Source organism: Arsenophonus sp. (assembly GCA_031446085.1).
Lineage (GTDB): Bacteria > Pseudomonadota > Gammaproteobacteria > Enterobacterales > Enterobacteriaceae.
The window spans coordinates 461,372-519,042 of record CP132901.1; the positions used below are offsets into that span (position 1 = coordinate 461,372).

47 protein-coding genes, 3 tRNA genes, 3 rRNA genes and 1 pseudogene (2 of these 54 running past the window's edge) are annotated in these 57,671 nt (G+C 26.2%); 22 read left to right on the top strand and 32 right to left on the bottom strand.

Going from position 1 to position 57,671, the window contains the following annotated elements:
* The 11 genes from rpoC to rpsL all read right to left on the bottom strand — a co-directional run.
* A protein-coding gene (gene rpoC / locus RA161_02335; GenBank protein ID WMY97352.1) for a DNA-directed RNA polymerase subunit beta' crosses the window boundary here: on the bottom strand, positions 1 to 4,243 show its 5' portion. 2 nt of this gene lie to the left of the window's left edge; 4,243 of the gene's 4,245 nt are visible here — the first part of the coding sequence; it begins with the start codon at positions 4,241 to 4,243; the stop codon is cut by the window's left edge — 1 of its three bases falls inside, at position 1.
* A 59-nt stretch (positions 4,244 to 4,302) separates the two neighbouring features.
* Positions 4,303 to 8,331, bottom strand: coding sequence for a DNA-directed RNA polymerase subunit beta (rpoB, locus tag RA161_02340; GenBank protein ID WMY97353.1), 4,029 nt, complete (start codon positions 8,329 to 8,331; stop codon positions 4,303 to 4,305).
* Between the two features lie 275 nt (positions 8,332 to 8,606).
* Positions 8,607 to 8,978 carry a 50S ribosomal protein L7/L12 gene (rplL, locus tag RA161_02345; GenBank protein ID WMY97725.1) on the bottom strand — a complete coding sequence of 124 codons (372 nt, stop codon included), beginning with the start codon at positions 8,976 to 8,978 and terminating at the stop codon, positions 8,607 to 8,609.
* A 73-nt stretch (positions 8,979 to 9,051) separates the two neighbouring features.
* A complete protein-coding gene (rplJ, locus tag RA161_02350) occupies positions 9,052 to 9,552 on the bottom strand; it encodes a 50S ribosomal protein L10 (GenBank protein ID WMY97354.1) in 501 nt (166 codons plus the stop codon).
* Between the two features lie 218 nt (positions 9,553 to 9,770).
* Complete coding sequence (rplA, locus tag RA161_02355) at positions 9,771 to 10,469, bottom strand: 50S ribosomal protein L1 (GenBank protein ID WMY97355.1); 699 nt, start codon at positions 10,467 to 10,469, stop codon at positions 9,771 to 9,773.
* 4 nt (positions 10,470 to 10,473) lie between these two features.
* A complete protein-coding gene (gene rplK / locus RA161_02360; protein WMY97356.1) occupies positions 10,474 to 10,902 on the bottom strand; it encodes a 50S ribosomal protein L11 in 429 nt (142 codons plus the stop codon).
* A gap of 56 nt (positions 10,903 to 10,958) precedes the next feature.
* Positions 10,959 to 11,501 (bottom strand): transcription termination/antitermination protein NusG, encoded by a 543-nt coding sequence (nusG, locus tag RA161_02365; GenBank protein WMY97357.1) that lies wholly within the window; start codon positions 11,499 to 11,501, stop codon positions 10,959 to 10,961.
* Between the two features lie 29 nt (positions 11,502 to 11,530).
* Complete coding sequence (gene secE, locus RA161_02370) at positions 11,531 to 11,908, bottom strand: preprotein translocase subunit SecE (GenBank protein ID WMY97358.1); 378 nt, start codon at positions 11,906 to 11,908, stop codon at positions 11,531 to 11,533.
* Between the two features lie 139 nt (positions 11,909 to 12,047).
* Positions 12,048 to 14,174 (bottom strand): elongation factor G, encoded by a 2,127-nt coding sequence (gene fusA, locus RA161_02375; GenBank protein WMY97359.1) that lies wholly within the window; start codon positions 14,172 to 14,174, stop codon positions 12,048 to 12,050.
* A 101-nt stretch (positions 14,175 to 14,275) separates the two neighbouring features.
* Complete coding sequence (rpsG, locus tag RA161_02380) at positions 14,276 to 14,746, bottom strand: 30S ribosomal protein S7 (protein WMY97360.1); 471 nt, start codon at positions 14,744 to 14,746, stop codon at positions 14,276 to 14,278.
* Positions 14,747 to 14,815: 69 nt separating this feature from the next.
* Positions 14,816 to 15,193: a 30S ribosomal protein S12 gene (rpsL, locus tag RA161_02385; protein WMY97361.1), complete on the bottom strand. Its 378-nt coding sequence runs from the start codon at positions 15,191 to 15,193 to the stop codon at positions 14,816 to 14,818.
* A gap of 583 nt (positions 15,194 to 15,776) precedes the next feature.
* On the opposite strand from rpsL, the gene lptD reads away from it, so the two are divergent.
* Genes lptD through RA161_02415 form a run of 6 tightly spaced genes read left to right on the top strand, consistent with a single transcriptional unit; the run spans position 15,777 to position 22,432 of the window.
* Positions 15,777 to 18,023 (top strand): LPS assembly protein LptD, encoded by a 2,247-nt coding sequence (gene lptD, locus RA161_02390; GenBank protein ID WMY97362.1) that lies wholly within the window; start codon positions 15,777 to 15,779, stop codon positions 18,021 to 18,023.
* A 54-nt stretch (positions 18,024 to 18,077) separates the two neighbouring features.
* Positions 18,078 to 19,385 (top strand): peptidylprolyl isomerase, encoded by a 1,308-nt coding sequence (locus RA161_02395; protein ID WMY97363.1) that lies wholly within the window; start codon positions 18,078 to 18,080, stop codon positions 19,383 to 19,385.
* A gap of 6 nt (positions 19,386 to 19,391) precedes the next feature.
* A complete protein-coding gene (pdxA, locus tag RA161_02400) occupies positions 19,392 to 20,381 on the top strand; it encodes a 4-hydroxythreonine-4-phosphate dehydrogenase PdxA (GenBank protein WMY97364.1) in 990 nt (329 codons plus the stop codon).
* Between the two features lie 7 nt (positions 20,382 to 20,388).
* On the top strand, positions 20,389 to 21,195 hold the full coding sequence (gene rsmA / locus RA161_02405; GenBank protein WMY97365.1) for a 16S rRNA (adenine(1518)-N(6)/adenine(1519)-N(6))-dimethyltransferase RsmA: 807 nt from the start codon (positions 20,389 to 20,391) through the stop codon (positions 21,193 to 21,195).
* A gap of 16 nt (positions 21,196 to 21,211) precedes the next feature.
* Positions 21,212 to 21,589: a Co2+/Mg2+ efflux protein ApaG gene (gene apaG / locus RA161_02410; GenBank protein WMY97366.1), complete on the top strand. Its 378-nt coding sequence runs from the start codon at positions 21,212 to 21,214 to the stop codon at positions 21,587 to 21,589.
* Between the two features lie 6 nt (positions 21,590 to 21,595).
* Complete coding sequence (locus RA161_02415; GenBank protein WMY97367.1) at positions 21,596 to 22,432, top strand: symmetrical bis(5'-nucleosyl)-tetraphosphatase; 837 nt, start codon at positions 21,596 to 21,598, stop codon at positions 22,430 to 22,432.
* Between the two features lie 7 nt (positions 22,433 to 22,439).
* Here the strand turns inward: RA161_02415 and folA are convergent, their stop codons facing one another.
* Together folA and RA161_02425 are read right to left on the bottom strand one after the other, a co-directional pair.
* On the bottom strand, positions 22,440 to 22,943 hold the full coding sequence (gene folA / locus RA161_02420) for a type 3 dihydrofolate reductase (GenBank protein WMY97368.1): 504 nt from the start codon (positions 22,941 to 22,943) through the stop codon (positions 22,440 to 22,442).
* 19 nt (positions 22,944 to 22,962) lie between these two features.
* On the bottom strand, positions 22,963 to 23,709 hold the full coding sequence (locus tag RA161_02425) for a 1-acylglycerol-3-phosphate O-acyltransferase (protein WMY97369.1): 747 nt from the start codon (positions 23,707 to 23,709) through the stop codon (positions 22,963 to 22,965).
* A 159-nt stretch (positions 23,710 to 23,868) separates the two neighbouring features.
* Here RA161_02425 and ribB point away from each other — a divergent pair, with 159 nt between their 5' ends.
* From ribB to RA161_02465, 8 genes and pseudogenes are all read left to right on the top strand, one after another.
* Positions 23,869 to 24,513, top strand: coding sequence for a 3,4-dihydroxy-2-butanone-4-phosphate synthase (gene ribB, locus RA161_02430; protein WMY97370.1), 645 nt, complete (start codon positions 23,869 to 23,871; stop codon positions 24,511 to 24,513).
* Positions 24,514 to 24,547: 34 nt separating this feature from the next.
* A complete protein-coding gene (locus tag RA161_02435) occupies positions 24,548 to 24,805 on the top strand; it encodes an RnfH family protein (GenBank protein ID WMY97371.1) in 258 nt (85 codons plus the stop codon).
* A gap of 73 nt (positions 24,806 to 24,878) precedes the next feature.
* Positions 24,879 to 25,712, top strand: a complete 834-nt coding sequence (truA, locus tag RA161_02440; protein ID WMY97372.1) for a tRNA pseudouridine(38-40) synthase TruA — start codon at positions 24,879 to 24,881, stop codon at positions 25,710 to 25,712.
* Between the two features lie 69 nt (positions 25,713 to 25,781).
* Positions 25,782 to 26,624, top strand: a pseudogene (accD, locus tag RA161_02445) (acetyl-CoA carboxylase, carboxyltransferase subunit beta).
* 14 nt (positions 26,625 to 26,638) lie between these two features.
* Positions 26,639 to 27,952, top strand: coding sequence for a bifunctional tetrahydrofolate synthase/dihydrofolate synthase (gene folC, locus RA161_02450; GenBank protein WMY97373.1), 1,314 nt, complete (start codon positions 26,639 to 26,641; stop codon positions 27,950 to 27,952).
* A gap of 255 nt (positions 27,953 to 28,207) precedes the next feature.
* Positions 28,208 to 28,690, top strand: coding sequence for a CvpA family protein (locus RA161_02455; protein WMY97374.1), 483 nt, complete (start codon positions 28,208 to 28,210; stop codon positions 28,688 to 28,690).
* A 31-nt stretch (positions 28,691 to 28,721) separates the two neighbouring features.
* On the top strand, positions 28,722 to 30,128 hold the full coding sequence (purF, locus tag RA161_02460) for an amidophosphoribosyltransferase (GenBank protein ID WMY97375.1): 1,407 nt from the start codon (positions 28,722 to 28,724) through the stop codon (positions 30,126 to 30,128).
* A gap of 19 nt (positions 30,129 to 30,147) precedes the next feature.
* Positions 30,148 to 30,738: a UbiX family flavin prenyltransferase gene (locus tag RA161_02465; protein ID WMY97376.1), complete on the top strand. Its 591-nt coding sequence runs from the start codon at positions 30,148 to 30,150 to the stop codon at positions 30,736 to 30,738.
* Positions 30,739 to 30,743: 5 nt separating this feature from the next.
* Here RA161_02465 and coaE read toward each other — a convergent pair whose 3' ends face one another.
* From coaE to RA161_02510, 9 genes are all read right to left on the bottom strand, one after another.
* Positions 30,744 to 31,409 (bottom strand): dephospho-CoA kinase, encoded by a 666-nt coding sequence (gene coaE / locus RA161_02470; protein WMY97377.1) that lies wholly within the window; start codon positions 31,407 to 31,409, stop codon positions 30,744 to 30,746.
* Positions 31,410 to 31,419: 10 nt separating this feature from the next.
* Positions 31,420 to 31,554 (bottom strand): 5S ribosomal RNA (rrf, locus tag RA161_02475).
* A 38-nt stretch (positions 31,555 to 31,592) separates the two neighbouring features.
* Positions 31,593 to 34,517: ribosomal RNA gene (locus RA161_02480) — 23S ribosomal RNA — on the bottom strand.
* Between the two features lie 93 nt (positions 34,518 to 34,610).
* A tRNA-Ala gene (locus tag RA161_02485) sits at positions 34,611 to 34,683 on the bottom strand.
* Between the two features lie 34 nt (positions 34,684 to 34,717).
* A tRNA-Ile gene (locus RA161_02490) sits at positions 34,718 to 34,791 on the bottom strand.
* 56 nt (positions 34,792 to 34,847) lie between these two features.
* A 16S ribosomal RNA gene (locus RA161_02495) occupies positions 34,848 to 36,413 on the bottom strand.
* Together the 16S, 23S and 5S rRNA genes with 2 tRNA genes alongside form the textbook arrangement of a ribosomal RNA operon.
* 231 nt (positions 36,414 to 36,644) lie before the next feature.
* Positions 36,645 to 37,916: a tyrosine--tRNA ligase gene (gene tyrS, locus RA161_02500; GenBank protein WMY97378.1), complete on the bottom strand. Its 1,272-nt coding sequence runs from the start codon at positions 37,914 to 37,916 to the stop codon at positions 36,645 to 36,647.
* 68 nt (positions 37,917 to 37,984) lie between these two features.
* Positions 37,985 to 38,641 carry a pyridoxamine 5'-phosphate oxidase gene (pdxH, locus tag RA161_02505; protein ID WMY97379.1) on the bottom strand — a complete coding sequence of 219 codons (657 nt, stop codon included), beginning with the start codon at positions 38,639 to 38,641 and terminating at the stop codon, positions 37,985 to 37,987.
* Positions 38,642 to 38,704: 63 nt separating this feature from the next.
* Positions 38,705 to 39,751, bottom strand: a complete 1,047-nt coding sequence (locus RA161_02510) for a rod shape-determining protein (GenBank protein ID WMY97380.1) — start codon at positions 39,749 to 39,751, stop codon at positions 38,705 to 38,707.
* Positions 39,752 to 39,983: 232 nt separating this feature from the next.
* Here RA161_02510 and aroQ point away from each other — a divergent pair, with 232 nt between their 5' ends.
* Genes aroQ through accC form a run of 3 tightly spaced genes read left to right on the top strand, consistent with a single transcriptional unit; the run spans position 39,984 to position 42,314 of the window.
* Positions 39,984 to 40,454, top strand: coding sequence for a type II 3-dehydroquinate dehydratase (gene aroQ, locus RA161_02515; protein WMY97381.1), 471 nt, complete (start codon positions 39,984 to 39,986; stop codon positions 40,452 to 40,454).
* Positions 40,455 to 40,479: 25 nt separating this feature from the next.
* Entirely contained in the window at positions 40,480 to 40,932 is a 453-nt protein-coding gene (accB, locus tag RA161_02520; GenBank protein WMY97726.1) for an acetyl-CoA carboxylase biotin carboxyl carrier protein, read from the top strand.
* A gap of 26 nt (positions 40,933 to 40,958) precedes the next feature.
* Complete coding sequence (gene accC / locus RA161_02525) at positions 40,959 to 42,314, top strand: acetyl-CoA carboxylase biotin carboxylase subunit (GenBank protein WMY97382.1); 1,356 nt, start codon at positions 40,959 to 40,961, stop codon at positions 42,312 to 42,314.
* On the opposite strand, the gene RA161_02530 is transcribed toward accC, so the two are convergent.
* A complete protein-coding gene (locus RA161_02530) occupies positions 42,311 to 43,210 on the bottom strand; it encodes an NAD(+)/NADH kinase (GenBank protein WMY97727.1) in 900 nt (299 codons plus the stop codon). The genes accC and RA161_02530 overlap by 4 nt on opposite strands.
* A gap of 123 nt (positions 43,211 to 43,333) precedes the next feature.
* Between RA161_02530 and grpE the strand changes: the two genes are divergently transcribed.
* Positions 43,334 to 43,939 carry a nucleotide exchange factor GrpE gene (grpE, locus tag RA161_02535; protein WMY97383.1) on the top strand — a complete coding sequence of 202 codons (606 nt, stop codon included), beginning with the start codon at positions 43,334 to 43,336 and terminating at the stop codon, positions 43,937 to 43,939.
* 40 nt (positions 43,940 to 43,979) lie between these two features.
* Here grpE and ung read toward each other — a convergent pair whose 3' ends face one another.
* Positions 43,980 to 44,660 carry a uracil-DNA glycosylase gene (ung, locus tag RA161_02540; protein ID WMY97384.1) on the bottom strand — a complete coding sequence of 227 codons (681 nt, stop codon included), beginning with the start codon at positions 44,658 to 44,660 and terminating at the stop codon, positions 43,980 to 43,982.
* 147 nt (positions 44,661 to 44,807) lie between these two features.
* Between ung and RA161_02545 the strand changes: the two genes are divergently transcribed.
* From RA161_02545 to RA161_02560, 4 genes are all read left to right on the top strand, one after another.
* Positions 44,808 to 44,882: transfer RNA gene (locus tag RA161_02545), tRNA-Arg, on the top strand.
* 70 nt (positions 44,883 to 44,952) lie between these two features.
* Positions 44,953 to 45,483 carry a flavodoxin FldA gene (gene fldA, locus RA161_02550; protein WMY97385.1) on the top strand — a complete coding sequence of 177 codons (531 nt, stop codon included), beginning with the start codon at positions 44,953 to 44,955 and terminating at the stop codon, positions 45,481 to 45,483.
* Between the two features lie 35 nt (positions 45,484 to 45,518).
* Positions 45,519 to 45,953, top strand: a complete 435-nt coding sequence (gene fur, locus RA161_02555; GenBank protein ID WMY97386.1) for a ferric iron uptake transcriptional regulator — start codon at positions 45,519 to 45,521, stop codon at positions 45,951 to 45,953.
* 2 nt (positions 45,954 to 45,955) lie between these two features.
* Complete coding sequence (locus RA161_02560) at positions 45,956 to 46,393, top strand: rhodanese-like domain-containing protein (GenBank protein ID WMY97387.1); 438 nt, start codon at positions 45,956 to 45,958, stop codon at positions 46,391 to 46,393.
* 118 nt (positions 46,394 to 46,511) lie between these two features.
* Here RA161_02560 and dnaJ read toward each other — a convergent pair whose 3' ends face one another.
* The 8 genes from dnaJ to clpX all read right to left on the bottom strand — a co-directional run.
* Complete coding sequence (dnaJ, locus tag RA161_02565) at positions 46,512 to 47,654, bottom strand: molecular chaperone DnaJ (GenBank protein ID WMY97728.1); 1,143 nt, start codon at positions 47,652 to 47,654, stop codon at positions 46,512 to 46,514.
* Between the two features lie 140 nt (positions 47,655 to 47,794).
* Entirely contained in the window at positions 47,795 to 49,711 is a 1,917-nt protein-coding gene (gene dnaK / locus RA161_02570; protein WMY97388.1) for a molecular chaperone DnaK, read from the bottom strand.
* A 244-nt stretch (positions 49,712 to 49,955) separates the two neighbouring features.
* Positions 49,956 to 50,921 (bottom strand): transaldolase, encoded by a 966-nt coding sequence (gene tal, locus RA161_02575; GenBank protein ID WMY97389.1) that lies wholly within the window; start codon positions 50,919 to 50,921, stop codon positions 49,956 to 49,958.
* 239 nt (positions 50,922 to 51,160) lie between these two features.
* On the bottom strand, positions 51,161 to 51,430 hold the full coding sequence (gene rpoZ, locus RA161_02580; protein ID WMY97390.1) for a DNA-directed RNA polymerase subunit omega: 270 nt from the start codon (positions 51,428 to 51,430) through the stop codon (positions 51,161 to 51,163).
* Positions 51,431 to 51,460: 30 nt separating this feature from the next.
* Positions 51,461 to 52,084 (bottom strand): guanylate kinase, encoded by a 624-nt coding sequence (gene gmk, locus RA161_02585; GenBank protein ID WMY97729.1) that lies wholly within the window; start codon positions 52,082 to 52,084, stop codon positions 51,461 to 51,463.
* An 18-nt stretch (positions 52,085 to 52,102) separates the two neighbouring features.
* Complete coding sequence (locus RA161_02590; protein WMY97391.1) at positions 52,103 to 53,932, bottom strand: SurA N-terminal domain-containing protein; 1,830 nt, start codon at positions 53,930 to 53,932, stop codon at positions 52,103 to 52,105.
* 82 nt (positions 53,933 to 54,014) lie between these two features.
* Positions 54,015 to 56,369, bottom strand: coding sequence for an endopeptidase La (gene lon, locus RA161_02595; GenBank protein ID WMY97392.1), 2,355 nt, complete (start codon positions 56,367 to 56,369; stop codon positions 54,015 to 54,017).
* 135 nt (positions 56,370 to 56,504) lie between these two features.
* Positions 56,505 to 57,671: the 3' portion of an ATP-dependent Clp protease ATP-binding subunit ClpX gene (gene clpX, locus RA161_02600; protein ID WMY97393.1), read on the bottom strand. 111 nt of this gene lie beyond the right edge of the window; the window shows 1,167 of its 1,278 coding nt (coding positions 112-1,278); the start codon falls outside the window, past its right edge; its stop codon occupies positions 56,505 to 56,507.

Below are 57,671 nucleotides of genomic sequence, written 5' to 3' on the forward strand. Positions count from 1 at the left end.
ACTTATAATCTAAATGGTTTGATTGTGCGTTTAATAATTCTGTTAAATCTTTAGTAGCTTTCTGATCTGATTTTTTATTAGAGGAATTTGTTTTTTTTTCATTTGGGATTAAATTTTGACGGTGAATACGCTCTTGATGATAAGAATACCCTGTACCTGCAGGAATTAATCGACCAACAATTACATTCTCTTTTAACCCTCTTAAATCATCTTTTTTACTAGCAACTGCAGCTTCAGTAAGAACACGCGTTGTTTCTTGAAACGACGCAGCTGAAATAAAAGAATCTGTAGATAATGAAGCTTTAGTAATTCCCAATAAATCACGATTAAAAGTAGCAGGGACCTTTCCATTTTTTTTTAATTTTTTATTTTCTAATTTTACACGAGAATATTCTATTTGCTCTCCTTCTAAAAATGTAGAATCACCTGAATTAAGAATTGTTACTTTTCTTAACATTTGACGCACTATAACTTCAATATGTTTATCATTAATTTTTACTCCTTGAAGTCTATATACCTCTTGTACTTCATTAGTAATATAACGCGCTACTGCATGTGCTCCTCTCAATCTTAAAATATCGTGAGGAGATTCTGGACCATCAGAAATCACATCTCCTTTTTCTACTCTCTCTCCTTCAAATACATTTAATTGACGCCATTTAGGAATCATTTCTTCATGAAAATAACTACTTTCATCACCAGTAGTAGGGGTAATAACCAAACGACGCTTTCCTTTAGTTTCCTTTCCAAATGAAACAATTCCAGTAATTTCTGCTAGAATAGCAGGTTCTTTAGGTTTTCTAGCCTCAAATAAATCTGCTACTCTTGGTAATCCACCAGTAATATCCTTTGTTCCAGAAGATTCTTGAGGTATTCTAGCTAAAATATCTCCAACATTAATAACAGATAAATTTTCTAACTGAATAATAGCTTTTCCAGGTAAAAAATATTGTGCTGGCATATCTGTTCCTGGAATTAAAATATCATCTCCATTTTCATCAATAATACGTAATGCTGGACGTAAATCTTTAGCTACAGTTGTTCTTTCAGATGTATCTAAAACAACAATAGAAGATAATCCTGTTAATTCATCAGTTTGCCTTATAATAGATTGCCCATCTATCATATCAAAAAATGATACTATTCCTGCAACTTCACTGATTACCGGCAAAGTATGTGGATCCCAATTTGCAACAATTTCATTACTAACAACAGTATCTTGATTACCTTTACTTAATGATGCTCCATAAGGAAGATTGTAACGCTCTTTCGTTCTATTAAACTCATCAACAATTGTAAGTTCAGTATTTCTTGATGTTATAACAAGAAAACCTTGAGAATTTTTTACAAATTTAGCATTAACTAGCTTAATTATTCCTTTATTATGTACTTGAATACAAGAAGCAGCCGCAGCACGAGATGCAGCTCCTCCAATATGAAAAGTACGCATAGTTAGCTGTGTACCAGGTTCACCAATAGATTGAGCTGCAATTACTCCAATTGCTTCTCCTTTATTAATTAAATGACCTCTTGCTAAATCTCTTCCATAACATTTTGCGCAAACTCCAAAATAAGTTTCACAACTTACTACAGATCTAACTTTTATACTGTCTACTGAATAAAATTCTAATTGATCACAATATTTTTCATTAATTAATGTATTACGCGATATTAAAATATCTTTTGTTCCAGGAATAAAAACATCTTCTGCAGAAACTCGACCCAACACACGTTCTCTTAATGGCTCTTTTACATCAGCACCTTCAATCACTGGAGTAATTAATATTCCATCATATGTCCCACAATCATCTTGTGTAATAACTAAATCTTGAGCAACATCTACTAATCTACGAGTTAAATAACCAGAGTTAGCTGTTTTTAAAGCTGTATCTGCTAAACCTTTTCTAGCACCATGAGTAGAAATAAAAAATTGCAATACATTTAAACCTTCTCTAAAATTTGCTGTAATTGGAGTTTCTATAATTGATCCATCAGGTTTTGCCATTAATCCACGCATTCCAGCTAATTGACGAATTTGAGCTGCAGAACCACGAGCACCTGAATCAGCCATCATAAATATATTATTAAATGAAATTTGTTTTTTTACTTTCCCATGATTAGTATATACTATTTCTGTAGATAAGTTTTTCATCATTGCATTAGCAACACGTTCATTTGCAGCAGCCCAAATATCAATGACTTTATTATATCGTTCACCAGCTGTAACTAATCCAGATTGAAACTGATCTTGAATATCTGCAACTTCAATCTCTGCTTCAGCAATAATATCTGATTTTTTCTTAGGTATCACCATATCATCAATACCAACAGATGCACCAGAACGTGTAGCAAAATTAAAACCAGTATACATTATTTGATCAGCAAAATTCACAGTAGATTTTAATCCTAACACACGATAACAAGTATTTAACATCTTAGAAATAGCTTTTTTACCTAATGGTTGATTAATTAATGAATATGGTAATCCTTTTGGAACAATCATCCATAAAATAGCACGACCAATAGTCGTATCAATTAGTTTTGAACAAATATTTTTTTTACCGTTTTCATCAAAAAATTCTTCTTTAATTCGAACTTTTACACGAGCATGTAAAGAAGCAAAATTAGAATGATAAACATGTTCTGCTTCTTTTGGTCCAGATAATATCATACCTTCACCAATAACATTAATTGCATCTCTAGTCATATAATATAACCCTAATACTACATCTTGAGATGGAACTATGATTGGTTCTCCACTTGCTGGAGATAAAATATTATTAGTAGACATCATTAAAGCTCTAGCTTCTAATTGTGCCTCTAATGTTAGAGGTACATGCACTGCCATTTGATCTCCATCAAAATCAGCATTATAAGCTGCACAAACTAAAGGGTGTAATTGAATTGCTTTCCCTTCAATTAGTAAAGGTTCAAAAGCTTGTATGCCAAGACGATGTAAAGTAGGTGCACGATTTAACATCACTGGATGTTCTTTGATCACTTCATCTAAAATATCCCAAACAACAGGTTCTTCACGTTCAACCATTTTTTTCGCTGCTTTAATAGTTGTCGCTAATCCATTAAATTCCAATTTACCATAAATAAAAGGCTTAAATAACTCTAAAGCCATTCTTTTAGGTAAACCACATTGGTGTAATCTTAAATAAGAACCAACAGTAATAACAGATCTTCCAGAATAATCAACACGTTTTCCAAGTAAATTTTGACGAAATCTTCCCTGTTTTCCTTTAATCATATCTGCTAAAGATTTCAAAGGACGTTTGTTAGAACCTGTAATTGCTCTTCCACGACGACCATTATCCAATAATGCATCTACAGCTTCTTGTAACATTCTTTTTTCATTACGTAATATAATTTCTGGAGCTGATAAATCTAATAATCTTTTTAATCTATTATTTCTATTTATTACTCTTCGATATAAATCATTTAAATCAGAAGTTGCGAAACGACCACCGTCTAAAGGAACAAGAGGACGCAAATCTGGAGGTAACACAGGTAAAACATTTAAAATCATCCATTCTGGTTTATTAGTAGACTGAATAAATGCCTCTAATAATTTTATACGTTTAGTTATTTTTTTTCTTTTAGTTTCAGAATGAATAACATTTAATTCTCCATGTAATTTCTCACATTCCTTGATTAAATTTATTTTTTTTAACAAATTTTGAATAGCTTCTGCACCCATTTTAGCATCAAAATCATCTCCAAATTCTTCTAAAGCATCAAGATATTGCTCTTCGGTTAAAACTTGTCTACATTGTAATGTTGTTAATCCTTCTTCGATCACAACATAAGATTCAAAATATAATACACGTTCAATATCTCTTAAAGGCATATCTAGTAATAATCCAATGCGAGAAGGTAGAGATTTTAGAAACCAAATATGAGCTACCGGAGATGCTAATTCAATATGACCCATTCTATCTCTTCTAACTTTTGTTTGTGTTACTTCGACGCCACATTTTTCACAAATAACACCCCTGTGTTTCAAACGTTTATATTTACCACACAAACATTCATAATCTTTTATAGGACCAAAAATACGAGCACAAAAAAGACCATCTCGCTCTGGTTTAAACGTTCTATAATTGATTGTTTCAGGCTTTTTTACTTCTCCAAAAGACCATGATCTAATCATATCAGGAGAAGCTAAAGCAATTTTAATTGCATTAAATTCTTCGTTCCTTGTTTGTACTTTTAAAAATTTTAATAAATCTCTCACAAAAAAAACTCCCGATAAAGAAAAATCTTTTTATTTATAAATAAAAAGATAAAATTCTTTTATTCATCTTCAAGTTCAATATTAATTGCTAATGAACGAATTTCTTTTAATAAAACATTAAAAGATTCAGGCATACCTGGAATCATTTGATGATTGCAATCTACAATGTTTTTATACATTTTAGTTCTTCCACTAACATCATCAGATTTTACAGTTAACATTTCTTGTAAAGTATATGCGGCACCATAAGCTTCTAATGCCCAAACTTCCATTTCACCAAATCTTTGTCCTCCAAATTGGGCTTTACCTCCTAATGGTTGTTGTGTTACTAAACTATATGAACCAGTAGATCTTGCATGCATTTTATCATCTACAAGATGATTTAGTTTTAACATATACATATATCCTACTGTTACAGGACGTTCAAATTTTTCTCCTGTACGACCATCATATAAAGTAATTTGTCCAGAAATTGGTAAATCTGCTAATAACAATAATTCTTTAATTTCCTTTTCATTCGCACCATCAAAAACTGGAGTAGCAATAGGAATACCTTTTCTAATATTTTTAGCTAAATTAATAATTTCTTTGTCAGTAAAAGTATCAAAATCTATTTTTTGACGAGGAGATTCTCCTAAATTATATGCTTTATTTAAAAATTTTTTTATTTTTTGAATATTTTCATTTTTTTTTAACATCAAATTAATTTTATCACCAATACCTTTGGCAGCCATTCCTAAATGAGTTTCCAAAATTTGTCCAATATTCATTCTTGAAGGAACACCTAATGGATTTAATACAATATCAACTGGATTTCCATTTTGATCATATGGCATATCTTCAATAGGATTAATTTTTGAAACTACTCCCTTATTACCATGACGACCTGCCATTTTATCACCAGGCTGAATTTGACGTTTTACAGCTAAATAAACTTTGACAATCTTTAATATACCTGGAGCTAAATCATCACCCTGAGTAATTTTAGCTTGTTTGATTTTAAGTTTTTTTTTAAATTTCATTTTTAATGCATTATATTGATTAATTAATTTATCCAATAATTTTTGATTACTTTGATGATTTAACGGTATTTTTAACCATTTTTCATAAGATAATTTTCTTAACTTCATTAAAGAAATACCATCATTAATCAACAATGTACGAATTTGCATAAATAATCCGTCTTCAAATATTCGAAATTCTTCAGATAAATCTTTTTCAATATTTTTAAGTTGCATTTCTTCTATTTCTAATGCTCTCTTATCTTTTTTGATCCCATCACGAGTAAAAATTTGCACATCTATTATGGTACCAGATACCCCATTAGGAACACGTAGTGAAGAATCTTTAACATCTGATGCTTTTTCACCAAAAATAGCTCTTAACAATTTTTCTTCTGGAGTTAATTGTGTTTCTCCTTTTGGAGTAACTTTTCCAACTAATATATCTCCACCAGTTACTTCAGCACCAATATATACTATACCAGATTCATCTAATTTAGATAATGCATTTTCTCCTACATTAGGAATATCGGATGTAATTTCTTCAGCACCTAATTTAGTATCACGTGATATACAAGCTAATTCCTGAATATGAATAGTAGTAAATCTATCTTCTTGAACTACTTTTTCTGAAATTAAGATTGAATCTTCAAAATTATAACCATTCCAAGGCATAAATGCGACTCGCATATTTTGACCAAGTGCTAATTCTCCTAAATCTGTAGATGGACCATCTGCTAGTACATCACCACGTTCTATTTTTTCATTTAATACAATACAAGGCATTTGATTAATACAAGTATTTTGATTAGACCTTGTATATTTAACTAAATTATAAATATCAATACTTGATTTTCCAGAATCTATTTCATTTTCATTGACTTTGACAACAATTCGAGAAGCATCAACATATTGAATAATTCCACCACGTTTTGCAACTACAGTAACACCAGAATCTACTGCAACAGAACGTTCCATTCCTGTACCAATTAATGGTTTTTCAGAACGCAACGTAGGAATTGCTTGACGTTGCATATTTGCACCCATCAATGCACGATTTGCATCATCATGCTCTAAAAAGGGAATCAAAGACGCACCAACTGAAACAATTTGTTGAGTAGAAACATCCATATAATTAATTTGATTACGATTAAATAAACTAGATTCTCCTTTATGACGACAAGTAATTAATTCTTCAACAAAACACCCCTGATTATCTAAAACTGTATTAGCTTGAGCAATAATAAAATTTCCTTCTTCAATTGCTGAAAGATAATGAATATTGTTAGTAACAATCCCATTTTTTACAACACGATAGGGAGTTTCTAAAAACCCATATTCATTAGTTTGTGCATATACAGATAATGAATTAATTAATCCTATGTTAGGACCTTCAGGAGTTTCAATAGGACAAACACGACCATAATGTGTTGGATGCACATCGCGCACTTCAAATCCTGCTCTTTCACGTGTCAATCCTCCAGGACCTAACGCAGAAATACGTCTTTTATGTGTAATTTCAGATAATGGATTATTTTGATCCATAAATTGAGATAATTGACTAGAACCAAAAAATTCTTTTACTGTAGCAGAAATTAATTTAGGATTAATCATATCTTGAGGCATTAAAGTGTCTAAATCACCCAATGATAATCTTTCTTTTACAGCTCTATCCACACGTATTAAGCCTATTCTAAATTGATTTTCAGCCATTTCTCCAACTGAACGAACACGACGATTTCCTAAATGATCAATATCATCTACTTCTCCTTTTCCATTTCTAATATCTATTAATTTCTTTATTACATCTATAATATCTGAATTACTTAAAATACTGGAACCTAAATTAGTTCTTCTATCTAAAGACCGATTAAATTTCATCCTTCCAACAACAGAAAGATCGTATTTATCTTCAGAAAAAAATAAATTTTCAAATAAATTTTCTGCAGCTTCACGAGTAGGAGGCTCACCAGGACGCATCATACGATAAATTTCCATTAAAGCACTTAATTTGTCATAAGATGTATCAATACGTAACGTATCAGAAATATAACCACCATGATCTAAATCATTAATAAACAAAAATTCTAATTTTTTATAACCATTTTTTTTTAAACTTAAAATATTTTCTAAAGAAACTTTAGTATTTGCTGAACAAATCAAATTACCTGTATTTATCTCAAAAAAATCTTTTGATATTACCTTTCCAATAATATACTCACAAGGAACTTCAATGCAGTCAATTTTATCTTTTTTTAATTGTTCAATATGACGTGAAGTAATTCTTCTTCCTTTTTGAATGTAAACTTGTCCATCTATAATAAAATCAAAAGATGCTGATTCTCCACGTAATCTTTCAGGTATTAAAACCATAAAAAATTTTTCATTAACAATGTTAATTACTATTTTTTTGAAAAAAATATTTAATATCTCCTCTACACTGTAATTCATTGCTCTTAAAATAATAGTTGCTGGTAATTTTCGACGCCTATCAATACGAACAAAAAGATTATCTTTTGGATCAAATTCAAAATCTAACCATGATCCACGATAAGGTATAATTCTCGCATTATATAAAACTTTTCCAGAAGAATGAGTTTTCCCTTTATCACTATCAAAAAATACTCCAGGACTACGATGTAATTGAGATACTACAACACGTTCAATACCGTTAATAATAAATGTACCATTATTTGTCATTAATGGTATTTCTCCCATATAAACTTCCTGTTCTTTAATATTTTTTACTTTACTATCAAAAGATTCACGATCATAAATTATTAGCCTTAATTTAACACGTAAAGGAGCAGAATATGTCATTCCACGAACTTGACATTCTTTAACATCAAATATAGAATCATCTAATCTATAACTAATATATTGTAATTCTGCATTCCCATTGTAACTTAAAATAGGAAAAATAGAATTAAAAGCAGATTCTAGTCCATGTTTACCAGTCAGATCACGTTTGATAAATTTTTGAAATGAATCTATTTGAATAGATAAAAGATAAGGAACATTTAAAACCTGTGGACGTTTACCAAAATCTTTACGAATTCGTTTTTTTTCAGTATAAGAGTAATTCATAAAACCCCTCAATTCATTTATTAGTATTTCAATGTCTCGATTTTTAGAGTAAAAAAACAAATTTTCTCAATAGTTATTAAGATATTAATTTATATTTTTTGAATTCATAAAATTAATAAATGAATGACAATCAAATCAATTTCTCTTAAAGAAATTCAAGATAGTATTAAAAATACTATAATTTTTGTATATTACTCTAAATATTCAGAGCAAAAACGGCTGGTGATTAGTAACCACCAGCCGTCAGCCCTTTTATGGGCTGCTATAAAATAACTTTATTGAAGTTCAACAGAAGCGCCTGCTTCTTCTATTATTTTTTTTATTTTTTCAGATTCTTCTTTGTTAACAGATTCTTTAATTGTAACTGGAGCAGATTCAACCATATCTTTTGCTTCTTTTAATCCTAAACCAGTAATAGTACGAATAGCTTTGATAGTAGAAATTTTGTTACTACCCATATTAGATAATATGATATTAAATTCTGTTTTTTCTTCTTTTTTTTCTACTTTTTCAACATTAGTCGTTTCTAAATTATGAGATGCACTACTAATCCCAAACTTTTCTTCCATTAATTTAATCAGTTCCGTAATGTCCATAATAGACATCTTTGAAACTGCATTAATGATTTCTTCTTTTGTTAAAGGCATAATGATCATTCCTATTATTTAATAGAATTAAATAATTAATAATAAAACATTTTATAAAATGTAAAAAAAAAAATTAAAAAAATTGTTTTTTTTTATTCTGAATAAGTCGAAGTGTACGATATAATCTTAAAAAAGAAATTTCTTTTATCAAATTTAAAAATTTTGCTATTGCTTCCTCGTGAGTTGGTAAATATGCAAGTTCATCAAGATTTTTTTGAGAAAAAAATTGATTCTGAAATACACCTGCTAAAACTTTGAAATCTAAATTTTCTTTTTCAAAATTTTTTAATAATCGTGCCGCTGAACCAGGATTTTTTTTAGAAAAAGCAATTAATATTGGACCAATAAGAAATTTCTTTAAACATTCATATTGAGTATTTTGAAATGCTATAGATGTAATTGTATTACGAACAACACGGATATCAATATTATTCACACGAGCATCTCTTCGAAGTTTTGTCATATTATTTACATTTATTTTTTTAAAATTTGCAATTACAACTGATAATGAATTTTCAATAATATGACGAATTTCAGAAAGAATAGCTGTTTTTTTTTTATATTTTAAAATCATTAAATTACCCAGCTCAAATTAATTAAATTTAATTTTATAAAAATTAATAAAAAAAAATTTTATAAAACATAATTTTACTTGTATTCAAACTTATTTTTTATTAAAAATAATTAGTTATAGTAACAACTAATAAATACTTAATATCTTCTTCGATTTAAAATTATCTAAATTTATAAAAAATAAAAATTATTGATATATGTATATTACTTTATTTTATATTAAAATTCTATAGGATCAATATTAACTCCATATCCCATCGTTGTAGAAAGATAAATTTTCTTTATAAAAACATTTTTTACTGAAACAGGTTTTCTCTTTTTTACATCATGAAGCAAATTCAAAAAATTTTCTTTTAATTTATAGATATCAAAATCAATCTTTCCTATACTTGTATGTATTACAGCATTTTTATCATTACGATAAAATATTTGTCCATTTTTAGCATTATATACCGATTTTGCTACATTATTAGTTATAGTTCCTAATTTAACATTGGGCATTAAACCCTTTGGTCCTAAAATTGAAGATAATGATCTTACTATTTTCATAGAATTTGATGTAGCTATAACAAGATCAAATTTTATTTGGTTCATTTTAATTTTGTTAACTAAATCTTCCATTCCTATAAAATCTGCTCCATTTTTTTTTGCATCTTCTGCATCTTGACCACTAGCAAAAACAGCAATTTTTACTAATCGACCAGTTCCATACTTTAAAATAGTAGTTCCTTTTATATTTTGATCAGATTTTTTAGGGTCAATAGATAGATTGATTGCAATGTCAAGACTTTCTACAAATTTAACAGTTGTAGAATCTTTCAATAACTTTATTGCTTCATCAATTTTATATAAATTAGATTTAGAATGCTTTATTTTTTTATTATGAAGATAACGCATTCTTCTAGTAAGTTTAATCATCAAATTAATCCTTACAAACTATTCCAATAGAGCGCATTGTACCACTAATTGAACGTATCATTGCTTCAATATTGGAACCAGTCATATCAGAAGATTTAATTTTAGCAATTTCGTAAATTTGTTTTTTTGTTATAGTACCTACAATAGAATGAGATGGTTTTTTTGATCCTAATTTAATACCAGCTGCTTTTTTTATCAAAAAAGATGCAGGTGTACTTTTTAATATAAAAGTAAAAGAACGATCTGAATAAACAGTAATTATAACTGGAATAGGTAATCCTTTTTCAAATTTTTCTGTTCTAGAATTAAATTCTTTACAAAATTCTATAATCTTCACACCTTTTTGACCTAATGCTGGACCAATAGGAGGACTTGGATTAGCCATTCCTGCTCCAACTTGTAGTTTAATATAACTATCTATTTTTTTTGCCATACAATATTTCCTTGAAAATTTACAATAAACATGACAATTTTTTTAAATTTTTTGTTTTATACTTTTTCAACTTGACTAAAATCTAAATCTACTGGAGTAGCACGTGCAAAAATAGATACTGATAATTTTAATCTGCTTTTTTCATAGTCAACTTCTTCAACTACACCACTAAAATCTGAAAATGGTCCATTAATAACACGTAAAACTTCACCTGGTTCAAATAATATTTTTGGTCTTGGTTTATTACCAGATTTTTTTAAACGATTTATGATTAAATTTACTTCTTTTTCATTGATAGGAGAAGGTTTATCAGAAGTGCCTCCGACAAATCCCATAATTCTTGGTATACTACGTACTAAATGCCAAGTTTTTTCATTCATAACCATTTGAATTAAAACATATCCTGGAAAAAATCTTTGTTCACTTTTTCTACGTTGACCAGCTCTCATTTCTATAACTTCTTCAGTAGGTATAAAAATCTCTCCAAAAAATCTATCTAAATTATATAATTTCATACGTTCTTTTAAATTTTGTGAAACACGAAATTCAAACCCTGAAAAAGTTTGAATAACATACCATTTTTTTTCTAATTCTAACATTAATTAACACCTAACCTAATATTTTATATTTAAAAAAATGCTATTAATGATATTAAATAAATTAAAATACTATCTAATCCCCACAAAATTAATGATACAAAAATTGTTACAAATGAAACTATGAAAGTTGTTTGTAATGTTTCTTTGTAACTTGGCCAAATAACTTTATACATTTCTATTTTTGATTCTTTAAAAAAATCTAAAAATAATTTTCCTTTTGTTGTTTGGAATACAACAAAAAAACAAAAAATCAAACAAATAATAACAATAGAAAAACGAATTACAGGAGAACTATGTTTTAAAAAATAATTACTTGAAATAGAGATAAATAAAAATATTAAACTTACCATCCATTTTATACAATTGAACACTTTTTCTTTTTTTTGAAGATCAAATTTTAACTTCATAAAATGAACCTATTATACTATTTTAGTAACTAAAAATATAAAAAACATTAATATTTAATAATTTTTATTAAGTATTAAATTTTAATTCAATACCTTAAGATAAATAATAACATTATAAAAAAAATATAACAAAATTTTTTTATAATTTATTATTTTTAATTCCAATAATATCTTTTGAAATATTATTTGGTATTTCTTGATATTTTAAAAATTCCATTGTATAAGAAGCTCTGCCTTGCGTTTTAGAACGTAAATCAGTTGCATAACCAAACATCTCAGATAAAGGTACTTGAGATCGAATAACTTTTCCAGAAACGTGATCTTCCATACCTTCAATAACCCCTCTTCTACGATTTAAATCACCCATTACATCACCCATATAATCTTCCGGAGTTTCAACTTCAACATTCATAATAGGTTCTAATAAAATTGGATTAGCTTTTAAGAAAGCTTCTTTAAAAGCTAAAGAAGCTGCGATTTTAAATGCTATTTCTGATGAATCAACTTCATGATAAGATCCATCATATAATGTAACTTTAATATCAATTATAGGATATCCTGCTAATACACCATTTTTAATTTGTTCTTGAATACCTTTATTTATTGCAGGTATATACTCTTTAGGTATTACACCACCAACAATTTTATTATGAAATTCATAACCAGTTTTATGTCCAGATTCTAAAGGTTCTATTCGTATCCAAACGTGTCCAAATTGTCCCCTTCCACCAGATTGACGAATAAATTTTCCTTCTTGATTAATACTTTTCCTAATCGTCTCACGATACGCTACTTGAGGTTTACCAATATTTGCATCTACTTTATATTCACGGCGTAAACGATCAATCAAAATTTCAAGATGCAATTCACCCATACCAGCTATAATAGTTTCTCCAGTTTCTGAATTAATTGAAACACGAAAAGAAGGATCTTCCTGTGCTAATTTCCCTAATGCAAATCCCATTTTTTCTTGATCAAATTTAGTTTTTGGTTCAATTGCAACTGAAATGACCGGTTTTGGAAAATCCATTTTTTCTAAAATAATTGGATATTTAGGATCACATAATGTATCACCAGTTATTACATCTCTTAAACCAATAGCAGCAGCAATATCACCAGAATAAACCTCTTTAATTTCTTCTCTTTTATTTGCATGCATTTGAACTATACGTCCAAATCGTTCTTTATTTCCTTTTGTAGAATTTAAAACGATATCACCAGAAGTAACTAAACCAGAATATACACGAAAAAAAGTTAAATTACCTACAAACGGATCACTAGAGATTTTAAAAACTAATGCTGAAAAAGAAGAAGTATCACTTGCAGTATATTTATCTAAATATTTACTATTATTAATTTCTAAAAAATCTTTATTACCTTTAGTTAAAGGTACATCAACAGGAGATGGCAAATATTCAATTATTGCATCTAATAATGTCTGAATTCCTTTATTTTTAAAAGCTGATCCGCAAGTTACTAAAATAATTTCATTTTTTAGTACACGTTTTCTTAAACCTTCTTTTATTTCATTTTCAGAAAAATTTATTCCATTAAAATATTTTTCCATTAAAATATCAGAAGATTCTGCTGCAGCTTCAATAATTTTTGTATGCCATTTTTTAACTTCATTTTTCATACTAATTGGAACATTCTGAAAAGAAAAATCTAATCCTTGATTTTTTTCATCCCAATAAATAGCCTTTAATTTAATTAAATCAACTACACCAATAAACGACTCTTCTACACCAATAGGTAATTGAATAGGTACAACAACTATAGATAACTTTTTATTAATCTCTCTAATAACACGAAAAAAATCAGCACCTGTACGATCCATTTTATTAATAAATGCAATGCGAGGAACTTGATATTTATTAGCTTGACGCCAAACTGTTTCAGATTGTGGTTGTACTCCACCAACTGCACAATAAACCATAACAACACCATCAAGAATACGCATAGAACGTTCTACTTCAATTGTAAAATCAACGTGTCCAGGTGTATCAATTATATTGATACGATGCTTAGAAAATTGATCTTTAATACCTGACCAAAAAGCAGTAGTAGCAGCAGAAGTAATTGTTATACCACGTTCTTGCTCTTGTTCCATCCAATCCATTGTTGCTGCTCCATCATGTACTTCACCAATTTTGTGGCTTACACCAGTATAAAATAAAATACGTTCTGTAGTTGTAGTTTTTCCAGCATCTATGTGTGCACTAATGCCAATATTACGATATTGCGTAATAGGAGTTTTTCGTACCATTCTTTCCTCTTAAGGATAAACTTATGTCTTGAAATAATTATACAATTTTAAATTCAGTAAAAAATATTGTTCATATTAATAAAAATTCATAATAAAAAAAATTACCAACGATAATGTGCAAAAGCTTTATTTGCTTCAGCCATTTTATGCACATCTTCTCTTTTTTTTATAGCATTACCTTTATTTTCTATAGCATCAGATAACTCATTGGATAAACGCAAAATCATAGTTTTATCAGATCTTTTCCTTGCTGATTCTACAATCCATCTCATGGCTAATGTATGTCTACGAACAGGTCTTACTTCTACTGGAACTTGATATGTTGAACCTCCAACACGACGAGTTTTTACCTCTACTATTGGAGAAACATGATCTAAAGCAATTTTAAAAGTTTCTATATGATCTTTGTGAAAACGTTTTTCTAAAATATCTAAAGATGAATATACAATATATTCAGCTAAAGATTTTTTTCCTTTTACCATGATTATATTGATAAATTTAGCTAACAATTCTGATCCAAATTTAGGATCAGGTGATATTTTTCGTCTACTGATTATACGACGACGAGACATGTTCTTTCTCCGTAAAAATTCACTTAAAAAAAAATTTTTTCAAAATATTTAAAATCGTTACGTAAATAATTATGAAGAACTTGATTTTTTTGATCCATATTTAGATCGACCTTGTTTTCTTTTTTGTACACCAGCACAATCCAATGTTCCACGAATTGTATGATAACGAACTCCAGGTAGATCTTTAACACGTCCTCCACGAATTAATACTACCGAATGTTCTTGTAAGTTATGTCCTTCACCACCAATATAAGAAGTTACTTCTAAACTATTTGTCAATCTCACACGACATACTTTTCTCATTGCTGAATTTGGTTTTTTTGGTGTTGTAGTATAAACTCTAATACATACTCCACGTTTTTGAGGACAAGAATTCAAAGCAGGAACATTACTTTTAGTAATTTTCGAAGAACGTGGCTTTCGAATTAATTGATTAATTGTTACCATAAAAAAATTTTACCTCTCTAAAATGGAAAAACAAACATCAAAAAAAATTAAGATTATATAAAAAACTGCAATTAATTCGAAAATAATTATTTTTATATAATTACAATTACTCTAATTCAAATAACTAGACCAAATAAATAAAAAAAATCTGAAAAAAACGAATTCCACTATAAGTTTTATTTTTGTATTTATTCAAAATAAATACAAAAATAAACAATTAAATATTAACCTATCTCAAAAAAATTAAAATAAATAAGAATTATAGCGTTATCAAGGCAATTTTTTAATAAAAATAAATACAAAAAAATTTAAATTAAATTTTTTTGTATTTATTTTTATTAAAAAAACGCTATTAATTTAATAATAACATTTATCAGACAATATAGCAAATGCAATATAATAAAAAACGTCTTATAAAAAAATTAAATAACCAAAATAGTTAAAATAAATTACTTTTTTTCACAAAAAAGTATTATAATCAAAAGTTATTTTTTCTTAAAAAGAATTTTTCTATTCAAAAAATAGAAATAATTATTCAATAATTATCTTATAAAAATGCAAAAAAGTACACAAAAAATAAGACATGAAAAAAAAAAATAAAAATATTATACTATTCGTTATTGGATTTTTAATAACTATTTTAAGTAAACAAATATTTTCCTCTAGTAAAAATAATTTAAATTTATCACCAAATCAAAAAAAAAACAAAAATTCAATACCTATATATATTACCGCAAAAGAAATAGAATCTAAATATCCAAATTATATTAGATATAAAAAAAACGTAAAAATACAAAAAAAGGATATGAAGATTTCTTCAGATGATATTCTTATAATGGAAAAAAAAATTAATGAAAAAAAAAAGAAAATTATTATTGCAAAAAATAATGTTACTTTTAGTAATAAAAAAATATTACTAAAAGGAAATAATGCTCTTATTAATCTTAACGATAATGTCATAAACATAAAAAATAGTCATTATCAAATGAACAACAAAATTGGACATGGTCAAGCAAAAAAAATAGAAATCAACAAAAATTATATTTATTTAAACCATGCAACATTTAGTAGTTGTCCAAATAATCGTAATGATTGGAAAATTTCTGGATCGAAAATAACTTTTAATCATAATAATAAAACTGCTGATATATTTAATGCTAAATTTTACATTAAAAACACACCAATACTTTATATTCCATATCTAAAGTTCCCAATTTTTAATAAACGTCGTTCTGGATTTCTATTTTTAAAAAGTGATTATACACACTATTCAGGAATAAACTTCTCTATTCCTTTCTATTGGAATATTGATTCCAATTACAATGCTTCAATTATCCCTCAATTAAGTTTATCTAATGGATTAAAATTAAATAACAAACTGAATTATTTAACTAAGTTAGGTAAAGGAACTGTAATTTTTGACTGGCTACCTATAAAAAATGGAAAAATAATAAAAAAGGAAAACAATATCTTCAAAAAAATAAAAAATGATAATCTTGATGATCGATGGTTTTTTTCTTGGAATCACTCAGGTATTATAAATAAAACAATAAAACTAAATACTGAATATTCTAAAGTTAGTGATTTTCAATATTTTGATGATTTTTACACAAAAAAATACCATCATGATCAAAAAGATTTAAAACAAAAATTTAATTTAAGTTACACAAATTCAAATTGGAATATATCTTTAGGAAGTAAAAAAATTGAAAATTACTATAAACTATCTGATAATTATAGCATATACCCTCATTTTAATATTGATTATCATCAATATAATATTCAACCTTTTTATATTAAAATTCATGCAGAAGCTTCTCAAATTAAAAACACTACCAATAATGACTCAAAAATAACTAGATTCAATATTGATCCAGAAATTAATTTTAAAATATTTAAACCTTGGATTAATATTAATAATTCTATAAAAATAATTAGTACAAATTACAATAAAAAACCTTCTATAAAAACAATAAAAAAACAAATTTTCAATAAAAAAAATATGTTTCCTATTTTTAAAACAGATGTAAAATTAACTATTAAAAACAACTTATTTATTAAAAATAATAAGTTTATTCAATCGTTAGAACCGTATATGCAATTTCTTTATATACCGTATCAAAAAAGAAGCACATATTTTAATGAAAATAATTTTCTAGAAGAATACTATCAAAGTATATATTACTACAATATAATTAGTGGACTAGATTTAATGCTCCCAGTTAATCAAATTAATACTGGTTTTATGACTAGAATTTATAATAAAAAATTAACAGAAATATTTAATTTTTCTTTTGGACAAAAATATGATTTTTACTCTCCTCAAACAAAATTATGCTTTGATAAAAACCAAAGAATATTATGGACTGGAATTATTAATTTTAATTTAACAAATCAACTAGGAATTAATAGTACATTTCAATATGATAAAAGTTATCAAAATATTATAGTAAGCAATATTTCAACTAAATACCATTTAAATCCCAATAACTCGATACAGTTGACATATCGTTTTGTTGATTATAATTACCTGTATCAAAAAATAAAAAATAATATTTTTTTAGAAAAAAAAAATATTTCTCAACTAGGTGGCACGATTCATTGGAATATTATGAAAAATTGGGATATTGCAGGATCATATTTTTTTAATACAAGTTATAAAAAAATAACTAATCAATCTATCATGTTAAAATATCATACACCATGTTGGTCAATTAAAATAGGACAAGAATTAAACAAAAAATATAATCAATTAGGAAAAAATTCATTTGATAATAAATGGTCTATTAATATAGAACTAAAAAATCCAAAAAAATATTTTTTTAACTAAAAACCAATAAAAAATATTGTTTTTGTAAAAAATACTATTTAAAAAAAATATATTATGAATGGTAAACTAAAAAAAAACTTATTTAAAAATTTTCAATTAATTATTATTTTTATTATAGCTTCTATACAAAATACTTTTGCAATAAAAAAAGAAATTGATGGTATTGCTGCTATCGTAGATCATAATATTGTATTAAAAAGTGACCTAAATAATTTGATTAAAAATATTCAACAACATCAAAAAAATGAAAAAATTAATATTTCTAACAAAATTATTTACGATGTAGCACTAAATAACTTAATCAAAGAAAAAATAATTTTTAATATAGGAGAAAAAATTGATTTAATCATAACCAAAGAAAAAATTGATGAAATTATTAAACATATTGCATTTAAAAATAATCTAACTTTACAAGAAATGAAAAACAAACTTGAATTAAATAATGTTGATCTGAATTATTATCAAAATCAAATTAAAAAAGAAATTATTATGAAAGAAATAAGAAATAATCAAATTTGTTACAAAATTCCAATTCTTCAGAAAGATATCGATTTTTTGTATAAAAAAATAGAATTAAATAATAAAAATCCAATTTTAAAAATTGATCATATATTAATTCCTTTATCAAAAAATGCAAATAAAAAAGAAATAGAAAAAATAGGAAAAAAAATATCTTTATTAGTTAACAAAATAAAAAACGGAAAAGATTTTAATTCTTTAAAAAAAGAATATTCCACATGTAAAAATACATTTTGTAACAATCTTGATGGTTATGTAGAATATAAAAAAATACCAAAAATATTTTTTGAAGATATACACAATACACAAATAGGAAATATAATTGGTCCAATACGTTCTGACTTTGGATTCCATTTTTTTAAAATAAACAATATTAATCAAGACAATAAAATTTTAATTTCTCAAATTAAAATACGTCATATTTTTATACAAGAAAATCCAATTTTAGACATTAAAAATGCATATAAAAAAATTAAAACCATTCACGATAAAATTAAAAACAATATTTTAAAATTTGAAGAAGCTGCAAAAAAATATTCAGATGATTTCCATTCTTCTTTACAAGGAGGATTTTTAGATTGGAATAACTTAGAAAATTATGATCAAACTTTTCAAAAAAAAATAAAAAAACTAAAAGAAAATGAAATTAGTGAACCATTTCATTCTAAATTGGGTTGGCATATTATTCAATTATTAAAAATAAAAAAAATTTATTCTACAAAAAACGATGCACAAAAAGAAAAAATATATCAATTACTATATTTAAATAAATGCAAGCAAGAAGAAAATATATGGATTGAACAACAATATGCAAATTCATATATTAAATTACTACATAACTAATAATCTATGAAAAATAAAAATCATACTATTGTCATTAACCCAGGAGAACCATCTGGAATAGGAGTAGATATTTTAATTAAATTAGTTCAAAAAGATTGGCCTGTAAAATTAGTTACTTATGCTGATTATGATTTGTTAATTCAAAGATCAAAAAAACTTAAACTAAATTTAGAATTAATAAAATATTCTCAAAAATCACAACAAACAAAATATCAAAAAGCTGGAACTTTACATATAATACCAGTATCTTTAAATACTCCTGTTACGCCAGGAGTATTAAATAAAAAAAATAGTACATACGTTATTAAAACACTTCAATACGCGTGCAATGCATGCAAAAATAATATATTTTCAGCATTAGTTACAGGACCAATACATAAAGGAATTATAAATGAATCTAAATTTTTTTTTACTGGACATACTGAATATTTAGCAAATCAAACAAATTCCAAAACAGTAGTTATGATGTTGTTTAATAACAACATTAAAGTAGCAATGGTTACAACACATATACCAATAAAATTAGTTTCAAAATCTATTACACGTGAAAAACTTAAAAATGTTATTTTTGTCCTTCACAAAGAATTAAAAAAACTTTTTAAAATTAATAATCCTAAAATTTATGTTTGTTCTCTAAACCCTCATTGTGGAGAATACGGATACATTGGAGATGAAGAAATTAATGTTATAATACCAGTAATAAAAGAAATGAAAAAAAATGGACTATTAATTTATGGACCTTTTTCTTCTGATACTATATTTCAAAAAAAATATTTAGATTATGCAGATGTTATACTAACTATGTATCATGATCAAGGATTACCAATATTAAAATATAAAAATTTTAATAATCTTGTAAATATCACATTAGGACTACCTTTTATTCGTACTTCTGTAGATCATGGAACTGCATTAGATATAGCAGGAACAAATAAAGCAAATCCAAAAAGTATAATTAATGCTTTAAATATAGCAATTAAAATGATTAAAAATTAAATTAAATATGAGAAAAATAAAAACTAATAAGAAATTAGGACAACATTTTTTAATAGATCAACACATTATTGATCATATTATCAAATACTTTCGTCCTAAAAAATGTCAAAATATAATAGAAATAGGACCTGGATTAGGAGCACTAACCTTACCATTATTAAGGTATATGAATCATATTTATGCAATCGAATTTGATTATCATTTAATAAAATATTTACAAAAAAAATATGAAAAAATTCGAAAAAAAGTTACTTTTGTATCTAAAGACGTAATGACTGTTAATTTTTTAAAATTTTACAATGAAAAAAATAAAAATATAAGAATCTTAGGTAACTTACCTTATAACATTTCTACATCTTTAATTTTACATTTATCTTCTCATATCGATATTATTAATGATATGCTATTTATGTTACAAAAAGAAGTAGTAAATCGTTTAATTTCTGTTCCAAATTCAAAAACATATGGAAGTCTTAGTATTATTACACAATATTTTTTTAATATACTTCCTATTTTAGAAGTAAATCCTATTTCTTTTCAACCAACACCTAAAGTTGATTCAGTATTAACACATTTTATTCCTTATAAAAATAATCCTTATCAAGTAAATAACATTCAATTATTTAAAAAAATAATAAAAACTGCATTTAATCAACGAAGAAAAAAAATATCTAATAGTTTAAATATTTTTTTTTCTAAAAAAGATTTTAAAAAATTAAAAATCTCTTCATATTTTCGTGCAGAAAATCTTTCAATAAAAGATTATTGCAATTTGGCATGTCTACTACACTTAAAACATGCTAATAAAAAATAATATTTTTGGGGGTATTATGCTAAATAAACCTAAAATTTGTATACAAGTACAAAGTATATACATAGAACATCAATCTTCTCCAGAAGAAGCAAGATTCGTTTTTGCTTATACAATTTCTATTAGAAATCTTGGTCGAAATACTGTACAATTAATTAAACGTTATTGGTTGATAACAAATAGTGATGGAAAAAGAACTGAAATTCATGGAGAGGGTGTAATTGGAGAACAACCTATAATTAAAGCAGGTTCTGAATATAGATACACTAGTGGAGCTATTATAGAAACTCCATTAGGAACAATGGAAGGACATTATGTTATGATTGATAACAAAGGAAAAAACTTTTATGTAGATATTCCAGTATTTAGATTAGCTATTCCAACACTAATAAATTAAAATTTTATGTCTATTTATTTAATAGGAGATATTCATGGTTGTTATGATGAACTCCAAATGTTACTTAAAAAAGTGAATTTTTCAAAAAATAAAGATACTCTTTGGATAACAGGAGATTTAATAAATCGAGGACCATATTCTTTAAAAGTACTACGTTATCTAAAAAAAATAGATAAAAATGTTAAAATAGTTTTAGGAAATCATGATATCAATCTTATTCAATTATATATAAAAAATGATAATTCACAATTCAATAAAAAAACAAAAGAAATATTACAAGCACCTGATATTCATGAAATCATTAATTGGTTAAAAAGAAAACCTATTTTACAAATTGATCATAAAAATAAAATTATTATGACACATGCTGGGATACCTCCTAAATGGAATCTAAAATTATTAATAACATATGCAAAAGAAGCAGAAAAAATTATTAGAAACAAACAATATCAAAAATATATAAATTTATTTGATAAAATCAATTCTACTATAGACTTTAGAACATCAAAATTATTTTTTTTAAAACGAATACAATTTACGATAAATGCATTAACAAAAATGAGATATTGTTTTATAAACAATAACGATAAATTATACATAAATTATAAAAAAATACCTAAAAACAAAGAAACACTTTTAAAACCATGGTTTAATTTTAAAATGAATATACCAAAAGAATATTCTGTTATATTTGGGCATTGGTCTGACTTAAATAGGAAAAAAGTTCCTAAAAAAATTTATGCATTAGATACTGGATGTTGTTGGGGAAATTATTTAACATTACTAAGATGGAGCGATAAAAAATTCTTCTATCAACCATCCTATATACATAAAAAAAAATAATTTCTTATTAAATTCGTTCCATTATTTTAAAATAATGATCATAGATATTTTTTTTATCTAATTTATAATACTTAAAAAAAATAGTTTTCCATTTTTCTAAAAAAAAAAATGGAAAATATCTATCCCCACAAATATTTAATTTAACATATGTTAAATATAAACGCCTTGCATAAGGAAAAAATAATTCATACATTTTGCTCCCACCAATAACCATGATTTCTTCATTAGTATTCTTTGCTATTTTTAGTACAGAATCTAATGAATTAACTAAAATTGTGTTTTTCATTATATTTTTTTTTAATATTCTTTTACTTAATATAATATTAATTCGATTATTTAAAGGATGTCCTATAGACTCATAAGTTACACGACCCATCACAATGATTTTGTTTAAAGTATTTTTTTTAAACCAAAATAAATCATTAGGTAAATACCAAGGAATTTTATTATTTAAACCAATAACTCTATTTAAAGACATCGCAGCAATTAAACTAATATTCATCTGATTCATTTATTGTTATTTCTTTACTTTAAAATTTATTTTTTTTATTTTCTATATATGTAACCTTTTTATCTAGTTTATTAATAGTAGATTTCATCTTATTAAAACAATAATTAGATAAGTAACTAATATTTTTACTATTTTTTTTATCTAAATTAACATTAATTTTAGGTAATATTTTTATAATAACTATTCCATTATCCCAACGATTCCACTTTATACGATTTTGAGTTTTTGATACACATATAGGAACAATAGGAATTTTTCCAATAATAGAAAGATAAAAAGCGCCTGATTTGAAAGGCTTCAAATTTTTTCCTTTATTCCGAGTACCCTCAGGAAAAAATAAAACAGATATATTTTTTTTCTTAATTTTATTTAAAATATATATAATTGTATTATACGATCTTCTATGATTTTTTCTATCAATAAATATATTTCCAGATAACCAATAAAGAATTCCAAAAAATGGAATATATAACAAATTTTTTTTTCCTATAGTCACAGTTTTTTTTTGTATTACATTTGGTAATGTGATTAAATCATAATTATTTTGATGATTGCTAATATAAATACTAGGTCCATAATCTTTTATTTCTTTAGGAATTATTTTAATAATTTTAATTCCAAATAAATAAGATAATAAACCTAAAACACGAGATATATACATAACGTTAGAAACATTTTTAAAATTTAATAAACAGTATATTATACCAAAAAAAAGAAAAAATATAATAAATATTATTAATATTAATAATCGAATAATAGCTAACATGTTAAAATTTTATTCCTAATAAAAAAATATAAATGAATATTAAAAAAATAATATATAAAAATATATACTACTTTTTTAAAAAAAAGTGTAATTTCTCATTTTTAACAAAAAATTCTATAATAAAAATAATGTTATTTATAATGAAAAATAGAGGACTTTATGAATCATAAAGCAATTAATTTATATGGTAGTACAATAGAAAGAATAGAAAATGCTATTAATGCTTTAAAAAATGGGAAAGGTATTATGGTATTAGATGATAAGAATCGTGAAAATGAAGGAGATATGATTTTTGCAGCAGAAACAATGACTGTAGAACAAATGACTTTCACTATAAGATATGGAAGTGGAATCGTTTGTCTTTGTATTACAGAAAAACACAGAAAAAAATTGAAATTACCTATGATGGTTAAAAATAATTCTAGTAATTTTCAAACAGCATTTACTGTTACAATAGAAGCAGCTGAAGGTGTGACTACTGGAGTCTCTTCAAAAGATAGATTAACTACAATTAAAAAAGCAATTGCTCATAATGTTAAACCTACTGATTTAAAAAGACCAGGTCATGTTTTTCCACTAAGAGCAGTAGAAGGTGGAGTACTTCAAAGAAGAGGACATACAGAAGCTGCTATTGATTTAGTAACTTTAGCTGGATTTCAACCTAATGGAGTATTATGTGAATTAATAAATGATGATGGAACAATGGCACGAATGTCTGAAGTATTATCGTTTGCAAATCAATATAATATGCCAGTAATTACAATTCAAGATTTAGTAGAATATAGAATTAAATTTAATAAATAATTTTTTTTAATTTTTGTAATATTATTATTTTTTTATGATTAAAATTGAAGTAGTGTATGCTTTACCAAAAAAACAATTTATAATTCAAACTATATTACCAAAAAACAGCACAGTAAAAACAGCTATAATAAAATCAAAAATTTTAAAAATAAGGAAAGAAATAAAATTAAATAAAAATAAAATTGGAATATACGGAAAAATTGTAAAACTAAATGATATAATTTTTGAAGGAGATCGAATTGAAATTTACCGTTCTCTAACATTTTTATCTAAATTAAGATCTAAACTTTAATTTAAATAAAAATGTTTTTTTTAAAAAAAATTAAAAAAAACTAATTTATATTTATTTTAAATATTTAATATTCATGAATAATAAAAATAATAATTTTAGTTTAAATAAACTAAATAATAATTATAATAAAATTGCATTAGGTATAGAATATGATGGTAGTAATTATTATGGTTGGCAACGTCAAAAAAAACTAAAAACTATACAAAGTACTATTGAATCTGCAATACATCAAATTACAAATGAACATATTCAAGTTTATTGTGCTGGAAGAACAGACAAAGGCGTACATGCAATTAGACAAGTTGTTCATTTTGAAACAAAAAAAATATATAAGCAATCAACTTGGATCAACGGTATAAATAGTTTTTTACCTAATGATATAGTTATATGTTGGCAAAAAACAGTTGATTCTTCTTTTCATGCTAGATTTAGTGCAATATCAAGAAAATATCGTTATATTATTTTGAATCATCAATGCAGGCCAGCAATTTTATCAAATTATGTAACACATTACAAATTTAAATTAGATTTTAAAAAAATGCACACTGCTGCACAATTTTTGATAGGAGAACACGATTTTACACCATTTAGATCCAATTCCTGTCAATCAAAAACACCATTTCGAAATGTCAAAGAAATTAATATATACCGTCATGGTTATTATATTATTATAGATATAATAGCAAATTCTTTTCTTTATCATATGGTTCGTAATATTGTCGGAACATTAATACAAATTGGTTCAGGGAAAAAGGATATTTATTGGATTAAAAAAATACTATCACTTAAAAATAAATTTTTTTCTATAGAAACCGCAAAAGCTAAAGGTTTATATTTAGTTTCTATTAACTATCCAATCGAATACAAAATTCCAATAGAAAAAATAGAAAATATTTTCTTAACTTAAAATCATACTTAAAAAAATTATTTTAAAAAATACAAATATACTAATAATTCTATATTAATAGGTTAATAAATGAATTGGATTGAAAAAAAAATTAGGAAAAAAATTATTAAAAAAAACAACATCTCTAATATTCCACAAGGAATCTGGACAAGATGTACATCTTGTAAACAAATTTTATATAAAAATGAATTAGAAAATAATTTGGAAGTTTGTAATAAATGTGATTATCATATGTACATATCAGCGAGAAAACGTCTAACTTCCTTTCTTGATTCAAAATCAAAAATTAAAGAAATTGGAATCGAATTAGAACCAAAAGATATATTAAAATTTAAAGATATTAAAAAATATACAGATCGTATATTAGATGCACAAAAAAATACAAATGAAAAAGATGCATTAATTGTTATGGAAGGTAAATTAAAAGGAATGAAAATAGTTGCAGCAGCATTTGAATTTGATTTTATGGCTGGTTCAATGTCTTCTGTTGTAGGAACTCGATTCGTATATGCTGTGAATCAAGCATTAAAAAAAAAATGTCCATTAGTATGCTTTTCTGCTAGTGGTGGTGCAAGAGTACAAGAATCTTTCCTATCTTTAATGCAAATGGCTAAAACAAGTGCTGCTTTAGCTAAAATACAAAAAAAAGGACTACCATACATTTCAATACTGACTAATCCAACAATGGGTGGTGTATCTGCAAGTTTAGCAATGTTAGGAGACATTAATATAGCTGAACCGAAAGCATTAATCGGATTTGCTGGGCCAAGAATTATTGAACAAACTATTCATGAAAAGTTACCAAAAGGATTTCAACGTAGTGAATTTTTAATTGAAAAAGGAGTAATAGATATGATTGTAAAAAGAACAGAAATGAGGAATAAAATCGCAGAAATATTGGCAATATTAACACATAAAAAAATATAATGATTAAACTAAAATTAATAAAAACACCAAAAATCAATTCTTCACTCAAATATTGGCTACGTTACTGTAGTCATCAACATCATAAATCTATAGATCTTGGATTAGATCGTATTAAAAAAGTAGCAAAAAAATTAAACGTCTTAAAACCTGCAAAAAATGTTATTATTGTTTCTGGAACCAATGGAAAAGGTACAACATGTCATTTAATAGAATCTATTCTATTACATTCTAAAATTAAAGTTGGTGTATATAGCTCACCACATATACTTTCTTATACAGAAAGAGTAAGAATTGAAGGAAAAACGTTAAATCAAAAAGATTTTTGTACAGTATTTAACAAAATAGAATCTAATAGAAATAATATCCCTCTTACATATTTTGAATATAGTACTCTTGCCGCATTAGAATTATTTAAAAAATATAAAGTAGAACTTGCTATCCTAGAAGTTGGATTAGGAGGAAGATTAGATGCAACAAATATCATTGATGCTGATATTTCAATAATCACTAATATTGATTTTGATCATCAAGAATGGCTAGGAAATACAATTAAAAAAATAGGAAAAGAAAAATGTGGGATTTTTCGTTCTGATAAATATGCTATTTTTGGTGATTCAAAATATTCAAAATATATAAAAAATTTTTCAAAAAAAATTAATACAAAACCTTTTTTCTATAAAACCCATTGGAATATAAAAAAATTTCAAACATATTGGGAATGGAAATATAAAAAATTTATTTTAAAAAAATTACCTTATTCAAAGCATATTCCTATAAAAAATATTGCTACTGGACTGGCAGCAATTTATTGTCTTATGCAAATTAACAATAAATACAAAAAAATTTCATATACATCAATCACCTATGGATTAAATCATGCTAAATTACCAGGACGATTTCAAATAATTTCTAAAAATCCATCGATCATACTAGATGTTGCTCATAATCCACACGCAGCATATTTATTATCTCAAAAAATCTCTAAATTATTTAAAAAAAAGAATTCAAAAGTACATCTTTTAATAGGTATTTTAAAAGATAAAGATATAAAAAATATTATCAAACCTCTATTAAAACAAGTTAATGTATGGTATGTAGCTTCACTACAAGAAGAACGAGGAGCAGATTATTCTATGATAATAAAATATATTAAAAATTCTTTATATTATACTTTTAATTCGGTCAAAGATGCATGGATAAAAATAAAAAAAAATGTTGAAAAAAATGATATTATCATAGTATGTGGATCATTTTATACTGTTTCACATATAATGAAAATATTAAAAAAAAGAATTACTTTAAATGATTACTAAAATTATTAAAATTATTATGAATTTATTTTTTTTTATTTTAATATACATTTTTTTTTCTTCTTTTAATTTTTTTTAAAAAATTAAAAATTGTATTAGTACATATATATAATATTAATTATTTAATATAAAATATATAAATAACTAAAAAATAGTATAATTAAACTTTTTAAATATTTTTTAAATTTTTAAAAAAAAATAAAATATCTCACTAAAAATATTTTAAAAACAAGTATTTTTGATTTCAGGGTAAAAATTATGGTTTGGATTGATTATATTATTATTATTATAATTACATTTTCTTCTTTAATGGGAGTCATCAATGGATTTATAAAAGAATTTTTTTCTTTAGCAATATGGTGTTCTTCATTTATTATATCTAATAAATTTTATTCTTATTTAACAACATATATTACATATTTTGAAAATATTTTGTTAAAAAATATTATTTCAATTGCAATTATTTTTATTGCCACATTAATAATAGGCTCTATCTTTATGTCCATATTCATATCATTAATTAAATACACTGGATTATCTAGTACAGACAGAGTTTTAGGATTATGTTTTGGGATGTTTAAGGGTATAGTTATTATAAGTGCAATAATTTTTGTTCTTGATCATTTTACATCATTATCATTAAATGAGTATTGGAAACAATCTGAATTTATACCTCATTTTAATAAATTAATAAAATTATTTATATTTCATTTTAAAGAAAAAATATATTTTTTATTATAAATTTTCAATAATCATTTATGGAAAAAAATAAATGTGTGGAATTATAGGAATCTATTCTTTTAAATCTGTCAGCCAAATGATTTATAATGGATTATTAACTTTACAACACAGAGGACAAGATGCATCTGGAATTGCAACTATTCATAAAACTAAATTAACATTAATAAAAAAAAAAGGATTAGTAAAAAATATCTTTAATAAACGAAATATATTAAATAAACTAAAAGGTAATATAGGTATAGGACATGTTAGATATTCAAATAGAAAATTTAATTCAATAAACGAAGCACAACCATTCTATGTTAACTATCCATATGGATTATGCTTAGTACATAATGGAAATATAACTAATAAAAATGAATTAAAAAACAAAATATCTATAGCACATCACCATATTAATAGTTATTCTGATTCTGAAATATTACTCAATATAATTGCATATCAATTTTCAAAATATAATTATAACAATCTTTGTGCTAAAAACATTTTCAATATATTCAATTTAATATTTAAAGAAGTAAAAGGTGCATATTCTTGTATTTTGCTAATTATAGGATATGGTTTAATTGCATTTAGAGATCCAAACGGTATTAGACCTTTGGTTATAGGAACAAAATATATAAAAAAAATTAAAAAAAAAGAATATATGATAGCTTCTGAAAGCATTACATTAGAATCTCTTGGATTCCAAGAGATTCGAGATGTTAATCCAGGAGAAGTAATTTGTCTTGAAAAAAATGGAAAATTTTACAATCATAAATGTATTAAAAATACAAAATTGATTCCTTGTCTTTTTGAATTCATATATTTTGCAAGGCCAGATTCTTACATAGATAATATTTCTGTTAGCGAAGCTAGATTAGAAATGGGCAAAATTTTAGCAAAAAAGATTAAAAAAACATGGAAAAATACAAAAATTGATGTAGTAATTCCAATACCAGATACTTCTTATAATACCGCATTAGAAATTTCCAGAATTTTAAATATTCCATATCGACAAGGTTTTATAAAAAATAACTATTCTGGTAGGTCATTCATAATAAATGAAAAAAATCAAAGAAATAAAACTTTATCTACTAAATTTATAGTCAATAAAATATATTTTAAAAATAAAAATATATTACTCATTGACGATTCTATCATCAGAGGAGATACTGCAAAAAAAGTAATTTTTCTAGCAAAAACTGCAGGAGCTAAAAAAATTTTTTTTGCTTCTGCTGCACCACAAGCAAAATTTGCTAATATTTATGGAATAAATATTCCATCTTCAAAAAAACTAATTTCATATAATAGAAAATTAAAAGAAATAAAAAATATTATTGGAGCAGATAAATTAATATTTCAAGATCTTAAAGAATTAATAAAAGCACTTAAAAAAAAAAACAAGAAAATAGAAAATTTTGAATCTTCTATATTTAATGGAAAATATATTACTTAATTAAAAATAAAAAATTAAAATGAAAAAAAAAATTATTATTGGAATAACTGGAGCAAGTGGTATTATTTATAGTATTAAACTTTTAGAATACTTAAATTTACTTCCAAATATTGAAACCCATTTAATTATAAGTTATTCCGCAAGACAAATTCTATCTCTAGAAACAAAATATACAATCAAATATTTAAAATCTATAGCAAATGTATTTTATGACTATAGAGATACTTCTGCAAGCATTGCTTCTGGTTCATTTATTACTTCTGGAATGATTGTTTTACCATGTTCAATTAAAACACTTTCTAGTATAGCTAATAGCTATAGTAATACATTAATTATTCGAGCTGCTGATGTTATTCTAAAAGAAAATAGAAAACTAATACTTTGCGTTAGAGAATCACCTATACATATAGGACATATTGATTTAATGTCAAAAGTAATAAAAATGGGTGCTATTGTTGCACCTCCTATACCTCATTTCTATCATAAACCAAAAAAAATAGAAGATATTATTATGTACACTATATACAGAATTATAGATCTATTTGGAATAGATAATTTAAACAACAAATCTTTTCTAAGATGGAAAGGAACGAAAAAAGATAATTTTTAAATAATTTAAATAACTTTTTTAGAATAAAAAATATACTTTTCATGCAAATAATCTACTTCTTTATAAGGAAAAGGTTTATTATCAAAATTTTCAATGACATCATTAGCTTTATTTAATCGTTCAATTCTAGAAATTTGACTATAAATTATTTTTTTTACATCTTTTGAAGATGTGTTGTCTCGTTTAATGACTCTATTAATTTGTTCTTTTTCAATACTATCTATAACTAATATTCTATTAAATAGTTTTTCTCTTTGATTTTCAAAAAGAAGAGGCATAACACAAATAATATAAGGATATTCTTTATGTGTTTTAATTTTTTTTTTTATTTCTTTAAAAATAATTGGATGTAATAAAGAATTTAACCATTCTTTTTCTTTTTTATGACAAAAAATAATCTTTCTTAAATATTTACGGTTTAATAAACCATCTTTATTTAAGATTTTCGAAGAAAAATGATTTTTAATAATTTTTAAAATTAAATTATTATTAGTTAATATATTTTTAGAAATAATATCAGCATCAATTACTAGTACTCCTTTTGAAATAAAAAGATTAGTAATGAGACTTTTTCCAGAACCTATACCGCCTGTTACACCTACTATATAATTATTTTGATTATTTACCATACAAATTTCATTAATTATATCAATCAAATTATCTTTATACATAAGATAAGAAGTCTAGCAGTTCCCTACTCTCACATGAGGAATCCTCACACTACCATTGGCACTACGGCATTTCACTTCTGAGTTCGGTATGGAATCTTATTTAAATAAATAATTCAGGTGGTACTACCGCGCTATTACTGCTAGACAAAATAATATTTTTTTAAAAAATGTCTTTGGTGTTGTCAGGTTAAGCCTCACGGATTATTAGTACTGGTTAGCTGAACATATCACTATGCTTACACATCCAGCCTATCTAAGTTCTAGTCTTGAACAATCCTTTAGGATTTTTTAAAAATCAGGGAAGACTAATCTTGAGGTAAGTTTCCTACTTATATGCTTTCAGCAGTTATCTTTTCCACACGTAGCTACCAGGCAATGCCATTGGCATGACAACCTGAACACCAGAGGTGTGTCCACTCCGGTCCTCTCGTACTAGGAGCAGCTCCTCTCAATCTTCCTACGCCCACGACAGATAGGGACCGAACTGTCTCACGACGTTCTAAACCCAGCTCGCGTACCACTTTAAATGGCGAACAGCCATACCCTTGGGACCTGCTTCAGCCCCAGGATGTGATGAGCCGACATCGAGGTGCCAAACACCGCCGTCGATATGAACTCTTGGGCGGTATTAGCCTGTTATCCCCGGAGTACCTTTTATTCGTTGAGCGATGGCCTTTCCATTCAGAACCACCGGATCACTAAGACCTACTTTCGTATCTGCTCGCGTTGTCACGCTCGCAGTTAAGCTAGCTTATGCCTTTACACTAACCTCACGATATCCGACCGTGATTAGCTAACCTTAGTGCTCCTCCGTTACTCTTTAGGAGGAGACCGCCCCAGTCAAACTACCCACCAGACACTGTCCTTAATCCGGATTACGGATCCAAGTTAGAATAACAAATACAAAAGGGTGGTATTTCAAGGTCGACTCCATACATACTAGCGTACATATTTCATTGTCTCCCACCTATCCTACACATCAATATTTATCATTCAGTGTCAAGCTATAGTAAAGGTTCACGGGGTCTTTCCGTCTTGCCGCGGGTACACTGCATCTTCACAGCAAATTCAATTTCACTGAGTCTCGGGTGGAGACAGTCTAGCCATCATTACGCCATTCGTGCAGGTCGGAACTTACCCGACAAGGAATTTCGCTACCTTAGGACCGTTATAGTTACGGCCGCCGTTTACTGGGGCTTCGATCAAGAGCTTATTCATTATTTTAAAAACTAATAAAAATCACCCTATCAATTAACCTTCCAGCACCGGGCAGGCGTCACACCGTATACTTCCACTTTCGTGTTTGCACAGTGCTGTGTTTTTAATAAACAGTTGCAGCTAGCTAGTATCTGCGACTGACTTCAGCTACAAACGTAAAGTTATTCACTTACATGTCAGCATGCCTTCTCCCGAAGTTACGGCACTATTTTGCCTAGTTCCTTCACCCGAGTTCTCTCAAGCGCCTTAGTATTCTCTACTTAACCACCTGTGTCGGTTTGTAGTACGATTAATAAATATCTGAAGCTTAGAGGCTTTTCTTGGAAGCTTGGCATTAACTAGTTTGTCAAATAAATGACTACTCATCACGCCTTGATGTTTACAACAATACGGATTTTCCTATATTGTTCATCTACACGCTTAAACCGAGATATCCAACACTCGGATAGTCTAGCCTTCTTCGTCCCCCCTTCGCAATAGTTATTAGTACAGGAATATTAACCTGTTTCCCATCGATTACGCTTTTCAGCCTCACCTTAGGGGTCGACTCACCCTGCCCCGATTAACGTTGGACAGGAAACCTTAGTTTTTCGGCGAGTAGGTTTTTCACCTACTTTATCGTTACTTATGTCAGCATTCGCACTTCTGATACCTCCAATAAATTTCTCAATTTATCTTCAACAGCTTACAGAACGCTCCCCTACCCAGCAAAAAAATTGCTGTCGCAGCTTCGGTACATAATTTTAGCCCCGTTACATCTTTTGTGCAGACCGACTCGACCAGTGAGCTATTACGCTATCTTTAAATGATGGCTGCTTCTAAGCCAACATCCTGGCTGTCTATGCCTTTCCACTTCATTTCCCACTTAATTATGATTTTGGGACCTTAGCTGGCGATCTGGGTTGTTTCCCTCTTCACGACGGATGTTAGCACCCGCCGTGTGTCTCCCATGATAAAATTATTTGGTATTCGTAGTTTGCATCGGTTTAGTAAGTCAGGATGACCCCTTAGCCGAAACAGTGCTCTACCCCCAATAATCAATTCATAAGGCGCTACCTAAATAGCTTTCGGGGAGAACCAGCTATCTCCCGGTTTGATTGGCCTTTCACCCCTAACCACAAGTCATCCGCTAATTTTTCAACATTAGTCAGTTCGGTCCTCCAATTAGTTTTATCCAATCTTCAACCTGCTCATGGTTAGATCACCGGGTTTCGGGTCTATATCTTGCAACTATTCGCCCAATTAAGACTCGGTTTCCCTATGGCTCCCCTATATATTTGGTTAACCTCGCTACAAAATATAAGTCGCTGACCCATTATACAAAAGGTACGCAGTTGCCCTATTATAGGCTTCTACTGCTTGTACATACACGGTTTCAGGTTCTATTTCACTCCCCTAACCGGGGTTCTTTTCACCTTTCCCTCACGGTACTATTTCACTATCGGTCAGTCAGTAGTATTTAGCCTTAGAGGATGGTCCCCCTATATTCAGACAGGATTACACGTGTCCCATCTTACTCTTCGAGTATAAGAACTAGAATGTTTTCAGATACGGGGCTATTACCCTTTATAGCTATATTTTCCAAAATATTCTCCTAACATTGATAATCCTTATATATCACTCTGGGCTTTTCCCTATTCGCTCGCCACTACTAAGGGAATCTCAATTGATTTCTTTTCCTCAGGTTACTAAGATGTTTCAGTTCTCCTGGTTCGCCTCATTTAACTATGTATTCATTAAATGATAATGCAAAAGCATTGGGTTACCCCATTCGGATATCATCAGTTATTACGCTTCTTATCAACTTACTGACGCTTTTCGCAGATTAGCACGTCCTTCTTCGCCTCTGACTGCCAAGGCATCCACCGTGTACGCTTTGTTCGCTTAACCTAACAACCCAAAGACATTTTTTTATACTTTTTTTTTAAAAAAAGTATTCTCAAATTATATTTTAAAAGAACGAAAAAAATAAATACTCAGCTATGGAGCTAAGCGGGATTGAACCGCTGACCTCCTGCGTGCAAAGCAGGCGCTCTACCAGCTGAGCTATAGCCCCTTTATATATTTATATAAATAAATAGGTGTTTTTATAGGCCTGAGTGGACTTGAACCACCGACCTCACCCTTATCAGGGGTGCGCTCTAACCAACTGAGCTACAAGCCTAATAAGTTACATTATTTAGTTTGCATGAATACCCATCTACTATATTTACTTAATAGTAAGGAGGTGATCCAACCGCAGGTTCCCCTACGGTTACCTTGTTACGACTTCACCCCAGTCATGAACCACAAAGTGGTAAGCGCCACCTACGTTTAAATAGTTAAGCTACTCACTTCTTTTGCAACTCACTCCCATGGTGTGACGGGCGGTGTGTACAAGGCCCGAGAACGTATTCACCGCGGCATTCTGATCCACGATTACTAGCGATTCCGACTTCATAGAGTCGAGTTGCAGACTCCAATCCGAACTTAGACGTACTTTTTGAGTTCCGCTTCCCATTACTGGCTTGCCTCTCTTTGTATACGCCATTGTAGCACGTGTGTAGCCCTACTCGTAAGGGCCATGATGACTTGACGTCATCCCCACCTTCCTCCGGTTTATCACCGGCAGTATCCTTTGAGTTCCCGACTTACTCGCTGGCAACAAAGGAAAAGGGTTGCGCTCGTTGCGGGACTTAACCCAACATTTCACAACACGAGCTGACGACAGCCATGCAGCACCTGTCTCATAGTTCCCTAAGGCACGTTTATTTCTCAATAAACTTCTATGGATGTCAAGAGTAGGTAAGGTTCTTCGCGTTGCATCGAATTAAACCACATGCTCCACCGCTTGTGCGGGCCCCCGTCAATTCATTTGAGTTTTAACCTTGCGGTCGTACTCCCCAGGCGGTCAATTTAACGCGTTAGCTACGGAAGCTACAGTTCTAAGACTACAACCTCCAAATTGACATTGTTTACGGCATGGACTACCAGGGTATCTAATCCTGTTTGCTCCCCATGCTTTCGCACATGAGCGTCAGTCTTCGCCCAGGGGGCCGCCTTCGCCACTGGTATTCCTCCATATCTCTACGCATTTCACCGCTACACATGGAATTCTACCCCCCTCTACGAGACTCTAGTTATTCAGTTTTGAATGCAGTTCCTAGGTTGAGCCAAGGGATTTCACATCCAACTTAATTAACCGCCTGCGTGCCCTTTACGCCCAGTAATTCCGATTAACACTCGCACCCTCCGTATTACCGCGGCTGCTGGCACGGAGTTAGCCGGTGCTTCTTCTGTCGGTAACGTCAAATAAAAAAAGCTATTTGCCTCTATTACCTTCCTCCCGACTGAAAGTACTTTACAACCCGAAGGCCTTCTTCATACACGCGGCATGGCTGCATCAGGCTTTCGCCCATTGTGCAATATTCCCCACTGCTGCCTCCCGTAGGAGTCTGGGCCGTGTCTCAGTCCCAGTGTGGCTGGTCATCCTCTCAGACCAGCTAGAGATCGTAGCCTAGGTGTAGCCTTTACCTCACCTACTAGCTAATCTCATATGAGTTCATCCAAAGGCACATGGTAAGTTTTAATAAAAACTTATCCCATGCTTTGCTCAAAAGAGAATTTATGCGGTATTAGCTATCGTTTCCAATAGTTATCCCCCTCCTCTGGGCAGATCCCCATACATTACTCACCCGTCCGCCGCTCGCCAGCAAAAAACATAAGTTTTTTCTGTTGCCGCACGACTTGCATGTGTTAGGCCTGCCGCCAGCGTTCAATCTGAGCCATGATCAAACTCTTCAATTATATTAAAACACAATCTTCAATAATAAATTAATTTAAAAAAACTAATCTTTTATAAAGATTAAAAAAATTAATGTTATTTAATAAATAGAATGAGTATCCACGCAAACTTAATATAATTTTTTTAAAAGAACTATGTAAATTTTACATTTTACTTAATTTTACAAATAAAGTCAAGTGATTATTATATAATCACTTTTAAAAATAAATAAACAAATTAAGAAGTAAATATTATTACTTCCAGTATATTAAAAAAAAAACTTTTTTTCCTTTTTTAATTAATGTGTAATGTTTATATAATATATCCTGATTTTGAAAAATATATTCGGGAGATGTAACTAACTTCCCATTAATTAAAATCGAATTCGAAATAATCAATTTTTTTGCAAAACTTTTAGAATCTGCAATTTTTGATTTTAATAAAGAATCAACTAAAGATGCACCAATATTTAAATTAATTTTTTTTATTCCATCATTAATTAACTGTAAAAAATCTAAAATTTCTAATTTGTCTAATTTTTTAGAAAACAATTTTTTACTCATTCTTTTTGCTTTAGATAATTCATTCTCTCCATGAACAAAAGATGTCATATGTTCTGCCAATAAATATTGTGCTTTTTTAGATTTTGGATTTTGAATACAAAAATCCTTTAAATAATTTATCTCATCTAAAGATATTTTAGTAAAATATTTAAGATAAGAATATACATCTATGTCATTAAGATTTATCCAAAATTGATAAAAATCATATACACTCGTTTTATCAGAATTTAACCATATAGTTTTTTTTTCTGTTTTTCCTATTTTATCACCATTTAAATTAACCATTAATGGCAGTGTAATACCATATACTTTTTTTTTATATAAACAATGAGTTAAATGAATACCAGAAATAATATTACCCCATTGATCTGATCCACCTATTTGAAGCTCCACATTATAAGTTTTATAAAGATAGGAAAAATCATAAGATTGCATTAAATGATATGAAAATTCGGAATAATTAATTCCATCTTTTTTTTGATCAAAACGTTTTTTAATAGATTCTTTATTAATCATTTGATTTATAGAAAAAAATTTTCCTATTTTACATAAAAAATATAAAATATTAATTTCTTTAAACCAATCATAATTATTTAATATTTTTACTTTACTATTTGAAGAATTTAAATTTAAAAAAAAATAGATTTGTTCACTTATTTTTTTTATATTGTAAAATAATTGATCTATTTTTTGTATTTTTCGCTTACTCAATCTAAAACTAGGATCTCCAATTAAACCAGTAGCCCCACCTAAAACAATAATTGGTTTATGGCCTATTTCTTGTAAACTTTTTAAAAAAAATAAAGGAATCAAATGTCCAACATGTAAACTATCAGAAGTTGGATCAAAACCACAATAAAAAGCAATTCTTTTTTTAAATCTTAACATTAATTCTTTTTTATTTGTCCATTTACTAATTAAATTTCTTTCTTCTAATCGTTTAATCACATCACGAGAAAACATAAATATCCTTTTGAAATATTTAAAAAATAGAAAAACTAATTTTAAAATTAATATTAGTTTATAATATTTTACGGTGCTAATCTATATATTATCCAACTTTTATTTTTTTTTTTATACAAAAAACGATCATGAAGACGTTTTGTTCTACCCTGCCAAAATTCTACAAAATTAAATTTAATTCTATATCCTCCCCAATAATAAGGATATGGAATTTTTTTATTTTTATATTTTTTTTTATATTTTAGAAATAATTTTTCTAGTTGAGAACGATTAGAAATAATACTTGATTGTTTTGAAATTAAAGTTGAAATTTGATTATTTTTAGGTCTACTATAAAAATATTTTTTTACTTTTAAAAAAGGAATTTTTTCTGCATTTCCGATAAATAAAACCTGACGATCTAAAATGTTCCATGGAAACAAAGCACTAACTTTATTATTTAAAGAAATATGTCTAGCTTTACGACTACTAAAATTTGTATAAAATATAAGCCCATTCTTATCAAAATATTTTAACAAAACTATTCTTTGATAAGGTTGACCAAAATGATCAACAGTAGATACACACATTGCACTTGGATCAGGTATAGACGATTTATAAGCATCTATTAACCAACGATGAAATATTTTCAATGGATCTTGAGTTAAATTATTTCTTCTTAATTCTCCACGAATATACTCTCTACGAATATTATTAATATTAATAGATGATATTTTTTTTTTCATTTCTATACCTGTATTAATAACTTTTATTTTATAAAATATTAATTAAATTGCGAAAAAAAATTTTTAAAAAATGAAGAAATCACTATTTTTTTCACTAAACATTTGTAATGCTTTTCCTCCTCCACGAACTACAGAAGTTAAAGGATTTACATCAACAATTACAGGCATTTTCAATTCATTCATAAATAAATGATCGAAATTTCTTAATAAAGAACTACCTCCTGTTAAAACTATTCCTTTTTGTGAAACATCAGAAGCTAACTCTGGAGGACATTTTTCTAAAACACATTTTACTAAATTAATTAAATTCATAATTGGATCTTTTAATGCTTCTATCACTTCAGTAGAATTTAAAATTAAACTTCGAGGTATACCTTCAGATACATTTCGACCTCTAATTTCCATTTTTTTTATCTGATCATTAATTTTAATAGCACAACCTATCTTATGTTTAATCTTTTCAGCAGTTGTTTCACCTATCAATATACCATATTGACGACGAACATAATTTATAATACTTTCATTAAATTTATCTCCACCAATACGAGTAGAAGAAGAATATACTATTCCATTCAAAGAAATAACAGCGACTTCTGTAGTACCTCCACCAATATCAACAATCATAGAACCTTTAGCTTTATAAATCGGTAATCCCACTCCTATTGCTGCTGCCATTGGTTCTGAAATTAATAAAACTTCACGCACATTACTTGCATGTAAAACAGACTCTCTAATCGCACGCTTTTCAACTTGTGTTGCTCCTATTGGAACACAAACTAATATTCTGGGACGAGGACATAAAAAACACTTCTTATGTACCTTTCTAATGAAAAATTGCAGCATCTTTTCAGTAATATCAAAATCAGCTATAACTCCATCTTTCATAGGACGAATTGCATAAATATTATTTGGAGTTCGTCCTAACATTCTTTTTGCTTCATATCCTATTGCAACTATATTCGTCTTTAAATTTATTTTATTTTTCTTAATAGCTACAACAGAAGGTTCATTTAAAACAATTCCTTTTTCTTTTATATAAATCAAAGTATTTGCCGTACCTAAATCTATAGATAAATCCTGAGTAAAAAAACTTCGAATTTTTTTAAACATACCTTAAAAAACCTGTAAAAATTATTTAAATTTAAGTATATTATCATAAAAAAAAAATAATAAAAAATTACATTTATATATTGTATTTTTTTTAAAATCGAAATATATCATATATTTAATAAACGTGAAAATATCTTTTAAATCTCATTGATATTATCTTTTTCAATAATATGAAATCTGTAAATTTTATTTTTTTTAAGTATAATAAAAAATATTTATAAGGATTAAAAAAATGAAATTTCATTTTCATGTTTTAATTTTAAATGGACCAAATTTAAATATGTTAGGAAAGAGAGAAGAAAAAATATACGGAATAGAAAATTTAAAAAATATTAATAATAATATTATAGAAAAAGCTAAACAACTTGATATTTACACTACTTTTTTTCAATCTAATGCAGAATATCAATTGATAAATAAAATACATAACGCCTATAAAAAAATAGATTTTATCTTAATTAATCCAGGAGCTTTAGCTCATAGTAGTATTGCATTAAGGGATGCAATACTAAGTGTAAATATTGATTTTTATGAAATTCATATAAGTAATATTTATAAAAGAGAAAAATTTAGACATTTTTCTTATTTATCCGACATTGCAGTTGGTGTAATTTGTGGTTTTGGTCAAAATACCTACCTTTACGCTTTAGATGCTGCTTATCAATTTTTAATAAAAAACAAAATGAATGTTAATAAAAGTTAACATTCATAAAAAATTGGAAAAAACTATGGATATTCGAAAAATAAAAAAATTAATTAAATTAGTTGAAAAATCAGGAATTATAGAGCTAGAAATTTCTGAAGGCAAAGAATCAATACGAATAAATCGATTAAATAATATAGGTCAAACATCAGTTTTGCAACAAAATCACAATATTTCAAAGTCAATGTTAACCGATTCAAACAATTACATTAAAAAAAACCAAAAAATAGTAAAAAAAAATACTGAACATGTCATTCGTTCACCTATGGTTGGAACATTCTATTCCTCTCCAAACCCAGAATCAAAACCTTTTATTAAAATAGGACAAAAAGTTTTAATTGGAGATACTTTATGTATAATTGAAGCAATGAAAATGATGAATCAAATAGAAAATAATAAAGAAGGAATTGTTAAAAATATTCTTGTAGAAAATGGAGAATCTGTTGAATTTGATCAACCTTTAATTGTTATTGAATAATAAAATCAAAATGAGGTATTATATTGATGTTTAAAAAAATTCTCATTGCTAATAGAGGCGAAATCGCTTTAAGAATTTTACGTGCTTGTAAAGAACTCGATATTAAAACAGTTGCTATTCATTCTACAGCAGACAAAAATTTAAAACATGTCTTATTGGCAGATGAAACTGTTTGTATAGGTCCATCTGAATCTTCTAAAAGTTATTTAAATATTCCTGCTATTATATCAGCAGCAGAAATTACTGGATCTGAAGCCATACATCCTGGATATGGATTTTTATCAGAAAATGCAGATTTTGCAGAACAAGTTGAACAATCTGGATTTAAATTTATTGGACCAAAACCTGAAACAATCAAATTAATGGGAGATAAGATCTCTGCGATACAGATTATGAAAAAAATAGGAATTAATTGTCTTCCTGGATCTAATGAACCATTAAAAAATAATATTGAAATTAGCAAAAAAATTGCAAAAAAAATAGGATATCCCATTATAATAAAATCTTCTCAAGGAGGAGGGGGGAGAGGAATGTGTATTGTATATCATGAAAATGATTTAGAAAAATCAATATTATTAACTCAATCAGAATCTAAATCAATCTTTAACAACAACACCATTTATATAGAAAAATTTTTAAAAAACCCTAAACATATTGAAGTACAAATTTTATCAGATGGAAAAAATGCTATTTATTTATTTGAAAGAGATTGTTCAATACAAAGAAGATATCAAAAAATTATAGAAGAAGCACCGGCTATCAATATAAAACCACATATCAGAAAAATTATAGGTGAATGTTGTGTACAAGCATGTTTAGAAATTAATTATCGTGGAGCTGGAACTTTTGAATTTCTCTATGAAAATGAAAAATTCTATTTTATTGAAATGAATACGAGAATTCAAGTTGAACATACCATTACTGAAATGATTACAGGAATAGATCTAATTAAAAATCAAATTAAAATAGCCTATGGATTACCACTAATGATCAAACAAGATCAATTAAAAATCAATGGACATTCCATAGAATGTCGAATAAATGCAGAAGATTCTACTACTTTTTTACCAAATTCTGGAAAAATTGCATGTTTGCATGTTCCAGGAGGATTAGGTATAAGATGGGAATCACATATTTATAATGGCTATACCATACCAACTTATTATGATTCTATGATAGCAAAATTAATATCATATGGAGAAAATAGAAATATAGCAATTAAAAGAATGAAAAATGCTTTATCAGAATTAATCATAGACGGAATCAAAACTAATATTACTTTACAAAAAGCAATTATTAATGAAAAAAATTTTATTCAAGGAAAAACTAATATTCATTATTTAGAAAATCATTCTAATTATTTTCTAAAATTGAAATACTAAATATATCTTTTTAACCAACCAAGTTTCATTCGAAGAAAATTAAAATAATCATAATAATAGGGATGAATAAAATATAATTTTTTATTACTTTTTTTAATAAAAATTTCATCTCCTTCTTCTATAGAAGAAACTATTTGACTATCAAACATAATTTGATAGTTAATACACTTTTCTTTAAACTTTAAATTAATAATACTATTACTATTAATAACAATAGGTCTTGATGAAAGAGTATGAGGAAACATTGCAGTTAAAATAATCACATCTGAATTTGGAATTACAATAGGACCACCTGCTGAAAGTGAATAAGCTGTAGAACCTGTTGGTGTGCTAATAATTAATCCATCAGAACGTTGAGAAAATGCAAACTTGTTATTAATAAATACTTCAAAATCAATCATATTAGCTATTTTTGAAGAATGTAAAATTACTTCATTAATTGCAATAAAATTTAAAAAATTTTTTTTATTCAATTTATTTATTTTTATTTCCAATACAAAACGTTTTTCTTCAAAAAAATTACCTTGCAATATTTGATCTAAAAAATGTAAAAAATTTTTTGAACTGAGATCAGTTAAAAAACCAAGATTCCCTTGATTTATACCAATTATTTTCTTTTGATAATTAATTATTGTTCTAGCTATTCTCAACATGCTACCATTACCGCCGATAATAATTATTAAATCTACTATTTTTCCAATTGTAATTAAATCTTTTACAAAGATATTAGAATTTAAATTTAATTTTTTTTTTATTTTTTCTTCAATAAAAACTTTATAATTTTGGTTATTTAACCAATTAAATAAAATTTTATATAATTTTAATCCCTGAAAATTTCTAGGATTACCAACAATTCCAATTTTTTTAAACAAAAAACTATTTTTTTTATTTTTAATAGACACTATTAATTCCTTTCATAAATAATTATAATCTCTTGAAACTATATTTTTTATCCCCATTATTACTAAATTAGTTTATAATTTTTCAAAAAAACAAAAATACAAAATGTGGGGATACTCATGAACAAAAAAGAAAAAATACATAATGAGAAAACTTCTACAAATATAGAAAAAGAAAATCAAAAAATTGAAAATAATAAATTCACTGAAGAAATTCATGATGTCAATCCGCAAATAGAAAAACAAATTACAAAATATACCAATGAAACAATTTTAAAATTAAAAGAAGAAATTAACATATTAAAAAAAAAAGAAAGAGATATTATACTACGTTCTAAGGCTGAAATTGAAAATATAAGAAAAAGAAATGAAAAAGATATTGAAAAAGCTTATAAATTTTCATTAGAAAATTTTATAAATGATTTGCTTCCAGTTATCGATAATTTAGAAAGAGCAATATCAATTTTTGATAAAAATACCAAACAATATCCTTCTATTTTAGAAGGATTAGAATTAACATTAAAAACTTTTTTAAACATATTAAATAAAAATGGTATAAACAGCATAGAAAAAAATAATGTTCCATTTGATCCTTCTTTACATCAAGCAGTAACTGTTAAAAAATCTGACAAACATGAACCAAACCAAGTAATTGATGTGATGCAAAAAGGATATACAATACATGGAAGATTACTTAGACCAGCGATTGTAATCGTATCACAATAAAATCTTTATATAAAAAAAATATTATTATGTAATAACATTTTTAATTTGAAATATACCAATCAATAGGTTTTTTTTTTTGATTTACTAATAAATAATTTGTTTTTGTAAAATGTTTACATCCAAAAAAACCGTTAAAAACAGAAAATGGAGATGGATGGGATGCCTTTAATATAAAATGCTTTTTAGTATTAATTAATTTAACTTTTTTTTGAGCATACTTTCCCCATAATAAAAAAATTACTCCATCATGAAAATGACTAATAATAGAAATGATTTTATTAGTAAAAATTTCCCATCCAATATTCATATGAGAATTTGGTCTACCTTCTTCTACAGTTAATACACTATTTAATAATAATACACCTTGTTTTGCCCAATAAGCTAAATTTCCATTTTTTATAGAATTAGAAAATGACATATCATTCTCTAATTCTATAAAAATATTCCTTAAAGAAGGAGGAATAATATTTGAATTAACAGAAAAACATAATCCATTAGCTTGATCCTTACCATGATAAGGATCTTGACCAATAATTACTACTTTAATTGAATTAAATTTTGTATAATAGAAAGCATTAAAAATTTTATTAAATGAAGGATAAATAATAAATCCGCTTTTTTTCCTCATATAAAGAAAATTTAATATTTTAATGAAATATTTTTTTTTTTTTTCTAAATCAATTATTTTTTTCCACGTTAAAGAATTTTTCTGATATATCATAAAAAATATTTAAAAAATAATAAAATAATTGAAAATTATACATTGTATATTATAATGTATACAATAATTAAATTTGTATAATTTATCTATTTATATAAATAAAATATTTTTTTACATTTTTTTATTAAATTAAATTAAATTTTATCAGCGTCCTTAGCTCAGTTTGGATAGAGCACCAGCCTTCTAAGCTGGGGGTCACAGGTTCAAATCCTGTAGGACGTGATTATTTATAATAATAAATAAAATCTGTCATAAACATATCTTTATATAAATAAAAAAAGAGATTGATTCTATGGATAAAATTGGTATATTTTTTGGAAGTGATACTGGAAATACTGAAAACATTGCTAAAAAAATTCATAAAGAGCTATATAAAAATGATGTTTCATCAGTAATATATGATATATCTTCTTCAAAAAAAGAAGATATTGAATTATATAATATTTTGATTTTTGGGATTCCTACTTGGTATTACGGAGAATCTCAGTGTGATTGGGATGATTTTTTTCCTATTTTAAAAAAAATAAATCTTAAAAATAAAATCTTTGCAATTTTTGGATGTGGAGATCAGGAGGACTATTCTGAATATTTTTGCGATGCAATGGGAATAATAAATAATATTTTAAAAAATAAAAATGGAAAAATTATTGGATCTTGGTCAACAAAAAATTATACTTTTGAACAATCTAAAGCTTTAATTAATAAAAATAATTTTGTAGGATTAGCAATCGATGAAGATAGACAACCTCATTTAACAAAAAAACGTATTCAAAAATGGATTAAACAAATTTTAGATGAAATAAAAAAAATTAATACAAAATAAAATTTTGATATTTTTATAATTAAGGTTTATTCATTATGCATATTAATAATCAATCTTTAAAAATTGCTGGGTTAAAAGTAACATATCCTCGTTTAAAAATATTAAAAATACTAAAAAGAATAAAAAAACATCATATTAGTGCTGAATATCTATATAAAAAACTTACTAATCTTGGAGAAGATATTGGACTTGCTACAGTTTATAGAGTATTAAATAATTTTGATAAAGCTGGAATTGTTACTAAACATAATTTTGAAAGCGGAAAATCTACTTTTGAATTAATTAAAAAAAAAAATCATGATCATTTAATTTGTCTGGATTGTGGTAAAATCATGGAATTTTATGATAAATACATGAATAAATACCAAAAAAATATTGCAAAAAAATATGGCATTAAACTATCTAATCATAGCATTTATTTATATGGAAATTGCGAAAAAAAAAATTATTGTAAAAAAAAGATCAAATAACAATGAATGAAATCACAGTTTTTTTAAAAAATCATCCTTATATAACAACAATTTGGATTATACTTTTTTTTAGTATTATTTTTTTATGGACTAGAAATTTATTCTACAAAATAAAAAATATTTCTATATTTAAAGCAATAAATCTCTTTAATAAAGATAAAGCAATATTTTTAGATATCAGATCAAAACAAAATTTTGCATTGGAACATATTGTAAATTCTATTAATATAGAAGAAAGGGATTTTAATAAAGAAAAAATAGAAAAATTGAAAAAATATAAAAATAAATATATTATTATAATTTCTTATAATGGAAATGAATCATTTAAAATTGCTAGAAAATTAAAAAAATTGAACTTTCCACTTATTTTAATTTTAGAAAATGGAATTAAGGGTTGGTTAGAAAACCATTTCCCTACAACTAAAACAAAAAATAATTAAAAATATAAAAAATATTTTTTATTAAAAGTAAATGTATAATTAATATTTACATAAATACGTAAATATTAATTATATTAAATTGTTTATATATTTTTTAATAAAAAAATATAAATAAAAATTACTTAGTTAATCCGTCAAAAAAATTTTTTACGCTATCTAAAAAATTTTTTGCACGAGGACTATGTTTTAAAGTACTTCCTTCATTTAAGGTTTTTCCAAATTCTTTCAATAAATATTTTTGTCTTTCATTTAATTTTACTGGAGTTTCTACTATAATACGACACATAAGGTCACCTTGTGGTCCTCCTCTAATTGATTTGACTCCTTTTGATTTCATTCGAAATATTCTTCCAGTTTGTGTTTCTGGTGGGATTCTTAAAGTTACTCTACCATCCAACGTAGGAACATCTATTTCTCCACCTAATGCAGCAATTGAAAAATTTATAGGAACATCACAATATAAATTATTATTATCTCTTTTAAAAATTGCATGTTTTATAACATGAATTTGTACATATAAATCCCCAGGTGATGCACCGTTTTCTCCAATTTCTCCCTCACCATTTAATCTAATTCTATCTCCTGTATTAACTCCTTTTGGAATTTTAACTGAAAGTGTTTTATATTTTTCTATTCTACCATGTCCTCGACATTTAAAACATAAATGTTTAATAATTTGTCCACGACCAAAACAATATTTACATGTTTGTTGTACAGCAAAAAAACCTTGTAATTTTTGTATTTGACCAGATCCGTTACAACGATTACAAATATCAGGACTTGTACCTATTTTTGCTCCACTACCATGACAAATATCGCATCTTTCTAAACTAGGGATACGAATTTCTTTGGTTACACCACGAACTACTTCTTCTAATGTTAAAGTCATTTCATATTGCAAATCAGAACCTCTAACATTTCTTTTCTTTTTACTATTTCCTCCAAAAATATCACCAAAAACATCACCGAATATGTCACTAAAATCACTAGTTGAAAAACCTTCTCTGAAATTAGAAGAACTGCCCATCCCTCCTTGTTCAAAGGCAGAATGTCCATATTGATCATATGCCATTCTCTTTTCATGATTACTCAATACATCATATGCTTCTTTAACTTCTTTAAATTTATTTTCTGATCTTTTATCACCTTGATTTCTATCAGGATGATATTTAATTGCTAAACGCTTATAAGCTTTTTTAATTTCTTTTTCGTTAGCTGTTTTTGAAACACCTAAAACTTCATAATAATTTCTCTTTTCCATATTTTTTACTCTTTTCATACTTACACGGGTGTAAAATCCTATATCACACCCGTATTCATTATTTAATGAATGATAAATAAGAAAAAATCTATTAATTAGTAATTAATTATTTTTAATATTTAATTATATTAAAAAAAATATTATTTTTTTTCTTTTCCGTTTATTTCTTTAAATTCAGCATCAACAATATTATCTTCTTTTTTTTCTGTTTCTGATGATTTGTCTTCATTTTCTTGAACAGTTCTATTTTGACTTAATTTTAATAAAATCTCAGAAGATTGAATTAATTTTTTTATATTTTCTTCAATTTTAAATTTATTTTCATTTTTTAATGAAATTTCTAGTTCATTTATAGCTTTATTAATTATTTCTTTATCATTTTCATTTAATTGATTAGACAAATCTTGCATTTGTTTTTTTGTAGTATGAATTAATTGGTCTGCTTGATTACGTACTTGAATGAGTTCTTCAAATTTTTTATCAGCTGCAGCATGTGCTTCTGCATCTTTAACCATTTTTTCTATTTCATCATCTTTTAAGCCAGAAGAAGCTTTAATAGTAATATTTTGTTCACGTCCAGTATTTTTATCTTTAGCAGAAACGTGTAAAATACCGTCTGCATCAATATCAAAAGTTACTTCTATTTGAGGCATTCCTCTAGGAGCAGGTTGAATTTGATCTAAATTAAATTGACCTAAAGATTTATTATCACTTGCTCTCTTTCTTTCTCCTTGTAGTACATGAATTGTGACTGCTGATTGATTATCTTCTGCTGTAGAAAAAATTTGACTATGTTTTGTAGGAACAGTAGTATTTTTTGGAATTAAAGTTGTCATAACTCCTCCAAGTGTTTCTATTCCTAAAGATAATGGAGTAACATCTAATAATAAAACATCTTTAACATCACCAGCTAAAACACCACCTTGTACAGCAGCACCTATAGCAACAGCTTCATCAGGATTTACATCTTTTCTAGGATCTTTGCCAAATAAATCAGCGACAATTTTCTGAACCATTGGCATACGAGTTTGACCACCAACAAGTATGACATCATTAATTTGATTAATTTTTAATCCAGCATCAGACAATGCAACTTTCACAGGATCTACAGAACGTTTTACTAAATCTTCGACTAAAGATTCTAATTTAGAACGTGTAACTTTAATACTTAAATGTTTAGGTCCATTGGAATCAGCCGTAATATATGGAAGATTTACATCAGTTTGCTGTGATGAAGAAAGTTCAATTTTCGCTTTTTCTGCTGCTTCTTTTAATCTCTGCATTGCTAAAGGATCATTTCTTAAATCAATTCCTTGTTCTTTTTTAAATTCATCTACTAAATAATTAATAAGCCTATTATCAAAATCTTCTCCACCAAGATGGGTATCTCCATTTGTTGCTAACACTTCATAAGTTTTTTCTCCATCAACATCATCCATTTCAATTATAGAAATATCAAAAGTTCCTCCACCTAAATCATAGACTGCAATAGTACGATTTCCAACTTCACGGTCTAATCCATATGCAAGTGCAGCAGCTGTAGGTTCATTAATAATACGTTTTACATCTAATCCAGCAATTCTTCCAGCATCTTTAGTAGCTTGACGTTGTGCATCATTAAAATATGCTGGAACAGTAATAACAGCTTCAGATATAGAATCTCCTAAATAATCTTCTGCCGTTTTCTTCATTTTTTTTAATACCTCTGCAGACACTTGAGGTGGAGCCATTGTTTTTCCTTTTACTTTTAACCAAGCATCACCATTTTCTGCAGCTACAATTTCGTAAGGCATAATTGATACATCTCTTTGAACTTCTTCATCATTAAATCTACGTCCAATTAACCTTTTAATTGCAAATAATGTACTTTTTGGATTTGTAACAGCTTGTCTCTTTGCTGGTTGTCCAACAAGAATTTCATTTTCTTGAGTATATGCAATAATTGAAGGTGTTGTACGATCACCTTCACTATTTTCTAAAACACGTGCTTTACCACTATCCATGATAGCAACACAAGAATTAGTTGTACCAAGATCAATACCAATAATCTTACCCATCTAAACAGTCTCCCTTGCAGAATTATAAGCAATCTAATTAACACTTTATATAAGGTTAATTTTTATTTTTTCAAGAGATTTTCTTATACCTTAAATTTGATTATTTTTATTAATCTAATTAATTTAAAAAAATTAATAAAAAAAATTTTTAATATTATTAAAACGAATTTAAAACTAAAAATAATTTAAAAAAATGAACTTTAACCAAAGTTCAATATTTTTTAAAAAAAATAGAAATATTTTATTAAAATAAAGAAAGTCTTTGTGAAATTATTTTTTCAAGTTTTTCTTGATCTCTAATAAAATTATAAATCCCAATTTTTAATTGATTTGATGCTAACTGATCTGTACGATGTTTTAAATCAAACTCTAATTTAGTTATTGGAACAGGTTTTTGACAGCATTGTTCATTAAATTTTAAATTGCAAGTAACTTTTTTAGAAATAAGAGAAAGTTTTTTTAAAAAATAGGGAGGAATAGTTAAATAATCACATCCAGATAATTGTAATATTTCATCCATATTGCGAAAACTTGCACCCATTAAATTTGTCTTAAAATGATATTTTTTATAGATGTTAAAAACATTCATCAAAAAAAGTACACCAGGATCATTATTTATATCATATTTTTTAAATTTATTATTCTGTTTTTGATACCAATCAAAAATTCTACCAACAAATGGAGAAACTATAAAAACACCAGCTTCAGCACAAGCATATGCTTGATGTAATGAAAAAACTAAAGTCAAATTACAATGTATACCTTCTTTTTCTAATTGTTCCGCAGCACGAATTCCTTCCCATGTTGATGCTAATTTTATCAAAATTCGTTCATTCTTAATACCAATTCTATTATATAGATTTATAATATGACGAGCTTTATTTACAGAATCGGAAGTATTATAAGAAAGCCTCGCATCAATTTCTATAGAAATTTTTCCTGGAATGTATTTTAATATATTTGAACCAATATTAACTAATAATTTATCACATGAATCAATAATTTGTTGAGAATAAGAATTTGTTTTTTTTTTAGCCCATAAAATAGCCTCATCTAGTAAATGCTCATACTGTTTATTTTTTATTGCTAATAATATTAATGAAGGATTAGTAGTAACATCTTCTGGTTTATAAAATTTAATAATATTAATATCTGCAGTATCAGCAGCAATTTTACTATTTTTTTTTAAAAAAGATAATGTATTAGTCATATAAAATCCTTTTATATATATTTTATTTAACATAATGAAAATTTAGTTACTAGAATTATATAATAATTAAAATTTAGCTAAATTTTAATTATTATTTTATAAAATAAAATCATTAATTTTTAAATAAAAAAAACCTTCGTTATATATTGATATATAATTAATAATTAAAAATAAATTTAGACATATAATTAAAATTATATTTAAAGATATAAATATAATAATTTTATAAAATTACAAATTCATAAATAATTAGACATGAAATTGATAGAAGAAATATCTTTTTTGATTTTTTCTTTTTCTTGATATTCACTAATATCTAATATTTTAATATTAATTAATCCTAACTCAATTTCTCTTAATGCAATTACAGTAACTTTATCATGTTTAGCATTAATCAATGGTTGTTTATTATTAATTTGTAATTGACGAGCACGACGAGCAGCAACTAAAACTAAATCAAATCTATTTCCAATTTTTTCTACAGCATCTTGAACAGTTACACGTGCCATGACAAACTCCTAAAATAATAATTTTATATTTTAATATATATTAAATTTAGAAAATAAAATATTATTCCTTTTAATTTGATTTCTTACACGAAGACGATCAGAAAAAATAATAGATTTTAAATCAATAACAGCTTGTTCAAAATTTTTATTTACAATGATATAATCATATTCGTAACAATGCATTATTTCATTTATAGATTGATCTATTCTATTAAGAATAGAATCATTTTTATCTAAACCTCTAAAAGATAAACGACGAAACAACTCTTCTTTAGAAGGAGGTAAAATAAAAATACTACAAGTATAAGAAAATTGTTTTTTAATTTGTCTTGCTCCTTGCCAATCAATATTCAAAATAACATCTAATTTTTTCTTTATTATTCTTTCAACTATCTTTTTAGATGTACCATAAAAATTATTAAATACACATGCATGTTCTATAAAATCGTTATTTTTAATCATACTTAAAAAATGTTTTTTAGATACAAAATAATAATGTATTCCATTTTGTTCATTTGTTCGCATCTCTCTTGTAGTATATGAAATAGAAACTTTTATATCATTTAAAGTATGGTCACTTAATAGTGCTTGAATTAAACTAGACTTTCCTGCTCCACTAGGAGCAGAAATAATATATATATTTCCTTTATTTATCATAAAATGTTATTAAGATTATATCTTAATTATAATTTTTGATTGATTTCTTAAATTTTCCAATAATGATTCAATTATAACACTACCTAATATATTTTTATATAAATTAATATAGTCGTATAATTTATTTTTTTCTGTATTAATTTCAAATACTTGATTTAATTGAATAATTAAATAATTTTTATTAGCATCTTTTGTTATTGAAAAATTTGGTACATTGTTTTTTGGTATAGGAATTAAAAAAATTTCATCACTTAATTTTTTATTAAATTTAAATCGATCAACAATAATTGGTTTTTCAAAATATAATTTTTTTTCTTTCAATAAAGAACTAAATTTTTTTTCTTTTAAATCCAACAATATTTTTTTAGATAAATGATCTAATTCCTTTTCTGCTTTATCAAATTTAATTAATTCTGAAATTTCATTTTTTAATACATTAAATTCGGGTATATATTCAGATTTATAATCGTCTATATTAAAAATAATTAATTTTTCATTATTAATTTCAAATATTTTAAAATTTTTATTTTTTTTATTTACTTTAACGATAAAGTCATAAATTTTATCAAATTTTAATTCTTCAGGAATATGATTCAAATCAAACCAATCTGTTTTTATAAATTTGACATTAGAAATATTTTCTAAATACTTTGAAAAATCTTTCTTGTTTTTTATTTTATTTATTTCTTGTTTAATAAAATAAATTTTTTTTAGTGCAAATTTATTCTTTAAAAAATCTAAAATAGAATCTTTAACAGTATTAAAAGGCTTAATTGTAGATGGTTTTATATCATCTAAATGTACTATAATATATTTTTTATTTATTTTTAATAAATCAGAAGTTTGATATTTTTTTGTTAAATTTAAATTTAATATTTCACGAGGCGTATTATATAAATTAACCCATCCAATTACTCTTTTATTAAAAGAGATAGACTTATCTAACAATAAGTCATGAAATCTTATATTATTATTAATTTTTTTTAATACTTCTTTACCCTCTTTTTCAGTTTTAAATTCAATGATGGTATAATGTTTTTCTATAGGATTTAAAAAATTCTTTATATTATCTTTATAATATTTTAATACAAGATCATTATCTATAACAATTTTTTTCTTTAAATTATCAACATTAAGGTTTATATAATTTAATTTTACTTTTTTAGGAACTAAAAAAGTATCTTTATTTAAGTTATAAAACTTTAATAACTCATTTTCAGATACTATTTGATTTTTCTGATATTGTTGTATTGGAATAGTTAAAATTTGTATTTCACGTTTTTGAAAAAGTAATTTTGCATAATCAAAACTTTCCTGAGGCAATGAAAATTCATTAAAAACAAAAAAATTATATAAAAATAAATTTATCAAATTTTTTTTAATTTGTTCTGCAAAATCTTCAGCATTTATATTATTTTTTTTTAAAATAGTACGATATATTTTATTGTTAAAAACACCATTTTTGTCATAGAATATTGGCATTTTAAAAATATTTTCTTGTATTTCTTTATCAGTAATATGAATTCCTATTTTTTTCCCATATTGGTTTAATAATGTAATATTAATTAATCTTTGTAATGCTTGATATTTTAATAATTCTAATTTTTCTTTACTTGTTAATAAAGAATTTGAATCTATACTTTCATTTAATAATTCTTGTTCTTCTTGAATAGCATTTTCTAATTGAAATTTAGTAATAACAGTATCATTGATAAAAGCAACATCATCTTTAGAATAATTTATAAAATAACTACTAATACCAGTAAATAAAAAAGAAAATACAATAATAAATAAAATAATATTTATTAAAAATTTATTTGTAAATAAATTAGAATTTTGAATCATAAAAAAATATAACTATTTTAAAAAATTTAAATTCTTTTAAATTTTTAAAAGAACAATTAGAAAAAAATTTTATTATTAATTTTTAATTAAATAAACTTTTATTACCAAAAGATAAATTTTGTAATGCAATCAGAAAAACTTCTTCAATAGTTTTTACAGGATAAATTGTTAAATCTCTAACAACATTTTTAGGAATTTCCTCTAAATCACGATAATTTTCACTTGGAATTAGAACAATTTTAATTCCACCGCGATGAGCTGCCAATAATTTTTCTTTTAATCCTCCAATTGGTAAAACTAATCCTCTTAATGTAATTTCTCCTGTCATTGCTACATCTGCACGTACTGGATTATTAGTTAAACAAGAAACTAATGCTGTACACATAGCAATCCCTGCACTAGGTCCGTCTTTAGGTGTTGCACCTTCAGGAACGTGCAAATGTATATCACTCTTTTCATAAAAAGTAGAATCTATACCCAACTTGTTTGCTCTAGCTCTAACAACTGTAAGAGCAGTTTGAATAGATTCTTGCATAACTTCGCCTAAAGAACCAGTATAAGTTAATTTACCTTTTCCAGAAACACATGCTGTTTCAATAGTTAACAAATCACCACCAACTTCTGTCCAGGCTAATCCAGTTACTTGACCAATACGATTTTGAGTATCTGCTCTTCCATAATCTACTTTTCTTACTCCAAGATAATTTTTTAAATTAGTCTCATTAATTATAATTTGTTTTAAAGACTTATCAATCATTAATGCTTTTACAGCTTTTCTACATAATTTAGAAATTTCTCTTTCTAATCCTCTAACTCCAGCTTCTCTTGTATAGTAACGAATTATATTTAAAATTGCACTATCATTAATTATAAACTCACCTTTTTTTAAAGCATTACGCATAATTTGCTTAGAAAGCAAATGTTTTTTAGCAATGTTTAATTTTTCATCTTCAGTGTATCCAGAAAGTCTAATAACTTCCATCCTATCTAATAATGGAGGCGCAATATTCATAGAATTAGACGTAGCAACAAACATTACATCTGATAAATCATAATCTACTTCTAAATAATGATCATTAAACGCAACATTTTGTTCAGGATCTAAAACTTCAAGTAAAGCAGATGCAGGATCTCCTCTCATATCAGAAGCCATTTTATCAATTTCATCTAATAAAAATAACGGATTTTTTACTCCTACTTTTGCCATCTTTTGAATCAATTTACCTGGCATAGAACCTATATAAGTACGTCTATGTCCTCTAATTTCTGCTTCATCTCTTACACCTCCTAATGCCATACGAACATATTTTCTTCCAGTTGCTCTAGCTATAGATTCACCTAATGAAGTTTTCCCTACTCCAGGAGGTCCTAATAAACATAATATTGGACCTCTAATTTTACTGACACGACTTTGTACTGCTAAATATTCTAAAATTCTTTCTTTTACACTTTCTAATCCATAATGATCACTATCTAACACTTTTTGCGCTTTAATTAAATCTTTTTTTACTTTACTTCTAAAATGCCATGGAACTTGTACTATCCAATCAATGTAACTACGCAATACTGTAGCTTCAGCAGACATAGGAGACATCATTTTTAATTTTTGTAATTCAGATTCTGCTTTTTGCTTAATTTCTTTAGGCATTTTTACTGCTTCTATTTTACGTTTAAACATTTCATATTCATCAGGGGCATCTTCCATTTCACCTAACTCTTTTTGTATTGCTTTCATTTGTTCATTTAAATAATATTCCCTTTGACTTTTCTCCATCTGTTTTTTAACACGATTACGAATTCTTTTTTCAACTTGTAATAAATCAATTTCAGATTCCATCATAGCCATTAAATATTCCAATCTTTCACTTACATCAACCATTTCCAGTACACGCTGTTTATCAGCTAATTTTAAAGGCATATGTGAGGCAATAGTATCTGCTAATTTATCAGGTTGATCGATAGAATGTAACGATGTTAAAACTTCAGGAGGTATTTTTTTATTTAGTTTGATATATCCTTCAAATTGATTGATAGTAGTACGATTTAATACTTCTTGTTCTTTCTCATCTATAATTGAAGGAGTTGTAAACGATTCTGATTGTGCAATAAAATAATCTCCATTATCTATTAATGTAGTAATTTTTGCACGATGTAATCCTTCTACTAATACCTTCACTGTTCCATCAGGTAATTTTAACATTTGTAATACTGTTGCAATTGTTCCAACAGAAAATAAATCATTAACACTCGGATCATCCGTTGATGCTTTTTTTTGTGCTACTAACATTATTTGTTTATTATTATCCATAGCTGCTTCAAGACAATGAATAGATTTTTCACGTCCTACAAATAATGGTATTACCATATGAGGATAGACAACAACATCTCTTAAAGGTAGAACAGGGATTTCAATTTGTTTAGAATTCTCAAGATTCATAAAATACTCTCTTTATTTAACTAAAATAAAATTAAGGAATTTCCTGAAAAATTATATCTGATAAGTAATTTAGTAAATTTCTTGAGTCAAACTTATATATATATTCTATAATTTTATTATAATTCATATAATTTTTTATTTAGAACAGTCTGATTCTTTATAAATAAACAAAGGATTTGATTTTTTTTCTATCACTAATTCGTCAATAATGATTTTTTTTATATTTTTTTTAGATGGTAATACATACATTATATCTAATAATGATTCTTCTAAAATACTTCTTAATCCTCTCGCTCCTGTTTTTTTTGAAACAGATTTTTTTACTATAATTCGTAAAGCTTCTTTAGTAAATTCAAGTTCTACACCATCTAACATGAATAAAAATTTATATTGAGTAATTAGTGAATTTTTTGGTTTTGTTAATATTTGAATTAATTCTTTTTCAGTTAATGCATTTAAAGTAGCAATAATAGGAAAACGACCAACAAATTCAGGAATCAATCCAAATTTTATTAAATCTTCAGGTTCAATCTTATCAAATATTTTTTTTTCATACTTTTTTTTCAAGATATTTTTAAAATTTGCCGAAAACCCTAAACCTGAATCAATATTGAGTCGTTGTTTAATAATATTATCTAATCCAACAAATGTACCTCCACAAATAAATAAAATTTTAGAAGTATCAACTTGCAAAAATTCTTGGTGAGGATGTTTTCTTCCTCCTTGTGGAGGAACAGAAGCAACTGTTCCTTCTATTATTTTTAATAATGCTTGCTGAACCCCTTCTCCAGAAACATCTCTTGTAATTGAAGGGTTATCAGATTTTCTAGATATTTTATCAATTTCATCAATATAGATAATACCTTGTTGGGCTTTTTCAATATTGTAATCGCATTTTTGCAATAATCTTTGAATAATATTTTCAACATCCTCGCCAACATATCCAGCTTCAGTCAATGTCGTAGCATCAGATATTGAAAAAGGAACATTTAAATAACGTGCCAATGTTTCTGCTATTAATGTTTTTCCACATCCACTATTACCAATAAGTAATATATTACTCTTATCTAATTCTATATTTTTAAAATTTGAAAAATAATCCTGATTTTTTTTTAATCTCTTATAATGATTATAAACAGCAACAGATAATATTTTCTTTGCATTACATTGACTAACCACATAATTATCAAGATTGGATTTTATTTCTTCTGGAGTAGGGAGTTGTTTTTTTTTTAAAAAAAAATTTTTATTATTTTCTATTTCTTGTTTAATCATTTTATTAAATAAAAACACACATTCATC

Coding starts and splice junctions, on each gene's coding strand:
- accB (WMY97726.1), top strand. CDS start 40,480: ATGGATATTCGAAAAATAAAAAAATTAATTAAATTAGTTGAAAAATCA.
- RA161_02395 (WMY97363.1), top strand. CDS start 18,078: ATGAATGGTAAACTAAAAAAAAACTTATTTAAAAATTTTCAATTAATT.
- lon (WMY97392.1), bottom strand. CDS start 56,369: ATGAATCTTGAGAATTCTAAACAAATTGAAATCCCTGTTCTACCTTTA.
- truA (WMY97372.1), top strand. CDS start 24,879: ATGAATAATAAAAATAATAATTTTAGTTTAAATAAACTAAATAATAAT.
- folC (WMY97373.1), top strand. CDS start 26,639: ATGATTAAACTAAAATTAATAAAAACACCAAAAATCAATTCTTCACTC.
- rpsL (WMY97361.1), bottom strand. CDS start 15,193: ATGGTAACAATTAATCAATTAATTCGAAAGCCACGTTCTTCGAAAATT.
- fldA (WMY97385.1), top strand. CDS start 44,953: ATGGATAAAATTGGTATATTTTTTGGAAGTGATACTGGAAATACTGAA.
- fur (WMY97386.1), top strand. CDS start 45,519: ATGCATATTAATAATCAATCTTTAAAAATTGCTGGGTTAAAAGTAACA.
- rplL (WMY97725.1), bottom strand. CDS start 8,978: ATGCCTTTAACAAAAGAAGAAATCATTAATGCAGTTTCAAAGATGTCT.
- RA161_02590 (WMY97391.1), bottom strand. CDS start 53,932: ATGATTCAAAATTCTAATTTATTTACAAATAAATTTTTAATAAATATT.
- RA161_02560 (WMY97387.1), top strand. CDS start 45,956: ATGAATGAAATCACAGTTTTTTTAAAAAATCATCCTTATATAACAACA.
- accC (WMY97382.1), top strand. CDS start 40,959: ATGTTTAAAAAAATTCTCATTGCTAATAGAGGCGAAATCGCTTTAAGA.
- rplK (WMY97356.1), bottom strand. CDS start 10,902: ATGGCAAAAAAAATAGATAGTTATATTAAACTACAAGTTGGAGCAGGA.
- purF (WMY97375.1), top strand. CDS start 28,722: ATGTGTGGAATTATAGGAATCTATTCTTTTAAATCTGTCAGCCAAATG.
- rsmA (WMY97365.1), top strand. CDS start 20,389: ATGAGAAAAATAAAAACTAATAAGAAATTAGGACAACATTTTTTAATA.
- RA161_02425 (WMY97369.1), bottom strand. CDS start 23,709: ATGTTAGCTATTATTCGATTATTAATATTAATAATATTTATTATATTT.
- ung (WMY97384.1), bottom strand. CDS start 44,660: ATGATATATCAGAAAAATTCTTTAACGTGGAAAAAAATAATTGATTTA.
- pdxH (WMY97379.1), bottom strand. CDS start 38,641: ATGAAAAAAAAAATATCATCTATTAATATTAATAATATTCGTAGAGAG.
- rpoZ (WMY97390.1), bottom strand. CDS start 51,430: ATGGCACGTGTAACTGTTCAAGATGCTGTAGAAAAAATTGGAAATAGA.
- RA161_02465 (WMY97376.1), top strand. CDS start 30,148: ATGAAAAAAAAAATTATTATTGGAATAACTGGAGCAAGTGGTATTATT.
- dnaJ (WMY97728.1), bottom strand. CDS start 47,654: ATGGAAAAGAGAAATTATTATGAAGTTTTAGGTGTTTCAAAAACAGCT.
- rplA (WMY97355.1), bottom strand. CDS start 10,469: ATGATTAAACTTACTAGAAGAATGCGTTATCTTCATAATAAAAAAATA.
- secE (WMY97358.1), bottom strand. CDS start 11,908: ATGAAGTTAAAATTTGATCTTCAAAAAAAAGAAAAAGTGTTCAATTGT.
- dnaK (WMY97388.1), bottom strand. CDS start 49,711: ATGGGTAAGATTATTGGTATTGATCTTGGTACAACTAATTCTTGTGTT.
- rpsG (WMY97360.1), bottom strand. CDS start 14,746: ATGTCTCGTCGTCGTATAATCAGTAGACGAAAAATATCACCTGATCCT.
- rpoB (WMY97353.1), bottom strand. CDS start 8,331: ATGAATTACTCTTATACTGAAAAAAAACGAATTCGTAAAGATTTTGGT.
- pdxA (WMY97364.1), top strand. CDS start 19,392: ATGAAAAATAAAAATCATACTATTGTCATTAACCCAGGAGAACCATCT.
- grpE (WMY97383.1), top strand. CDS start 43,334: ATGAACAAAAAAGAAAAAATACATAATGAGAAAACTTCTACAAATATA.
- lptD (WMY97362.1), top strand. CDS start 15,777: ATGAAAAAAAAAAATAAAAATATTATACTATTCGTTATTGGATTTTTA.
- RA161_02455 (WMY97374.1), top strand. CDS start 28,208: ATGGTTTGGATTGATTATATTATTATTATTATAATTACATTTTCTTCT.
- nusG (WMY97357.1), bottom strand. CDS start 11,501: ATGTTAGAATTAGAAAAAAAATGGTATGTTATTCAAACTTTTTCAGGG.
- RA161_02415 (WMY97367.1), top strand. CDS start 21,596: ATGTCTATTTATTTAATAGGAGATATTCATGGTTGTTATGATGAACTC.
- ribB (WMY97370.1), top strand. CDS start 23,869: ATGAATCATAAAGCAATTAATTTATATGGTAGTACAATAGAAAGAATA.
- coaE (WMY97377.1), bottom strand. CDS start 31,409: ATGTATAAAGATAATTTGATTGATATAATTAATGAAATTTGTATGGTA.
- folA (WMY97368.1), bottom strand. CDS start 22,943: ATGAATCAGATGAATATTAGTTTAATTGCTGCGATGTCTTTAAATAGA.
- tal (WMY97389.1), bottom strand. CDS start 50,921: ATGACTAATACATTATCTTTTTTAAAAAAAAATAGTAAAATTGCTGCT.
- apaG (WMY97366.1), top strand. CDS start 21,212: ATGCTAAATAAACCTAAAATTTGTATACAAGTACAAAGTATATACATA.
- aroQ (WMY97381.1), top strand. CDS start 39,984: ATGAAATTTCATTTTCATGTTTTAATTTTAAATGGACCAAATTTAAAT.
- rplJ (WMY97354.1), bottom strand. CDS start 9,552: ATGATTTTAAAATATAAAAAAAAAACAGCTATTCTTTCTGAAATTCGT.
- RA161_02510 (WMY97380.1), bottom strand. CDS start 39,751: ATGTTTAAAAAAATTCGAAGTTTTTTTACTCAGGATTTATCTATAGAT.
- fusA (WMY97359.1), bottom strand. CDS start 14,174: ATGGTACGAAAAACTCCTATTACGCAATATCGTAATATTGGCATTAGT.
- tyrS (WMY97378.1), bottom strand. CDS start 37,916: ATGTTTTCTCGTGATGTGATTAAACGATTAGAAGAAAGAAATTTAATT.
- RA161_02435 (WMY97371.1), top strand. CDS start 24,548: ATGATTAAAATTGAAGTAGTGTATGCTTTACCAAAAAAACAATTTATA.